Source organism: Antarcticirhabdus aurantiaca (assembly GCF_009765365.1).
Taxonomy (GTDB): Bacteria; Pseudomonadota; Alphaproteobacteria; order Rhizobiales; family Rhizobiaceae; genus Antarcticirhabdus; species Antarcticirhabdus aurantiaca.
This window is the reverse complement of record NZ_VTOM01000020.1, coordinates 56,583-109,649: the sequence shown is the minus strand read 5'-3', so window position 1 is coordinate 109,649 and position 53,067 is coordinate 56,583. Positions and strand designations below refer to the sequence as shown.

Sequence of the window (53,067 nt, the reverse complement as noted above, 5' to 3'; positions counted from 1 at the left end):
CGCTACGCCCACCTCATGCACGAGTTCGCCATCAACCTGACCGAGGAGCAGATGAAGGCCGTCAGCGCCTGGTACGCGAGCCGCCCGCTGGGGGAGTAGGGACGGACGTTCCGAGAGCGGCGTCGACGATGCCGACGAGGCGCGCTTGGAGCGTCTCTGTCGAGTCGAGGTCGGACTGGATGACGGTGCCGCGCTCGATGGAGAGCAGGAGGCGCGGCGAGGTCTCGCTGTTGTCGAAGAAGAGGCAGTTATCGGCGAGTGGAATGGCTTCGGCAAGCCGCCGCAACGAGGCGTCGTAGCGTCGGCGGATGACGGGTTCGGGAATGTCGTGGCCGCCGCGCCTGACCCGCTCGGCTACGCGGCGGATATTCAGGTCGGCGTCGAGAAGGATCACGAAAACAAGGTCGACCTCGTAGCCATCGCGGCGGCACGCTTCCATAAGGGCGATCGATTGACGGCTGCTCAAGGTTGTCTCGTAGACGAAGCTCGATCCGTCGCGTCGCAATGCTTCGAGCTTGCGAAGAACTTCGCGACCAGCTTCGAGCGAAGCACTCGAAGGATCGTCCGGCCGCAGGCGGCGGGCCACCACATCGGCGTTCACGAAAACGCCGTTCGGCTTCAGCGTCTCGAAGATAGAGGACTTCCCCGAACCATTCGGTCCAGCAAGCAGCGTGCAGGACTTGCGGGACGGCAAGTTCAACGGTTCGGCTTGTCAGTCACCGAAGAGATCGAGGCTTCAGGCAATTCGATGATCTCGCGCGTTCCATCCGGATGATGCGCGATAATCGCGTTGCGGATCGACCTGTCCATGTAATACGCGGTCACCCCGGCTTCCTTGGCGCGGGCGAGCGCGATCTCGCCCGTTTTCGCGACGTCCTCGCGCCGCCTGTTCCACAGCTCCATCAGCATCGGGGACCTCGATCGGCTGCGCGCCTGCTCGATGCCGAGGCGCTCCGTCGCCCGAAGATAGCGATGCTGTCGCCCGACGTGAAGCCGCTGAACGTCCATGAGCCCTGCTCATCGCCCGATTGCGCCTTTCAATTTCCCGCGCACGGGGTCGCGGCCCTATCGCTGAGCCCTTGGGGCAGGCGAGCGGGGCTGGCGATGACGGTGCGGTTTCAGGGGCAGGGCGCGGCGAACGAGCTGGCGCGGGTGCAGGACATGCGCTTCGGGGAAAAGGCTGAGCGCGGCTTCTCCGATGCAGAGATGAAGGGGCGCCAGGATCGGCTGCGCGCGCTTTTGGCGCAGAAGGCGATCGATGCGGCGGTTCTCACCTCCTATCACAACATCTGCTACTTCTCCGGCTTCCTCTACTGCCGCTTCGGGCGGCGCTACGCCTTCCTGCTGACCGAGAACGACGCCGCCACGGTGACCGCGGGGATCGACGCCGGCCAGCCCTGGCGCCGGTCCTTCGGCGACAATCTCACCTATACCGACTGGCGGCGGGACAATTTCGGCCACGCCCTGCAGACCCGGCTCGGGCACCCGCGGCGCGTCGGCGTCGAGATGGACGAGCTGAGCCTGCAAGGGCTCGACGTGCTGCGGGACGCCTTTCCGGACGCGGAGTTCGTCGACATTTCCGCCGACACGATGTGGATGCGCACGATCAAGAGCGCGGAGGAGATCGCGCTGATCCGGGAGGGCGCGCGAATCGCCGATCTCGGCGGCGAGGCCTGCCGCGCGGCGGTCGCGGTCGGTGTGGGCGAGCACGAGGTGGCGCTCGCCTCGACGGGCGCGATGGTGCGCGAGATCGCGAAGAGCTTCCCCCATGCCGAGCTGATGGATACCTGGACCTGGTTCCAGTCGGGCATCAACACGGACGGGGCGCACAATCCGGTGACGTCGCGCCGGCTGGAGGTCGGCGACATCCTCAGCCTCAACTGCTTCCCGATGATCTTCGGCTACTACACGGCGCTGGAGCGGACGCTGTTCCTCGGCGAGCCGAGCGCCGCCCATCTGAAGGTCTGGCAGCTGAACGTCGCCGTGCATCGGCGCGGGCTGGAGCTGATCCGGCCGGGCGCGCGCTGCCGCGACATCGCGGCGGAGCTCAACGAGATCTATGCGGAAGCCGGGATGCTCGGTTACCGGTCCTTCGGCTACGGCCACTCCTTCGGTGTTCTGTCGCACTACTACGGGCGCGAGGCGGGCGTGGAACTGCGCGAGGACGTCGACACGGTGCTCAAGCCCGGCATGGCGGTCTCGATGGAGCCGATGCTGAGCATCCCCGACGGCATGCCGGGGGCGGGCGGGTACCGCGAGCACGACATCCTGGTGGTGACCGAGGATCAGGCGGAGAACATCACGCGTTTCCTGTTCGGGCCCGAGCACAACATCCTTCCCGCCTGAGCCTTGCTTTCGCCGCCGGCCGTGCGAGGCTGGCGGCGTATGCGCAACCTTCCGACCGACCTCTTACGCGCGCTCGTCGCGGTGATCGACTGCGGCGGCTTCACCCGCGCGGGTGAGCGGCTCGGGCGCTCGCAATCTGCCGTCAGCCTTCAGATCAAGCGGCTGGAGGAACTGGCGGGCGGCGCGCTGTTCGAGCGCGAGCCGGGCGCCGGCCCGCCGCGCCCGACCGAGGCAGGGCGGGAGACCGCGATCTATGCGCGGCGCATCCTGGCGCTGAACGACGAACTGGTGGAGCGCCTGTCGCGGGAGGCTCGCGCGCCGCGGCTGCGCGTCGGCCTGCCGAACGATTACGCCGACGCGCATCTCGCCGCGCTCGCCGAGGACGCGCGGCAGGCGGGCGAAGGGGAAGGCGTCCGGCTGGAGATCGTCTGCGACCTCAGCGTCAACCTCCTGAAGCGCTTTCGCGACGGCGAGCTCGACCTCGTCGTCGCGCAGACGCCTAGCCCCGCCGAAGCGCCGGCCGGCGAGCCGGTGCGGCGCTGGCGCGATCCGCTGGCCTGGGTGGGCCGGGCGCCGAACGGCACCGAGGAGCCGGTGCGCCTCCTCGCCTATCCCGAGGGATGCAACTATCGCCGCGAGATGCTGGCCGCATTGACGCGGGCGGGTCTGGCGCACGAGATCGTCTGCGTCACCCCCAGCCTGTCGAGCCTGGAGGCCATGCTGCGGGCCGGCTTCGGCGTCACGGCCCTGTCGGTACGGGCGATTCCTGCCGGGCTCGGGCGGCTCGCAGCCGCCGACGGACTGCCGGCTTTGGCTCCGCTGGAGGTCGGCATCCACGCGCGCGCGGAGCTCGGACGCGGGCCCGAGGCGCGGCTGGCCGCGCGCTTCGCCGAGGCCTTCGCCGAACGCTTCGACAGGATGTGAGAGTGGCCGAAGAGGATAGGGCTGGAGCCTTGCCGAAAGCTTAAGGCGGACGACACAAAGCTATGCGCTCGCGACAGGGCTGGATCACGACCGGCACCCTACCTGCTGCAGCGCAGCATCGGTAGAAGACGGCCATCCCGACCGACCGCTTCTTAAGACCGAGATCGCATCCCATGTCCTCCGCCTCGACCGCTTTCGCTTCCGGCCTTTGCGTTTCCGCTCCGGCCCGCACGCGCGGCTCGGCCTGGGCCGGACGCGGCGACATCGTCCGCGCCGCTCGCCGCGGCTCCTCCGAGCTGCGCGGCATCCTGCCGGGCGCCTTCGACCGCGCCCGCTGAGCGCGCCGGTCTCTCAGACCCGCGTCATTCCTTCGAGGCGAGCAGCGCCACGGCCGCGGCCGGCGCGGCTCGCCTGACGGCGTCGCGCAGCTCGTCGCGGCATTCCACGAGGTCGGCGAAGTCGACGATCCCGCGGTCGAGCCGCGAGGCGACGCGCCGCAGAAGCGGCCGGCCCGTCCCCGCCACCACGATCGAGGCGTCCTCGCTGACCTCGGCGCGCGACAGGACGACCAGCGCCGCGTCGTGGACGCGCCGGATCGCGGCTTCCACGAAGGCGCGACCGAGGTCTGCCCAGGCCTCCGGCGATGCCTCGGCGGCGTCGCGGCCGATCATCCGGGCGAGGCGTGCCCGGGAGGCTTCGAGCGTCTTCGCCTTTCCGTCTGCCGCGTCCTGAAGGTCGTCGTCCTCGTCGAGCGCGCCGGCCGCGCGCAGGGCGTCCGCCATGGTGGCGAAGAGCTCGTTCATCACCGGCACCCGCCGCCCGGCGAAGGGCATCTCGGCGCCGAGCGCCATCAGCGCCGTGCGGGTGTAGCCGACATAGACCAGTTCGCCCGCTTCCATCCGCTCGGCGTCGCTGGTGCCCCGGGCAAGAACCGCGCCCTCCGCCACCGGGACGACGTCCGTGGTGGTGGAGCCCATGTCGACGAGGAGCGCCTCGTCCATCGTCGTGGCGATGAAGCGCGCCGTGGCGTGCCAGTTGGCGGAGGCGATGGAGATGGCCGCCTCCGCGGCCTCCACCGGCGGAACGAAGCCTCGCGCGCCCGCGTAGAGGCGCGTTCCGGGACCGAGGCGCTCGGCCATCAGCGCGGCGAGGCTGGCGACGCCCTCGGGGCGGGTGTCGAAGACGTCGGCGAGTTCGCCCGTCATGGTGACGCCGTGATGCTCGGCGCCCGCGACCTGCGGCAGGATCGCGGCCAGCGCCGCTTCCAGCGAGTCGAGGCCGCGCCAGAGCGGCGTCGCTTCCTGGAAGACCTTCAGGACCCGGCCGTTCTCGGCGAGCGCCGCCTTCAGATGCGCGCCGCCGACGTCCCATCCCACCGTTCGAACCATGGTTTCCCGGCCCCGTTCCCTGCTATCCGCAGGGCGTCGTCCGGCGCGCGGAGAAGCCTTCATGCGGATCGTTCCCGTTCTGGATATCAAAAACGGCGTCGTCGTGCGTGGGGTGCGTGGAAACCGCGGCGCCTACCGGCCGATCGAAACGCCGCTCTGCGCCGGCTCCGCGCCCGTCGACGTCATGGCAGGCCTCGACGCGTTGGCGGGCCCGGACGGCTTTCCCGAGGCCTATCTCGCCGACCTCAATGCCATCGAGGGCGGCGCGCCAAACCTCGGCGTCCTGGACGACCTCGCGGCGGCCTTTCCGAAGAAGCGCTTCTGGCTCGACGCCGGCATCCGCAGCGCCGCGGAGGTCGAGCGCTGGGTGGCCCTGGGGGGGATCGTGCCGGTGATCGGCAGCGAAACGCTGCGAAGCGCCGGCGAGATGCGGCGGCTCGCGGGCCGAAACGTCGTCCTTTCGCTCGACTTCTGGGGCGACCAGCCGCTCGGCGACCCCGCGCTGTTCGCCGACCCCGCCCTGTGGCCCGCGCGCGTGATCGTGATGACGCTGGCGCGCGTCGGCTCCGGCGAGGGGCCGGACCTCGATCGGCTGCGCGCCGTCCGGGCGCTGGCGGACGGGCGGTCCGTCTTCGCCGCCGGGGGGCTGCGGAACGCCGGTGATCTCGATGCGCTGGCCCGTGCGGGGGCTGCGGGCATCCTGGTGTCGAGCGCGCTGCACGAGGGACGGATCGCGGCGCAGGCGCTTCGTCACGGGGGGTGATGGCTGAGTATCAGCCGCTTGACCTTTGGACAGCCAAGCTTTCCGCCCGGAACGACCGGATCGGCCGCCCTGTTGCCCTTGCACACCCGGCAACGACGTGACGGAGAGGACGTTCGATGAAGGCACTGGTCTGGAACAAGCCCAAGGACATCCGCTGCGAAGAGGTGCCCGACCCGCAGATCGAGGATCCGCGCGATGCCATCATCAAGGTCTCGTCCTGCGCCATCTGCGGCTCCGACCTCCACCTCTATGACGGTTTCATGCCGGGCATGGAGAAGGGCGACGTCATGGGCCACGAATGCATGGGCGAGGTCGTCGAGGTCGGCAGCGGCGCCAAGCACGCCTTGAAGGTCGGCGATCGCGTCGTGATCCCGTTCACGATCTTCTGCGGCCAGTGCGACCAGTGCCGGCGCGGCAACTTCTCGGTCTGCGAGCGCTCGAACCGCAACAAGGACGTCTCGGCCAAGGTCTTCGGTCACGCGACGGCGGGCCTCTTCGGCTACACGCACCTGACCGGCGGCTATGCCGGCGGCCAGGCGGAGTACATTCGCGTCCCGTTCGCCGACACGACGCACATCAAGGTCCCCAAGGGCACGCTGACCGACGAGCAGCTGCTGTTCCTGTCGGATATCTTCCCGACCGGCTGGCAGGCTGTGGTCCAGTGCGACCCGCAGCCGGACGACACGGTGGCGATCTGGGGCGCGGGGCCGGTCGGCCAGATGGCGATCCGTTCGGCGATCCTTCTCGGCGTCAAGCAGGTCATCTGTATCGACCGCGTGCCCGAGCGGCTCGCCATGGCGGAAGCGGGCGGCGCGATCCCGATCAACTTCGAGACGGAAAGCGTCCTGGAGCGCCTCGGCGACCTCACCGGCGGCAAGGGCCCGGAAAAGTGCATCGACTCCGTCGGCATGGAAGCCCACGCCACGGCGACGCTCGACGCCATGTACGACCGCGCCAAGCAGGCGGTCATGCTGGAAAGCGACCGGCCGCACGTCCTGCGCGAGATGGCCTATGTCTGCCGCCCGGCCGGCACGCTGTCGGTGCCCGGCGTCTATGGCGGGCTGATCGACAAGTTCCCCTTCGGCATGGTGATGAACAAGGGCCTGACGATCCGCACCGGCCAGACCCACGTCAATCGCTGGAGCGACGATCTCCTGCGCCGGATCGAGGAGGGGCAGATCGACCCGTCCTTCGTGATCACGCACACGGCTTCGCTCGCCGAAGGGCCGGAGCTCTACAAGACCTTCCGCGACAAGAAGGACGGCTGCATCAAGGTCGTCCTCAAGCCCTGACGCCAGACACAAGGAGGGTGCCATGACCCATGGCCTCGCACGCACCGGACACGAACTCCCCCCGCATCGCGGACGGCAGCTCGCGCAAGGGCTCGGCTGGTTCTCGATCGGGCTCGGTCTCGCCGAGATCCTCGCGCCGCACGCCCTGACGCGGGCGCTCGGCATGCGCGGCGCCGAGCCGCTGGTCCAGGCCTATGGCGTGCGCGAGATCGTGACCGGCATCGGCATCCTCGGCTCCGACCAGCCGCGGCCCTGGCTGGTCGGCCGGCTGGCGGGCGACGGACTCGACGTCGCGACGCTCGCCACCGCCTATCACGACGACAATCCGCGGCGGGGCTCGGTCGGGCTCGCGCTCGCCATGGTGGCAGGCGTCGCCGTTCTCGACTTCCTCGCCACGGAAGCGCTCGGCCGCGACGAGCGTCGGGGCGCCGCGGCAGTGTCGGACTGGCGTCGGCGCATGCTCGCCGCCTACAGCCGGCGCAGCGGCCTGCCGCGCGGCGTTCAGGCCTCGCGCGGGGCGGCGCGCGATTTCGAGGTCCCGCGCGACTTCCGCGCGCCGGAAGCCATGCGCCCCTGGCGCGACGGCAAGCCGGCCAACGACGCAGTCGCCGCGCCGGGCACGACGGCCACGTCGAAACCGTCGGCCGTGGCGGCCGGAGCAGCCTGAGCATGGCGCCGCCGCCGGGCGAACGGGTCTATGCGCGACAGGAGCCGTGGCGCGTCGGCATCCGGGGCCGCTGCCCGCGCTGCGGCAAGGGACACCTCTTCGCGGGGTTCCTGACCCTTCGCCGGAGCTGCGAGGTCTGCGGCCTCGACTACTCCTTCGCCGACCCGGCGGACGGGCCGGCCTTCTTCGTCCTGTGCTTCGCCTGCATTCCGGCGATGATCCTGGCGGTGTGGCTGGAGGTCGCCTTCGAGCCGCCCTTCTGGGTGCATCTGATCGTCTCCCTGCCGGTGCTGCTCGCGAGCTGCATCCTGCCGCTCAGGCCGTTGAAGGGCTGGCTCGTCGCCAGTCAGTTCTACCACAAGGCCCAGGAAGGCCGGCTGGTGCGGGTGGGGGACGAGGCAAATCCGGGCTCCGAGCACCGCCGGGACGCCTGAGCCGGCCTTGCCTCTCCCGATCGGCGGGCGGTCGGGCTCAGCTCGCGCCGAGCGCGCGACCCTCGATCGTTCCCGGCCGGTCGCCCAGAACGTAGGGCGCGAGGTGGCCGGCGACGTAGGCGTAGCCTTCGGCCGAAGCGTGGAAGCCGTCGCGGGAGAAGCCGGCCGGCTCGACGCGGGGCAGCATGGTGGAGGGCACGGCTCCGCGCTCGTGGCAGAGGCGGTTGCCGATCCGCCGGATGACGCCGGCGCGCAGCTCGAGCACGCGGGCGAGGCCCCGGGGGAGCGCCGGCACGCGCATGAAGTCGACCGGCGGCGACCAGACGATGCGGGCTTCCGGCCACTTGGCCTTCAGGGCGTAGAGGAGCGTGCCGAAGCTCTTCTTGAAGCGGCGGCCGCCATGGAAGTTCTTGGCGTCGTTCGTGCCGATGGACAGGACGATGTGCGTGAAGGCCTCGCGGGTGAGGTTCGGAACGACGTGGTCGCGCACGTCGGCGCAGACCGCCGAGTTGGAGCCGGCGGCGCGCCAGAAGACGGGCAGGCCGGTGAGCGCGTAGATGCGCTCGGCGAGGCGCGGCGCGAGGCTGTCCTCGATCTGCTCGACGCCGACCCCGGCCGCGGACGAATCGCCGATGACGAGAAGGCGGATCGCCACGTCCTTGTCGTCGCTCGTGCCCATCAGGCCGGAGCGCGGACCGAGGGGCGGCAGCATGCGCTCGATCTTGCGGCGGATGGCGACGCCCTGCCAGACGTAGACGGGCGACATCGCCCATGACATCAGCCAGTCCGTCGCCATTCGCCCCTCGCGCATCCGCGTCTTTTCGGTGCTTCGCACCCGCGTGGAAGATATGATGCGGCGCACGCGCGTGCCAGAAGCCTCAGCGTGCGCCGTGATCACGCTTAGCGGATGATCAGGCTTTCAGCACCTCGACGCCCGGAAGCGGCTTGCCCTCCATCCATTCGAGGAAGGCGCCCCCCGCCGTCGAGACGTAGGTGAACTCGTCGGCGACGCCGGCATGGTTGAGGGCGGCCACCGTGTCGCCGCCGCCGGCGACGGAGACGAGGTGGCCGGCGGTCGTGCGCTCGGCGGCGAAGCGGGCGGCGACGACCGTCGCGGCGTCGAAGGGGGTGATCTCGAAGGCGCCGAGCGGGCCGTTCCAGACCAGCGTCTCGGCCTTTCCGATCCACTCCTTCACCGCCTCGATGCTGGCCGGGCCGACATCGAGGATCATGGCGTCGGACGGAACGTTCTCGACCGCCACGGTCTCGTTCTCGGCGTTCGCCTTGAACTCGCGGGCGACGACGCCGTCGAGCGGCAGGACGATGGCGCAGTTCGCGGCCTCGGCCGCCTTCAGGATGGCGCGGGCCGTGTCGGCGAGGTCGTGCTCGCAGAGCGACTTGCCGACGTCGATGCCTTGGGCGGCGAGGAAGGTGTTGGCCATGCCGCCGCCGATCACCAGGGCGTCGACTTTGGAGACGAGGTTCTGGAGAAGGTCGATCTTGGTGGAGACCTTCGCGCCGCCGACGATGGCGACCACGGGGCGCTTCGGGTTGCCGAGGCCGGCTTCCAGGGCTTCCAGCTCGGCCTGCATGGTGCGGCCGGCATAGGAGGGCAGGTGGTGCGCGAGGCCTTCCGTCGAGGCGTGGGCGCGGTGGGCGGCGGAGAAGGCGTCGTTGACGAAGATGTCGCCGAGGGAGGCGAGCTTGGACACGAAGTCCTCCTCGTTCTTCTCCTCACCGGCGTGGAAGCGGGTGTTCTCAAGGAGCACGACGTCGCCATCCTGAAGGGCCGAGACGACGCCGTCGGCGACCGGTCCGACGCAGTCGGCGGCAAAGCCCACGGGCTTGCCGAGCTTCTCCGAAAGGGCCGCCGCGATCGGCTCCAGCGACTGGGCGGGATCGGGCTTGCCCTTGGGGCGGCCGAAATGGGCGAGGAGGATGACCTTGGCGCCCTTGTCGGAAAGCTCGCGGATGGTGGGCAGGATGCGTTCGATGCGGGTCGCGTCGGTGACCTTGCCGTCCTTCATGGGCACGTTGAGGTCGACGCGGGTCAGCACGCGCTTGCCCGTCACGTCGGCGTCGTCGAGCGTCTTGAACTGGGTCATGGCTGGTCCTTTCTTCGGGGGCTGCGATGGAAGTGGCGATTCGATCGGGATAGCGGCGGGAAGCGCCGCCCGGCGGCGGGGCAGGAGGCGGCGCAGGCCGGCGCGAAGCGCGGCGCGGCTGAGATGGAAGGGCAGGCGCGGGCGGGTCTCCTCCGGCTCCAGGAGGAGGCCGACGGAGGCGATGGAGCCGTCGAGGTGGGTGTCGCGCACGATCAGCTCGATCGGCGCGAGCGCCACGCGGTCGCCGAACTCCGCGCGCCCGCCGAGCCGCGCGACCATGAGCTCGGCCACGGTCATCTGCCGCTCGTCGTCGGTCAGCGCGCAGCCGTAGGCGTCTTCGAGCAGCTCTGCGGAACGGTTCGGCTCGACCGCGAAGGCGCCGAAGAACTCCTCGTCGTCGGCCGTCACCGGGGCGGGGCTGGCGAAGAGCCGGTCGAGGAGGCGCGGATAGCGCGGCGAGATGAAGAGGTAGACGTAGTCGCCGGCCTGGAGGCGGCCGGCATACTGGTAACGCATCGACTGCCCGTTGCGGATCACCAGCGAGGGGCGGGCCCAGCGCGGCACGCGCTGCCCCTTGGCGACGGGGCTGTTCTCGACGACGCGATAGGACAGGAGCTCGTGGTTGGCCGAGCCCGGCAGCTCCAGCTCGAATTTTTCCAGGGGGCCGATCTGGCGCGGCAGGATCAGGCCGAGCCGGCGCGCCACCCAGCCGAGCGTCCAGCCCTGGAAGAGGAGCGAGGCGAGAACGATGATGAAGGCGGAGTTGAAGAAGACGCCGCCGACCGGCAGACCGCCCAGGACCGGCAGGATGGCGAGAAGAATCGACACCGCGCCGCGCAGGCCGACCCAGGACACGAAGGCCGTTTCGCGCGGGGCGAAGCCGAAGGGCAGGAGGCAGAGCCAGACGGCGAGCGGGCGCGCGACGAGGATCAGGAAGGCCGCCATGGCGAGGGCGGCGAGGAGGATCGTCGGGAACTGCGAGGGGACGGCGAGCAGCCCCAGCACCAGGAACATGATGATCTGGAACAGCCAGGTCACGCCCTCGAGGAATGTCTTGATCGTCGCCGCGCCGCGGATGCGGCTGTTGCCGGCGACGAGGCCCGCGACGTAGACGGCCAGGAACCCGGAGCCGTGGACGACGCCGGTGACGGCGAAGACCAGCATGGCGAGCGCGATCGCCAGGATCGGCACGAGGCCGCGGTCGAGCGACAGGCGGTTCATCACCTGCGCGATCATCCAGCCGCCGGCGAGGCCCGCGGCCACGCCGATCCCCATCTGCTGCACGAAGCCGACGAGGATCCCGAGCCCGATCTCGCCCCAGGACTGGCCCGCGGCGAGGAGCTCGACGAGGGCGATCGTCAGGAAGATCGCCATGGGGTCGTTGGAGCCGGACTCGATCTCCAGCGTCGATCGCACCTTGTCGCGGATGTTGATGCCGCCGATGCGCAGGAGAAAGAACACCGCCGCCGCGTCCGTCGAGCCGACGATGGCGCCCAGAAGCGAGCCTTCCAGCCAGGTGATGTCGAGGAGCCAGGCGGCGAAGGCGCCGAACACGCCGGCGGTCACGAGAACGCCGACGGTCGCGAGCGTGACCGCGGGCGCCGCGGCTTGGCGGAAGGAATGGAGCGGCGTGACGAAGCCGGAATCGAACAGGATGACGGCGAGTGCGATGGAGCCGATGATGTAGGCGAGCGAGCCGTTGTCGAAGCGGATGCCGAGCCCGTCCTCGCCGGCCGCGAGGCCGATGCACAGGAACAGGAGGAGGAGGGGCGCGCCGAAGCGGTAGGCGAGAAGGCTCGAGAAGCCGGCCACGAGGACGAGCACCGTCCCGATCAGCGTGGCGAGGTAGAGCGTCTCGTGCATGGGCTGCGGGTCGGCTCGCGTTCCACGGGAGGGCGCGGCGCTCTCCGGCCGCGATGGGTCTATAGCCGGTCCCGGGGGCGGGGCGAGCGGGAAAATGCGTCGGTTCGTCAGAAAACCCGGCGGAACAAGCCGGGGTAGTCGAGGACAAGGCCGTCCTCGTCGAGCACGAGTTCGGCCGCGAAGCCGTCGTCGGCGGCCTCGTAGCGGTAGCGCCGGCCGTCCTCGAGCGCCGCGTAGCGCTGGCCGTCCGGGAACGGGACGAGCGTGTCCAGGGGGACGTAGACCATGCGCAGCTCGGCGATGCCCATGGCTCGGGTTAGGCCGAGGCGGCGGATCGGCAGGGTGTTGGTGAAGGGCGTCGCCTGGATGTCGACGTCGATGCAGCCGTCGAGCTCGGGTCGGGGCGCGCCGTCGGCGGTTCGCCATAGGCCCGGTTCGGGCGAAACGAGGCCGAGGCTCGGGCCGTCGGTCCGCTCGACCGCGAGATCCCGGACGCGCCAGTCGTCCCCGAGGCGGATGCGGTAGCGCAGGCCGAAGGCGTCGGCACCGGTTCCGCCGATCACGACGGCGCTGGCGAGAAGACCTCCGCCCTGTGCAGGGCGAAGGTCGAGATGCTCCAGCCCTTCACCCTCGGCCGGCCGCCAGCGGGCGGTGCGGGAGGCGAGGGGCCGGAAGAGCGGCACCGTTTCGCGTCAGCCGGCGTTGGCGAGCACGATCGCGGTGTCCGACATGCGGTTCGAGAAGCCCCACTCGTTGTCGTACCAGGACAGGATGCGCACGAAGGTGCCGCCGAGGACCTTGGTCTGGTCCATGGCGAAGACCGACGAATGCGGGTCGTGGTTGAAATCCGACGAAACGTTCGGGGCGAGCGTATAGCCGAGGATGCCCTTCAGCGGGCCGTCGGCGGCGGCGCGGATGGCGTCCTGGATTTCCTGCACCGAGGTTTCGCGCTTGGCGGTGAACTTGAAGTCCACAACCGAGACGTTCGGGGTCGGCACGCGGATCGAGGAGCCGTCGAGCTTGCCCTTGAGCTGCGGCAGGACGAGGCCGATGGCCTTGGCCGCGCCGGTCGAGGTCGGGATCATCGAGAGGGCCGCCGCGCGGGCGCGGTAGAGGTCCTTGTGCAGCGTGTCGAGCGTCGGCTGATCGCCCGTGTAGGAGTGGATCGTCGTCATGAAGCCGGTTTCGATGCCGACCGTCTCGTCCAGCACCTTGGCGACGGGCGCCAGGCAGTTGGTGGTGCAGGACGCGTTGGAGATGATCCGGTCGTTGCCGTTCAGCGTATGGTGGTTCACGCCGTAGACGATGGTCTTCTCGCCCTGCGTCTCATTGGTCAGCGGGCCGGACACGAGGACCTTGCGCGCGCCGGCTTCCAGGTGCGCCGAGGCCTTGGCCGGGTCGGTGAAGATGCCGGTGCATTCGAGCGCGACGTCGACGCCCAGCTCCTTCCAGGGCAGGTTCTTCGGATCGCGCTCGGCGCTGACGCGGATCTTGCCGCGGCCGACGTCGATCGTGTCGCCGTCGACCTTGACCTCGCCGGGGAAGCGGCCGTGGACCGAATCGAAGCGGATGAGGTGGGCGTTGGTCTCGACCGGGCCGAGATCGTTAATGCCGACCACTTCGATGTCGGTGCGTCCCGACTCGACGATGGCGCGCAGGACGTTGCGGCCGATGCGGCCGAAGCCGTTGATGGCGACGCGAACTGTCATCGAAGGATCCTCTTGAAGTTTTGCGCGCCGGCCGGACGCCGTCCCGCGTTCCCGTGAAACTGACGATGCTTGGCGCTTAGCCGGAAAGGGGACGGCGATCAATGCGCCGGCCAAAGCTGATTCTTAGGCGCTGGCGGTGCGATTTCGAGGGGGAGCAACCCGGACAATGGGTTGCACACGAAGCTTCGTGCAGCGCTTTCACCGCGCGGCTTTTCCTTCCGCTCGCGCCGCGTTAAAGGCTGGTTGACGTTCCGTGCGGCTCACGGCCTGCATCGGGGCGACAAGCCCGCGATGCGTGCGGCGGCGCGGGGCGAGGGTTCGATGCGGGGGCGCGAAGCATGTCCGAGGACGATCCTTTCGAGGCGGCGCGACGCCGCCTGTCCGATGCGCTGTCGCGCCTGACCGCGGTCGTGGAGATCCAGACCGGGCCGGAAGGGCGCCTGCGCGGCGGCGAGGAGGAGATGCAGCGCATGTCCGCGGACCGCGCGCGGCTGGCCGGCGAACTCGACGCGGCGCTCGCCCGCTGCGAGCGGCTGGAGGGCGCGAACCGGGAGGTTTCGGCCCGGCTCGTCAACGCCATGGAAGCCGTGCGCGGCGTCCTGCAAGGGGCGGGGTGAGACACGTGCCACAGGTCGTCGTCACCATCGATTCCAAGACCTATCGCATGGCCTGCGGCGAGGGCGAGGAGGACCACCTCCTCAACCTCGCGGCCGAGATCGACCGGCGCGTGGGGGAGCTGCGGTCGAGCTTCGGCGAGATCGGCGACCTGCGCCTGACCGTCATGACGGCCATGATGATCGCCGACGAGCTCCAGGAAGCCAACAAGCGCTTGTCCGCGCTCTCTTCCGACGCCCGCTCGGCCGATCAGCGCAAGGCCTCCTTCGACGAGGCGCTGACCCGCGAGCGCGCCGCGATGGCGGTGGAGCTCACCCGCGTCGCCGAGGCCGTCGAGGAGATGGAGCGGCGCCTTCGCCCGCGCGGCAACGCGTCCGCCAGCGCCCAGCCCGGCGGCGAGCCGGCCGGCTGAGCCGCCGTCGATCCGAAGCCCTGCCCTCCCTCGAAAGGTGCCGTCCGCCGTGGTCCGCCGCCGCTTCCTGTCGCTTCTCGGCGCCCTGTCCGGCGCCGCCCTCCTGGCGGGCTGCGCCGCCGACGCGCTGAACGCCGTCACCAGCGGCCGCGGCTTCCGGCGCCTCAAGGGCCTGCGCTACGCGCCGGGCGCGCGCGGCACCTTTGACCTCTACGTGCCCGACGGCTTGAGCGCGGACGCGCCGCTCGTCGTCTTCGTCTATGGCGGAAGCTGGGATTCGGGCTCCAAGGACATCTACTATTTCGTCGGTCAGTCGCTCGCGAGCGCCGGCTTCCTCGTCGCCATTCCCGACTACCGGGTTTATCCCGAAACCGTGTTTCCCGGCTTCGTCGAGGACGCGGCCGCGGCGACCGCGGCGGTCGTCCGCTTGTCGCGGAGCGGTGGGGAGGGCGTATCCGCGGGACGGCGGCCGCTGATTCTCGTCGGCCACTCGGCCGGCGCCGAGATCGCCGCGCTGCTGGCCCTCGACGATCGCTATCTCGCCCGCGCCGGGCTCGGGGCGCGCGACGTCGCCGGCTTCGTCGGTCTCGCGGGACCCTACGATTTCCTGCCGCTGAAGGAGGAGCGCTACAAGCGGATCTTCCCGGAAAGCGTCCGGGCCGACAGCCAGCCGATCAACTTCGCCGGCGGGCGCATGCCGCCGATGCTTCTCGTCCACGGTCTCGCCGACACGACGGTGGACCCGCAGAACACCCGCTCGCTGGCCGCCAAGGTGCGCAGCGCCGGCGGCAGCGCCGAGGTGCTGCTGGTCCCCGGCCTCGACCATGTCGGCGCGGTGTCCTCGCTCGCTACCGCCCTGCGGCTCGGCGACGGGCGTGTGCGCGAGAGCGTGGTCCGATTCGTGAGAGCGCGCGCGTGACCGGCCGACGCTTGAGCGACTGGACGCCGCGTCCCGGCCCCGGCCGGCAGATCCTCCACGGCCGCACGGTGCGGCTCGTGCCGATCGAGGACGAGGCGCCGCTCGGCGCGCTCTGGCAAGCCTTCTCGGCCGATCCCGAGGGCGCGATCTGGCGCTACCTGCCCTACGGCCCGTTTCCCGACGAGGCGGCGTTCCGGCAGGCGGCGGCGCGGCTCCATGCAACCGACGGGCTGTTCTTCCACGCCTTCGTGCCGGAGCGCTCGTCGCGCGCGGAAGGCGTCGCCGCGCTGATGCGGATCGACGAGGCGAACGGCGTCGGTGAAATCGGCCACGTCTGCTTCTCGCCGCGCCTCCAGGGCACGGTCGAGGCGACGGAGGGGCTGTTCCTGCTGATGGACCGGCTGCTCGGCCAGCTCGGCTATCGGCGCCTGGAATGGAAGTGCAACGCCGCCAACGCCGCCTCGCGCCGGGCCGCCGAGCGGCTCGGCTTCACCTTCGAGGGCATCTTCCGCCAGCACCTCGTCGTGAAGGGCGAGAACCGCGACACGGCCTGGTTCTCGGTGATCGATGGCGAGTGGCCGGCGCTGCGCGCCCGCTTCGAGCGCTGGCTCGACCCGTCGAATTTCGACGGCGAGGGGCGGCAGATCAAGGCGTTGCGCGCGATCTGAGGGATAGCGAAGCGGCGTCGCCGTGCCGTCCGCCGGCTGATCTCCCCCGCGAGGGGAGACCAGATCTTGCGCGATCGGTCTTAAGCTTCAGCCCTTCACCGGAACGATCGTGACGAGGGCGTTCTCGGGATAAACGCTCTCGTAGAGGACGCCGTCCCCCGGAGCGAAGCGGTAGACGGTGGCGCCGTCGGCGTCGGCCATCTCCAGGGTGCCGTCGCCGCTGGCGCGCCACTGCGAGACGCGGTTCAGCGCGGGATCGTCGGCGCAGGCGGCACCGACGGTGGTGGGCTCGAAGTGCTCACCGGCGTCGAGATTCGGCAGGCGGCATGTCGAGCCGGTCTGCAGGTCGATCAGGCGCGCCGCCTGAAGCGACGGGTCGAGGCGCGGCTTGATGCTGCCGGTGGTGGTCTCATCGAGGATCAGGGTGGCGGCGAGACCCTCGCCGGGCACGATGGTCGCGCCCTGGAGGTTCGAGACGACGAGGGTTCCGACCAGGCCGGCACACAGGACGATGGTAGCGAACTTCATGCTCGGCTCCAGGCTGTAGCAGGGCTCGAAACCGGGACCGGCTTCCTCGCGCCTGAACGGGGGAGGTCTGCCGACCCGGGCGTTATCCCTTCCTGGATATGAACGAAAGATTGCCTAAAGCTTAACGCAAAGGCAGCAGGTTGATCACGGACGCTTGACGAGTCCGGCCTTCTGCGCCTCCGGCACCGGCGTCGCCAGCGTTTCGCCGGCGAACCAGCGACGCAGATTTTCGATGACGAGGCTACCCATCTGGGCGCGCGTGTGCCGCGAGGCGGAGGCCACGTGCGGCAGGAGAACGGCGTTGTCGAGGGCGATGAGATCCTCGCGCACGCGCGGCTCGTCGGCGAAGACGTCGAGGCCGGCGGCCTTGATCGTGCCGTCCTGAAGGGCGGCCACGAGAGCGTCCTCGTCGACGATCGAGCCGCGGCCGATGTTGATGAAGATGCCGTCGGAGCCGAGGCGCTTCAGAACGTCGGCGTTCACGGCCTTTTCCGTGCCCGCGCCGCCGGGCGCGGCGATGATGAGGGTGTCCACGGCGTCGGCGAGTTCGCCCAGCGTCGCGAAGTAGGGATAGGACACGTCGCTGCGTTCGCTGCGGTTGAAGTAGGCGATCGACACGCCGAACGGCTCGAGCCGGGCGGCGATGGCGAGGCCGATCCGCCCGAGACCCATGATGCCGACGCTGCGTCCGCGCAGCGTCGTCTCGGTCAGGGGAAAGTGCCCGTCCTTGGCCCAGCGGCCGGCCCGAAGATAGCGCTCGGCGGCCGACAGGCGCCGCGCCGTCATCAGAAGGAGCCCGAGCGTCGTGTCGGCCACCTCGTCGGTGAGGACGTCCGGCGTGTTGGTCACCGGGATGCCGCGCGACACGGCGTGCTTCACGTCGACGCCGTCGTAGCCGACGCCGAAATGCGCGACGACCTCGAGGTTCGGCAGCGCGTCCATCAGCGCCGCCGACACGACGCCCATGACGGCGGCGCCGCGCACGGACGCGCGCTCCGCCTCCGACAGGTCGGAAATGTCGCCGTTCGGCCGCTCGACGACGCGCGCCAGGGTCTTCAGCTCGGCCAGGGTGTCGGGGTTGAGCCGGCCGGGGACGAGGATTGTGACGTCGGACAGGGCGGTCATGGGGAAGGCCTTCCTCCGGCGGCGGATGCGGCGCCGGTACTGGATGATCGGATCTTCAGTTCGGGGCGAATGAGCACCACCCGCCCGTCGGACGGTTGCCCGGCGAGGCGCGCCAGCAGCGCGTCCGCGGCGCGCCGGCCGACCTCGCTCTGCCCGTTGGCGACGGTGGTGAGCGGCGGCATGGCGATGGCCGCCTCGTCGATGTCGTCGTAGCCCGATACGGCGACATCCGCGCCCGGCCGGATGCCGGAGCGGGCGAGGCCGTACATGACGCCGAGCGCCACGAGGTCGGAGAAGCAGGCGATCGCGGTCGGCCGCTCGGGAATGGCGAGGAAGCGCCGCACGGCGTCGAAGCCGGAATGCCGGTCGCGCGGGCCCTCGATACGCCATTCGGGCCGCGGCCGGATGCCGACGCGGGCCAGGGCCTCCACCCAGCCCGCCTCCCGGTCCCGGCCCGTCGAGGTCGCGTCGGTGCCGCCGATATAGGCGATCGAGCGATGGCCGAGCGAGGCGAGGTGGTCGACGACGAGACCCATGCCGTAGCGGTCGTCGCCGCGAAAGGCGGACACGCCCGAGCCTTCGAGGCTGCGCGCGATCAGCGTCACCGGCAGCCCGTTCTCCTCCGCCATGGACAGCTCGTCGACGGACGTTCCGAGCGCCGGCGACAGGATCAGCCCGTCGGCCCCGAGCTGCAGCAGCGTGTCGACGAAGGAGCGCTGCTTGGCGAGGTCGTCGTAGTGGTTGCAGAGCAGGAAGGTCTGGCGGCGGCGGTCGAGCTCGTCCTCGATCGCCTTCAGGATCTCGCCGTAGAAGGGGTTCATCACGTCGTGGACGCAGACGCCGACGATGCCGGAGCGTGAGGTGCGAAGGGAGGCTGCGCGGCGATTGTAGATGTAGCCGAGCGCGCGGGCCTTCTCCTTGATCGCCTCGCGCGTGACGTCGGCCACGAGCGGGCTGTCGCGCAGCGCGAGCGAAACGGTCGCCGTGGACAGGCCGAGCGCATCAGCGATGGTCGACAGTTTGACCTTTTGCGCCACCTTGCGTGTCTTGACCCCGTCCGCTTCGTGCCTCTCCGCCTTCTAGGACGAAATCGCGCCGAGCCGCAATCTCCGCCGCGGCTCAGCTCTCGATCTCGGCCAGAGCGGGGGCGGGCTCCGCCGCCTCGTCCGGTTCCGGCTCGGCTTCGCCGAGATTGACCTGGACGCGGACGAGCAAGCGACGCAGCGCCTTGCGCTCCTTGGGGGTGAACCCGGCGAGCGCCAGCCGTTCCACGCTCTTCTGGGCTTCGCGCACGGCGTCCACCGCGCTGCGGCCCCGCTCGGTGAGAAAGGCGTGGCTCTGACGGGCGTCGCTGGCGGAGGGGCGCTTCTCCAGGTGTCCCTGGGCGGTGAGCCGGGCGATCGTCTTGGTGATCGTGGGTGGGCGCACGGCGAGGCGGTCGGCCAGCTCGCGCAATGTCATGCCGTCCGATTCGGCCAGGACCTGCAGAACCGCGTCCTGGCCGGGATAAAGGTCCAGTACGGCGAGCTTCTCCGACAGGGTCGTCCGGCTCGCCCGCGCCGCCAAGCCAAGCTCGGTGAGCGCGGACCTCTTCTTTTTCCCGCGCGCCATGGCCGTTCCATCTCCGCCTTCTGGTTGCGAGCATGGACAAGCCGTCCTTCGCTGTCTACCCGAAAGAATTCCCAATCTGTGCCTCCGGGCGGCCGGTGGGACGAGTCGGGAGAAGGATCGCGATGAACCGACGCTTCGAGGAGGTGACGAGCGCCGAGGTGAGCCGTCTGGCCGCCGGCGGCGACGGGCTGGCGATCCTTCCGATCGCGGCGATCGAGCAGCACGGCGCCCACCTGCCGCTCGGCACCGACGCGATCATCGCCGACGGCATGGTGGATACGCTCTTGCCGCTTCTGCCGGAGAACTGGCCGGTGACGGTGCTTCCCGTGCTGCGGCTCGGGCGCTCGATCGAGCATTCCGATTGCGACGGCACGCTCGACCTCGGCTGGGAAACGATGACCCGCATGCTGATCGAGACCGGCGAGGGGCTGGCGCGCGCCGGCTTCCGGCGGCTGGCGATCCTCAGCGCCCACGGCGGCAACACGCCGGCGATGGAAACGGCGGCTCTGGAGCTGCGGCGGCATCTTTCGATGCTCGTCGGCACCGCCTCGTGGCAACGCTTCGGCGTCCCGGAGGGGCTCCTTCCTCCCGCCGAAGTTGCGTCGGGCATCCATGGCGGGGCGGTGGAAACGGCGCTCATGCTGCATTTTCGCCCGGACCTCGTGCGCCTCGACGCGGCCGCGCACTGCGAATCGCTGCACGACGAACTTGCGCGCTCGGCGCGCCGCCTGACGGCGCACGGACGGCTGGGCTTCGCCTGGATGGCGCGCGACCTCAACCCGGTCGGAACTGTCGGCGACGCGCGGCTGGCGACGGCGCAGATCGGCGCGGCGATCGCCCGGCATCAGGCAGAGGGCGCGCGCGACTACTGCCGCGACCTTCTCGACTTCGACCTCGCCCGCCTCGCTTGAGCGTTCAGCCCCGGCGAAGCACTGTCGCCGGACCCGTCCCGTGCATTCCGCGCGCGGCCCGCTTATATCGGCCCCATCCGAGCCAAGGAGACACCCCGCGATGTCCGACACAGCACAGGCCGGCGCCCCAGCCGCCGATGCCATCCCCGTCACCGTCCTCACCGGCTATCTCGGGGCCGGCAAGACGACGCTCCTCAACCGCATCCTGTCGGGCGACCACGGCAAGCGCTACGCCGTGATCGTCAACGAGTTCGGCGAGATCGGCATCGACAACGATCTCATCGTCGAGTCCGACGAAGAAATCTACGAGATGAACAACGGCTGCGTCTGCTGCACCGTGCGCGGCGACCTCGTGCGCGTCGTGGAAGGGCTGACGCGCCGCAAGGGCCGCTTCGACGCGATCATCGTCGAGACCACCGGCCTCGCCGACCCCGTGCCGGTGGCGCAGACCTTCTTCATGGACGAGGACGTGCGCGCCAAGACCCGGCTCGACGCGGTCGTCGCCCTCGTCGACGCCAAGCACCTGCCGCAGCGCCTGAAGGACTCCAAGGAGGCCGAGGACCAGATCGCCTTCGCCGACGTCGTCCTCGTCAACAAGACCGACCTCGTGACGGCCGAGGAACTCGCCCGCGTCGAGGCGACGGTGCGCGCGATCAACCCGCACGCCGTGATCCACCGCACCTCCCGCGCCGCCATCGATCTCGACCGCGTGCTCGACCGCGGCGCCTTCGACCTGAAGCGCGTCCTCGAGAGCGACCCGGACTTCATCGCCGAGGCCGAACACGCCCACGACGACCATGTCTGCGGGCCGGACTGCGACCACGACCATCACGACCACCACCATCATGGCCACGATCATCATGCCCACGGGCATGACCATCACGACCACGGCCACGATCATCATCATGACCATGGTCACGCCGCGATGGCGCCGATCCACGACGTGACGGTGACCTCGGTGTCGCTTCGCGGGGACGAGCTGGACCAGGGCAAGTTCTTTCCCTGGATCCAGGCGCTGACGCAGGAGCAGGGCCCGAACATCCTGCGCCTCAAGGGCATCATCGCTTTCCCGAACGACGACGACCGCTACGTCGTCCAGGGCGTCCACATGATCATCGAGGGCGACCACCAGCGGCCCTGGCGGGCGGACGAGAAGCGCGAGAGCCGCCTCGTCTTCATCGGGCGCGAGCTCGACCGCGAGGCGCTGGAAGCGGGCTTCGCCGCCTGCGCCGCCCGGCCGCGGGCCGACGCCTGATGCCGACGATCGCCCCTTACGCGTTCGACGAGTTCGCGATGGCCGCCGGCTTCATCAAGGACCAGCCGGCCTTCGCGATCGCGGACGGGACGATCCGCCTGCCAACAACAGTGGGCGACAAGGCGGTGGAGGCGCATTCGGGCGGCCTCCTCGCCGCCGTGTTCGACGAGGCGAACGGGCGGCTGATCACCGGGGGCGAGGACGGGCGCGTCTGCGCGACAGGCGCGGACGGGGAGGCGAGGGAGCTCGCCTCGATCGGGCGCAAATGGGTCACGGCGGTCGCCGCCGGGCCGAAGGACGCGGTCGCCTTCGCCTCGGGCCGCTCGGCCTACGTGCTGAGCGGCGGCACGGTGAAGGAGCTGACGCACAGCCGCACCGTCGAGGGCGTCGCCCTCGCGCCGAAGGGGCTGCGCCTCGCCATCGCGCGCTACGACGGCGCCTCGCTGTTCTTCCCCGCGACCGACTCGCCGCCGACCGGGCTCGAATGGAAGGGCGCGCATATCGGCGTCGCCTTCTCGCCGGACGGGCGCTTCCTCGTCACCGCCATGCAGGAGAACGCCCTGCACGGCTGGCGACTGGAGGACGGCAAGCACATGCGCATGACCGGCTATCCCGCCAAGGTGAAGAGCTGGTCCTGGGCGGCGAAGGGCAAGTTCCTGGCGACCTCGGGCGCGCCGGCCGCGATCCTCTGGCCCTTCTCGGGCAAGGACGGGCCGATGAACAAGGCGCCGCTGGAGCTCGGCACGCGCGGCGACACGATGGTCACGAGCGTCGCCTGTCATCCGGCCGAGGACATGCTGGCGATCGGCTATGCCGACGGCATGATCCTCGCAGCCCGCTTCGCCGACGGCCGCGAGGCTGTGATGCGCGGCGGCGGCGACGGTGCCGTCACGACCATGGGCTGGGACAAGGCGGGCGCGCGCCTCGCCTTCGGGGCGGAAACCGGCGAGGCAGGCGTCATCGACCTCGCCGGCTGAGCCGCGTCGTCAGGGTCGTCAGACCGTTTCGCCCCGCTCCTCTGCGCGCGCTTCCTCGCGCTCGGCGATCTCGCGCACCGTCGCCTCGTGGCCGATGATCAGCGGGCGACGCCATTCGCCGGGGTCGCGCGCGGCGCCGGGGCCCGACATGAAGCCCTCGAAGAGCCGGAAGCGGCCCTCGCCGTCGCCGACGAGCACGGTGCCGCCGGCGGCGAGGACGAGGGCGATGCCGCCCGCCACGTCCCAGACGTTCGGCCGCTCGAAGCGCGCGGCGCTCATCAGGCCCGCGGCGACGAAGGCGCACTCGATGGCCGAGGAGCCGGTCTGGCGCGTGTCGAAGACGCCGCCATGGGCGTGGCCGCCCTTCGGCACGCCGACGAGGCGGTTGCGCACGGCGGGATTCGGCGCGGAATCGAGATCGGTCCCGTCGAAGGAGACCGGCCGGCCAAGCCTCGTGTGATAGGTGCCCGAGCGCAGGGCGTGGCTCGTCGAGCACCAGAGCGCGCCGGCGACGGGCCGACCCTTGTCCAGGATGCCGATCGAGCAGGAGAACAGCGGGAAGCCGCTGATGAAGTTGGTGGTGCCGTCGACGGGGTCGATCGACCAGATCACGTCGCCGTTCAGGACCGGCCGCTCCGCGATCTCCTCGCCGAGGATGTCGTGGGAGGGAAAGCGGTCGGCGAGGCGGGCGCGGATCATCACCTCGACGGCGCCGTCGACCTCGGAGACCGGGTCGCGCCAGGGTCGGTCGGTGTCGTCGCTCGCCTTGTACTTCACCGCGAGGGTCCGCGAGAGCGAGGCGGTGATCGTCGCGCCTGCGGCGGCGGCGAGTTCCACCGCCAGGCTCTCGACGTCGGCGAGATCATCCTTCGACAGGCTCATGGGGTCTCCAGCTCTTCGATCCGCACGGCGGCGGCCAGTTCCTTGATGTCGCACAGCTTGCCCGTGCCGCGCCCGTGCCGGGTGACGTTCATGGCGCCGGCCGCCGCTGCCAGGCGCAGGGCCTCGGCGCCGGTGATGCCGGCCGCGCGGGTCGCGGCGAGCGCCGCGGTCATGGAGTCCCCCGCGCCGGTGTGATCGAGCGCTTCGAGCTTGGGCATGGTGGCGAAATAGAGCTTCCCGTCGAGGCGGGCGAGGACCCCCTTGTCGGCGAGCGAGACGACGATGTCCTTCGTCTTGGCCTTGAGCTTTTCCATGCCGGCGAGGAGCGACTCGCGCTCGTCGTTCTCCGCGTATCCCGCCTCGATCAGCTCCTCGTGGCTGACCTTGAGTATGGCGAGGCCGCCCTCCACCGCTTCCAGCAGGGAGCCCGAGATGTCGGCGACCACGGACACGCCGTTGTTGGCGAGGTCGAGCGCGAGGCGGCGGAAGACGTCGACCGGCATGACCTCGCCTTCCGGAATGCCGGTCATCACCAGCGTCCCGCAGCGCATGCCCTCGGCCAGCGCTGCGTTGTAGAGGTCGTCGATCTCGTGGCGGTCGAGGCGCGGGGCGGCCGCGGTGGCGACGCGCTCGCGGTGGCCTCCGCGCCGGTCGTCGATATAGCCGCCATTGGCGCCCGAAACATGGACGGGGCGCAGGTTCAACCCCTCCATGCGCACCAGCGCCTCGATGACGTGGCGGCTTTCCCCGCCGAAGGGGCCGACCAAGGTCACCCGCTGGCCGAAGGAAGCGACCATGCGGGCGACCCAGACGCCTTGGCCGCCGGCATGGAAGTAGACGTGGTCCTGCCCGTCCACCATGCTCTCGATGGTGATCGTGAAGAGCGGCCAGGGGGCGAAGACCGCGACCTCTCCCGCCGTCTGTGTCAGGATGTCGGCGGCTTCGCTGATGGTTCGTCGCGTGTCGGACATGGGCTCCTCGCATGATGCAAGGACGCAACGCCGCGCGCCCGCGCAGGTTTCAGGCGACCGGCGCCGGCTCCTCCAAGGCCGGCAGGGCGTCGTCGATCTGGTGGTCGAGCGCGCCCTCGATCAAGCAGACGAGGCCGGTCGCCTCGAAGCGCATGTCGACGGTTCCGCGGAACTCCGAGGCGAGCGACTGCTGGATGAGGCGCGAGCCGAAGCCGCGCGCGGCCGGCGGGGTCACGGGCGGTCCGCCGGCCTCGCGCCATTCGAGCACGAGATGGACGGCGCCGTCGCCCGAGCCCACGAGGCGCCAGACGATGCGGACGCTCCCCGTCTCGTTGGAGAAGGCGCCGTACTTCGCGGCGTTGGTCGCGAGTTCGTGAAGGGCGAGCGAGAGCGCGAGCGCCTGCCGGGCGTTCAGTCGGACGTTCGGGCCCGCCCAGGACAGGCGCGCGCCGTCGGACGGGCGGTGGGTCGCGAGGCTGCGCTCGACGATCGCGGCGATCGGCGCGCTGGTCCAGCTCGTCTGGGTCAGGATGTCGTGGGCGTGGCCGAGGGCGACGAGGCGGGCCGAGAAGGCGGCGAGGCCGTCCTGGACGTTGGCGGCGCGGCGCAGGGTCTGGTTCGCCAGGGCGTTGACCATGGCGAGCGTGTTCTTGACGCGGTGCTGGAGCTCGCGCGTCAGGAGGTTCTGGCGCTCCTCGGCCTCCTTCTCCTCGGTCACGTCGCGCACCGCGCCGACGAAGCGCACGGAGCGGCCGTTCTCGACGAGCGTCTGGCCGCTGGCGTGGACCCAGCGCACCACGCCGTCCTCGATGCCGATCGTGCGGTAGACGACGTCGAAGAGCTTGGGGTCCACCGGGTCGACCGCCGCCTCGACGGCGGCCTGGGTGTGCGCGCGGTCGTCGGGGTGGAGCGCCGGCAGAAAGGTCCCCTCGTAGGTGACCGGCTCCTTGCCGTATAGGCCGAACGCGGCGCGGCAGCGCGCGTCCCAGATCAGCGTGCCGGAAACGAGGTCGAAGTCGAAGCTGCCGATCTCCGCCGCCTCGTGGGCGAGGCGCAGGCGCGTTTCCGCGTCCGCCAGCGCCTGTTCGGCGCGCCGGCGCTGCGTCACCGTCCAGGTGCGCTCCAGGACCTCGCGCACGAAGCCGATGTCCTCGGCCTCCCAGCTCCGCGGGCGGTCGTCGTTGAGGTAGAGGACGACGCGAACGCGCCCGCCCTCGACCACGGCCATGTTGACCACGGAACGCACGCCGATGGCGCGCCAGGCGGCAGCGCCCGCGGCCGTGCGCTCGTCGGTCTCGATATCCGCGACGGTGAGGACGCCGGCCCGCAGGGACGCGACGAAATCCGTGCCGAAGGCCGCGAGATCGAAGCTGCCGCTGAGGGCCGACACGCCCTCGCGGGTCCACTCCGCGACCACGCTCGCCGTGCGCTCGTCCTCGCCGACGATGGCGTAGCCCGCACGCCGGGTGTCGAGCGCCTCGCAGAGGATCTGAAGCGCGGTGATGGAGTGGCCGTCCGCGAGGCCTTGCTCCTGCAGCTCGTCGCCGAGGCGCAGAAGGGCCGCCTGACGCGCTTCGCGGGCGCGCTCCAGCGTCAGGTCGACGACCGCGCCGGGAAAGCGCAAAGGGCGCCCCTGGCTGTCGTGGTAGCAGCGCCCGCGGGCGTGGACCCAGCGGGTGCGGCCGTCGAGGTCGATCGTGCGGTACTGCTCGTCGAAGATCGCGCCGCTGCCGACCGCCTCGCTGATGCGTGCCCCCACGCGCTCGGCGTCGTCCGGATGGATGCCGCCGACATAGGCCGACAAGGGCGCGCCGGCTTCGGCCCGGGCGGGCTCGACGCCGAACAGGTAAGCGAAGCGCTCGTCGGAATAGAGCGTGTCCGCCGTGATGTCCCAGTCCCAGGTGCCGACGAGCGAAGAGGCCTCGAGTGCGAGGCGCAGGCGTTCGCGGCTCGTTTCCAGCTCCTGCTGCTCGCGCCGCTCGCGCGTGCGGTCGCGCAGGATCTTGAGAAAGCCGGTCTGGCCGCCCTCCGGGTCCTGGAGCGGCATCATTTCGCCGCTGGCGAAGAAGCGCGAGCCGTCCGCCTTCAGGTGCCAGCGCTCGTCGCGGGCGCGGCCGCGCTCGGTGGCGAGGCGCAGCTCCTCGTCGTAGGCGCCGGCGGCGATGTCCTCGGGCGTGAAGATGGTCGAGAGCGGCCGGCCGATCATTGCGTCGGCGCTCCACCCCAGAATGGTGGCGGCGGCCTCGTTCCAGGTGGTGACGGTGCCGTCCAGGTCGGCGGCAATGATGGCGTAGTCGGCGGCGCTCTCGACGATCAGGCGGAAGCGCGCTTCGCTGGAATGAAGCGAGGCGCGCAAGGCGGCGTTCTGTGCACGCAGCTGCTCGTTCTCCGCCAGCACAGAGCCCAGCCGATCCTCGTCCGAGAACGCCATGTCACGTCAATCCGCCGCGCGAGACCCCCGAGGCGCGCTCGCCCCCGCCCGAACGGATGCCGCACGGTCCCCTCCGCCCGCCGACCCATCACGCCCGATTAAGGGACGCCTAGCATGGGGCGGCGGGAGCGTCCATCAAAGAAGGTCGTTACGACGCAAGCATTTACGGGCGAACGTTCGCTGGACGTTCTTGTCAGGCGGCCAGGCCCTCGGCCGGCGCTTCGCGGCCCGTCGGCGCGATCATGCCTTCCGCGCCGGACAAGCTTCCGGGCACGAGTTCGAGGCCCTGGAGGCGGTGGCGCTCGAAGGGGCCCGGCATGAAGAGATCGGCCGACAGCGCGGAGGAGAAGCCGAAGCGCTCGTAATAGGCGGGATCGCCCACGAGAAGCACGGCGCCGTGGCCGAGGCGCGCGGCCTCGGCGAGCGCGTGGCGCATCAGCGCCGAGCCGATGCCGACGCCCTCGTAGGCGGACGACACGGCGAGCGGACCGAGAAGGAGTGCCGCTCGGCCGTCGCCGGCGCAAACGTCCCAGAGGCGCACCGTGCCCACGACCTCGCCGGCGAGGCCGCGCGCGACGAAGGCGAGGCCCCGTGCGGGCAGGCGTCCGCGCCGGATCGCCTCGGACGATTTGCGGGTGCGGCCCAGGCCCATGGCGGCGTCGAGGAGGGCCTCGCGCGCGGCGACGTCCGCGACCGACTCGGCCTCGATGGCGAAGAGCGGGCGCGCGTCGGCGAGGGCGGCGGCGGAAAGATGGGCGAAGGCGGTCATGGCCGAAGACTCCTCAAGCACAAGGAGGTCTGGAAACGGCCGGCTGGCAGGGGGAATCTGCGGCGCGCGGCGGCGGGCAAGAACTGCCCGGCGCCGCCGAACGGCGCCGGATCAGAGAAGGGGCGTCACGCCCCCTCGTCGTTCTCGTCGGAGGCTGGGATGCGAAGCCAAGCCGGACCTCAGATCACGTAGGACCGCAGCGGCTCGAAGCCGTTGAAGGCGACGGCCGAGTAGGTCGTGGTGTAGGCGCCCGTGCCCTCGATGAGCACCTCGTCGCCGACCGTCAGCGAGATCGGCAGCGGGTAGGGCTTCTTCTCGTAGAGGACGTCGGCCGAGTCGCAGGTGGGGCCCGCGAGCACGCAGGGCTCCATCCGGTCGCCGTCGCGCTTGGTCACGATCGGGTAGCGGATGGCCTCGTCCATCGTCTCGGCGAGGCCGCCGAACTTGCCGATGTCGAGGAAGACCCAGCGCTTGTCGTCCTCGGCCGACTTCTTCGACACGAGCACGACCTCCGCCTTGATGACGCCGGCGTCGCCCACCATGCCGCGGCCCGGCTCGATGATCGTCTCCGGGATGCGGTTGCCGAAGTGGCGCTTCAGCGCGGCGAAGATCGAGCGGCCGTAGGCCTCGGCCGAGGGCACGTCCTTGAGGTAGCGGGTCGGGAAGCCGCCGCCCATGTTGACGAGGGTCAGGACGATGCCGCGCTCGGCCAGCGTGTTGAACACGAAGGCGGCGTCCGACAGCGCCGAGTCCCAGGCCTCGGTGTTGATCTGCTGCGAGCCGACGTGGAAGGACACGCCGGTCGCCGTCAGGCCGAGATCGTGGGCGTGGGCAAGCACGTCGATCGCCATCGCCGGCACGCAGCCGAACTTGCGTGACAGCGGCCACTCGGCGCCCTCGCCGTCGGTGAGGACGCGGCAGAACACGCGGGCGCCGGGCGCCGCGCGGGCAACCTTCTCGACCTCTTCCTCGCAGTCCACCGCGAAGAGCGACACGCCGAGCGCGTGGGCGCGGGCGACGTCGCGCTCCTTCTTGATGGTGTTGCCGAAGGAGATGCGGGCGGGCGTCGCGCCGGCGTCGAGCGCCATCTCGATCTCGGCGACCGAGGCGCAGTCGAAGTTCGAGCCCATGGTGGCCAGGAGCCGCAGGATCTCCGGCGCCGGGTTCGCCTTCACCGCGTAGAAGATGGCGGAGTCGGGCAGAGCGCGGCGGAAGGCGCGGAAGTTGTCGGCCACGATGTCGAGGTCGAGCACGAGGCAGGGGCCCTCGGGACGTCGGGTGGCGAGGAAGTCGATGATACGCTGCGTGGCGGCCATGAGTGGCTCTCCCGGATCCGGCGGATAAACAGGAGCGAACGCGCGCGACGTCGGACAGCCGGTGGAGACACCGTCCGAAACGTTGTTGCGCGTAAACGCGTCGAGGACCGATGCCGAACAAGCGGACGCGGATGGCCGCGCCGACATTCGGAGTCAGTCTGCCGTGGATTGGAGGGCTTGAACCCGCCGCACTTCAGGCAAGGATGGTGTGCCTCTGCAGTATTCCCGGCTATGGAGACCAGGAGAGACCAGAAAGGCCCGGACCGTCGTTGCTTCAAGGCGTCCTCGATTCCGCCAGCAGCGGAAACGACTGGATGTGTTAAGTCCAGGTACCGTCCCGGTTATCCTCGCATTCGAGGACCGGGGGACGCCCACAGGCACGTGCGACTTGGGGCAGGGGCGGATGTAAGGGAGTCGCTTGTCACACGCAAGTCCCTTCGCGGCAAAGCTTGATTTTTTCGCAAGCTCCCGTGAGACAAGGTCTGCCGCCGATCCGTCGGACCGAACGGCAAGGAAAGGGAGACGCCTGCGACATGGACACGCTGACCCGCATGCGGGCCTTCATCGCGGTGATCGAGAACGAGGGCTTCTCTGCGGCCGCGCGCAAGACCGGCCGCTCCAAGGCGCTGCTTTCCAAGTACGTGCGCGAGCTGGAAGACGAGCTCGGGGTCCTCCTGATCAACCGCACGACCCGGCAGGTCGCGCTGACCGCGGCAGGGGAGGTCTACCTGCCGCGCGCCGCGGCCATCCTCGCCGATCTCGAAAGCCTCAACGAGGAGGCGCGCGAGGCGACGGGCGAGACCAAGGGCACCATCCGCGTCTCGGCCGCGCGCACCTTCGGCGACGCCGAGCTCGGGCTAAGCCTCGTCGACTTCGCCAAGCAGCACCCGGACATCTCGCTCGACGTCCATCTCGACGACAACTTCGTCAACCTCGTCGAGGAGGGGTTCGACGTCGCGATCCGCATGACGCGCCTCGCCGATTCGGCGATGATCGCGCGGCGCCTGACCGCGCTCGATTTCGTCATCGTCGCGAGCCCCGACTTCATCGAGCGTCACGGCCGGCCGACGCATCCAACCCAGCTCGCCAAGTTCCCGGCGGTGATCGACTCCAACGCGCGCATGTTCTCCAACTGGCTGTTTCGCGACCCCAAGACGAGCGAGACGATCACGGTGGCCGTGTCAGGCCAGTTCACCGCCAACAGTCCGGTGACGGTCAGGGCGGCGGCGCTGGCCGGCCTCGGCCTGGCGCTGTCGCCGAGCTTCGTCGTGCGCAACGAGATCGCCCGCGGAGAGCTCGTGACCGTTCTCGACGAGTTCATGCCGGGGGAGGCGGGGATCTACGCCGTCTTCCCGCATCGCCGCCACCTGCCGACGCGCGTGCGCCTCTTCGTGGACTTCCTGGCGACGTGGTTCCGCAAATGCGAGGCCTACCGGGAGATCCCCCGCCCGGCCGAGACGACGGCCGCCTGAGATCGCGGCGCGGCTGGTCGTCCCGCCCGTTCTCCCGCCGCCCCATCTCGGCTATCCTTAGAACGTGTAGCAGAACATCCGGGCAGGGAGCTGGCGAGGTTCTGTTAGACGCTCTTAACCACCCGCCTTCACTCATCCTTAGCCGCGTTGCGGATAGGTTCGGGCCCATGCGCAAACTTCGCTTGTCCATCCTCGCGGCGCTTCTCGGCGCCAGCCTCGCCCATGCGCCGGCGGCCCTGGCCGCCGGGCAACCGAGCTCGATGGAGCCGGACCGCTCGGCCGTCCTGTTCGTCGGCGACTACGCACCGGGCACGATCGTGGTCTATACCGGCGCGCGCCGGCTCTACCTCGTGACGGGCCAGGACGAGGCGATCGAGTACGAGATCGCCGTCGGCAAGCCGAGCGAGCAGTGGTTCGGCGAGAGCTGGGTGTCGAAGAAGCGGCGCAACCCGACCTGGACGCCGACGCCCTCCATGCGCGCCGAGAACCCGAAGCTGCCCCAGTCCATGGGACCGGGGCCGAAGAACCCGCTCGGCGAGCGGGCGATCAATCTCGGCTGGGGCACCTACCGCATCCACGGGACCAACAAGCCGAACTCCATCGGCTCGGCCGCCTCGGCGGGCTGCTTCCGCATGCGCAACGCCGACGTGAAGGACCTCTTCGAGCGCGTCCACGTCGGCGCGCAGGTCGTGGTCCTGCGCTGAGGCGTCGAGCGTCCCGCAAGCTTCATCCAAACTTCCGCCGTTCTTCTCCTGTCTTCGATCGGATCCGAATCGTGGGCAGGGGACAAGGCCTTGATCAGACCTCGCGCGACCGCCTTCGCGGCCTTCGCCGGCGCCATGCTCGTCTGCGGCGCGGCGAGTGCCCACCCGCACGTCTTCGCCGAATCGCACATGGAGATCGTCGGCAATGCCGACGGCACGCTGAAGGCGGTGCGCAACGTGTGGCGCATGGACGAGCTGTTCTCGTCCTCCGTCGTCTTCGACTTCGACAAGAACGCCAACGGCCAGCTCGACGAGGACGAGCTCGCCGAGGTCGGAAAGGTCGTGAAGGAGTCCATCGCGGAGTGGGACTTCTACACCTTCGTGAAGGTCGGAACGCGCGACGTGACCATGGCGCCGCCCGACGAGATCCGCATGAACGTCGACAACGGCCAGCTGATCATGTTCTTCGAGATGGCGGCGGGCGAGCCCGTCGACCTCAAGAAGGACGCGCTGACCGTCTTCAACTGGGACGAGACCTTCTACGTCGCCTTCGACTATCCCGACGACACGGCCTTCCAGCTCGTCGACCTGCCGGCCAATTGCGGCAAGAAGCTCGTGGTGCCGGACGAGGACGAGGCCGCCTCGGCCTGGATGGACTCGATCGCCGCGCTCGGCCCCGACGAGGACGTGCCCACCGACGGCGTCGACTATTCGCTGCTGCTCGCCACGCGCACGGAGGTGTCATGCGCCGCGGCCAGCTGACGCTTCTCTTTGCCGGCGGGATCATTCTCGCGGCAGCCTCGGCGCATGCGCAGTCCTCGCTCGGCATCGGCTCGGCGGAGGTGACGGCCCAGCCGGGAAGCGGGCTTCTCGGCGACCTGTTCCGCGCCATCAACAGCTATCAGCGGGCCTTCTTCGTCGACCTGCGCCAGGCGCTGATCGGGCTGCGCCAAGGCGGACAGGCGCTGCCGCTCCTCGTTGGCCTGTCCTTCGCCTACGGCGTCTTTCACGCCGCCGGCCCGGGGCACGGCAAGGCGGTGATCTCGTCCTACGTTCTCGCCGACGCCGTCGAGCTGCGGCGCGGCATCGCCGTGTCCTTCGCCTCGAGCCTCGTCCAGGCGCTCTCGGCCCTGCTCCTGGTGGGGGCGGCCTACCTCTTCCTGCGCGGCACCGCGATCACGCTGACGGGCGCCACCACCGCGTTGGAGATCGGCTCCTACGCGCTCGTCGCGGGCTTCGGCGCCTGGCTGCTGGCGCGCAAGCTCGCCCGCGCCTGGCGCGAGCGGGAACCGTCGCCCGTCGCAGGCCTCGCCTTCGCCGCGCCCGGCCGTGCGGTCTCCAGCCTCGACTTCGGAGCGCCGGCGGCCCGTCCCGTCGCGAGTCTGATGCGGCCGGCGAGCGGCGGCTTCTCCGCCGATGTCTGCGCAGCGGAGGATCCCGACGACTGCGACTGCGGCAAGTCGCACATGCCCTCGCGCGCGCTCGTTTCCTCGGCCAAGCGCTTCACGCCGGGCGCGGCGCTTTCGGCGGTGCTCGCCGTCGGCCTGCGACCCTGTTCGGGCGCGATCGTGGTCCTGACCTTCGCGCTGGTGAACGGGCTCTGGCTCGGCGGGCTCCTGTCGGTGCTCGCCATGGCGATTGGCACCGCGATGACCGTCTCGATCATCGCCGCGGTCGCGGTCTGGGCGAAGGGGTTCGCCTTGAAGGCGGGCTCGGGCACGCGCTCGCGGCGCGTGCTCTCCGCGATCGAGATCCTCGGCGCCGCGCTCGTGCTGCTGCTCGGCCTCGCGCTGCTCGGCGGCGCGCTGCAGGGCGGCTTCTCGGTCTAGGCGCGGCCCTTCGAGGCGGCGAAGGCGCGGCAGGCCGCGGCGAAGGCCTGGAAGATCTTGCGCGACGGCTCGTCCGTCGACGCCCAGAACTCCGGATGCCATTGGACGCCGACGGCGAAGTTCGCCGCATCCTTCACCCGCACCGCCTCCACCGTGCCGTCCGGGGCCCGCGCCTCGACGGCGAGGCCGTCCGCGAGGCGGTCGATCGCCTGACGGTGGAGCGAGTTCACGCGAATCTCGGCTTCGCCCACGATGTCCCGGAGAGAACCGCCCGGCTCCAGCGCGATCTCGTGGCGGATCGCGAAGCGCTCGCGCTGGTCGTGGCTGGGCAGGTGGCGATGGTCCATCCGGCCCTCGATCTCCTGGATCTCGGTGGCGAGCGACCCGCCCAGCGCGACGTTCAGCTCCTGGTGGCCGCGGCAGATGCACAGGAGCGGCAGCGAGCGCTCCAGCGCGCCCTTGATCAGCGCCTCGGTCAGCCGGTCGCGCTCGGGATCGAAGGGCTCGTGCGCCCGCGAGGCCGGCACGGCGTACCGTTCGGGATGGACGTTGGAGGCGGCACCCGTGAGGAGCACTCCGTCGACGCGGTCGAGGAGGGGGGCGATCGTCATCCGCGGCAGGAGGGCCGGCACGATCACCGGAACCGCGCCCGCGACCTCCACCAGCGCGTCGAGATAGGTCGAGGGCGTGGCGTGCCAGCGGTAGTTGCCGTGGTCGAAGGTGTCGGCGGGAACGGCGACGAGGATCGGCTGGTCGGCCATGGGGCGGGTCCGCTGCGATTGGTCTGGCCAAGCGGCTTAGACCGGCCGTTCGGGCTTGTCACGCGGCCGCGCGGGGACGGCCTCTCGGTCCCGTTTCGTTCCGGGGGGCTTCCAGCCCCGCACCACCTCGTCCCTGCTAAGTGGCCGAGCCGGCACGATGCGGATCGCACGCCCGGCGCCGGCCCGGCGAGACGCGCCGCCGGCCGACGAAGACGGATACGGCCGGCCACCCCACCGGCGCCGAGCGGCGCCCCATCCGGCCCTGACGAGGACATGCGGCATGACTGCGGTGATCTCCATCGGCTCCCTGAAATCCTCGGGCTCCACGACCCTGGTGCTGACGCTTGCCGGCGTCGCGGCGGCGGCCGAGATTCCCGTGCTGCTCGTGGACGCCTCTCGCGACAAGGACATCCTGACGTGGCGGGCGCGCACCGAGGGGCTCGCCTCGGTCGCCGTCGAGGCCGCGACCGACGCCGCCTCGCTGGAGCAGGTGGTCCGCGCCGCCCGCCGCCGCGGCCAGATCGCGCTGGTCGACGCCGGCAGCGATCCGGAGACGATCCGCATGGGCGCCCGCCTGTCGGACCGCGCCCTGATCCCCGTCCGCTTCTCGCCGCTCTCGGCCTACGCCGCGGTCGCCACCGAGCGGCTTCTCCAGCTGGACGCCGGCCAGGGCCGTCCCGACCGCGACTGGGCGCTCGTCGCCTCGGCCGTGTCGACCACCATTCCGAGCCGCATCGCCCGCACCGTCGAGGCGATCGTCGCCGCCTGCCCGGCGCCGCGGCTGGAAATCGGCCTCGTCCTGCGCGCCGCCTACGAGGCGCCGTTCCTCCTCGGCGGCACGATCTTCACGCTCCGCGACGCCGAGGCGCCGGGCCTCGACCGCGCCCGCGCGGAAGCCGCGACCCTCGCCTACGAAGCGGGCATCCTCGGCCCCATGGTGTCCATGAACAGCCAGCGCGGCGAGCCGGATCTCGAGCTCGTCGCCGAGGCCGAGGCGGCGCTCGCCGCCGCGGCCTGAGGGCAGGGCAGGGTACGCGCCGCCGCTCGGATCAGGGCTGCGGCGCGGCCACGGGCACGAGGATCAGGACCGCGAGGTCGCTCTTCGGCGTGAAGTTCTCGTGCCGCACCTCGAAGCGGGTCGGCGAGACCTTCGTCACGCCGTCGGCGCAGAAGGAGACGAGGTTCTCCGGCGCGCCCTTGTCCACCGTCAGCTTGAAGTCGCCGATCGGCTCGGACCAGTTCGCGCCGGTCGTCAGCACGTATTCGAAGTTCTGCTCGGAAAAGGCGTAGCCGTAGTCCGGGTCGGCCTTGCGCGCCTCCGCGCTGCGCTTGTCCAGAGCGCTCATGAAGGCGTCGTCGATGCAGTATGTCGCGCGCATCGCCTTCACCTCGTCCGGATAGTCCGCGGCCATCTCCAGGAGCGTCGCGACGCTGCCGCCGACGGACGGCGCGTAGCTGTGCTCGACGCGGAGATCCCGCCCCGGCTCGAAGGTCTGTTCCCAGTGATAGGTGCCGCTCCAGGTCCAGAGCGGCACGATGTGGCGCTCCCAGCCCCCGCCCGCGTCGAACTCGTCAACGGCCGCGATCTCGGCCGCGACGAGCTCGTCCTGCTTGTTTTTCGGCAGGGCGTCGAGCGCTTCGCCCGCCTTCGGGTCCTGCGGCGCGAGCGGCACGCCGAGACCGGTCAGGAGAGCGGTCACGTCCCGCCCGTTCAGCGTCGCCTTCTGGTCGAGCTTCATCGCGACGGACTTTCCGTCGACGCGCGTTTCGAAGCCGAGCGGGTTCTCCGGATCGTCGGACGGAATGGCGATGTCGCCGAAGGGCGAAGCGGGAATCGCCGGCACGGGGAAGGCGACGGTGGTGGTCACCGGCTTGTCGCTCGTGTTTTGGAAGACGTAGGCGACGCGGATCGCCTCCGTCGAGACCGACAGGTCTTCCGAGCGCATGGCGATGTCGGCGGTCTTGGTCAGAACCAGGCCGCCCGTCGCGAAGGACGCGGTGGAGTCGTTGGCGAGCGCGCTGCCGGCCGAGGCGAGCATGAGAAGCGTGGTCGCGAATATCGGCGACGAGCGCATGAGAGGTCCTTCGGAACGATCGATCGAGCCGCGCCCGAACCGGGCGACGGGGAGGCGACGGCCTCCCGCAGCGGGCGCGGCCAGCCTATATGGATCGTTCAACCCGGGCGAGCGAAATGGAGGAGCGGTGAGGCGAAACGACGGGCGCGAGTCGGACAAGGCGCCGCCGAAGCCCCGGCCGATCACGGCCGACTGGCTGTTCCGGGCGGGGGCCTACTACCTCGAGCGCTATGCCAGCTCGACCGAGAACCTGCGCCGCGTGCTGGAGCGCAAGGTCGTCAAGCGCGCCCGCGCCCTGGAAGCCGACCCCGGCGATTTCCGCCCGATGATCGACGACGCCGTCGCGAAGCTGGCCGAGCTGAAGCTCGTCGACGATCAAGCCTTCGCGGCAGGACGCTTCGCCAGCCTTCGCCGCCGCGGCGCCTCGACGCGCATGGCCGGCATGAAGCTGGCGGCCAAGGGCGTTCCGCGCGAGCTGGTCGAGGAAGTGATCGAGGGCGATACGACCAGCGAGGCGCAGGCGGCCGAGGCCCTCGCGCGTCGCCGTCGCATCGGCGTTTATCGAAGCGGCGGAGAGGCCGAGCGGGCGGAGAAGCGCGAGCGCGACATCGCCGTTCTCGTGCGCGCGGGCTTCTCCTTCTCCGTGGCCCGCGACGCGGTGGACGGCCGCGCCCCCGAGGAATGACGGAACTCTCTGCGGAAAGAAGTCGTTAGCCACCCGAACACCGGATGCGCCAGACGGATCGAGGGCCCGAACAGGGCCCGTGCCCGCGCGTCCGGAGCCAACGGAAGGGAAGACGTCAGATGCCGACTATCAAGAACGCCAAGATCGCCATTCTCGCCACCGACGGGTTCGAGCAGTCCGAGCTGATGCAGCCGCTTGAGAAGCTGCGCGCGGCCGGCGCCGAGGTCCACGTCCTGTCGCTGAAGGCCGGCGAGATCAAGGGCTGGGACGAGACCGACTGGGGCCAGTCGGTCAAGGTCGACCGCCTCGTTTCCGAGGCGAGCGTCAACGACTACGACGCCCTCGTCCTGCCGGGCGGCCAGATCAACCCGGACAAGCTACGCACCGACGCGGTGGCCGTGAAATTCGTCCACGACTTCTACAACACGAAGAAGACGCTGGCTGCGATCTGCCACGCGCCCTGGCTGCTCATCGAGGCGGGCGTCATCAAGGACCGCGACGTGACGAGCTTCAACTCGATCAAGACGGACGTGGTGAACGCGGGCGGCCGCTGGCACGACCAGGAAGTCGTGACCGACCAGGCGCTGATCACCTCGCGCAACCCGAACGACCTGCCGGCCTTCATCGCCAAGATCATCGAGGAGGTCGAGGAAGGTCGCCACGAGGACCGCAGGGCCGCCTGAAACAGGCTCGAACCACCGCGAAAAAACCAGGCCGGCGCGTCCATCGCGCCGGCTCTTTTCTATGCGCGAACGGGTGGCGCGCGTGCCATTGCCAGAGCGCGGCGGAGTCGTGTAAGGCCGGCTGAGGCTTGAGATTTCCAGCGGAGGACCGGCGTGGCCGAACTGCCCAACTACGACACCGTTGCGCCCGCCGAGATGGACTATCCGGAGCACGAGCGGACCTACGACCTGTTCCTGGCCGCGACCAAGTGGGGAACGATCGGCGTCATCGCCATCCTCGTGGGCATGCTGGTCGGGCTGATCGCCGGTGGCGGCTTCATCGGAGGCATAGGCACCTTCCTCCTCGTCCTCGTCGTCGCCTGGTTCGTGGCGCGCTGAGCGTCGATCGAGAGGCGCTTCGGCGCCTCTTTTCATATCCGCCGTCGGTTTCGGTGTGCCGGGAGAGGCGCGCATGAAGGTGTTCATCCCGCGGAAGGTCGCGGGCGCCGAGGCGCGCATCGCTGCCTCGCCCGACACGGTGAAGAAGCTCATCGGCGCGGGCGCCGAGGTGCTGGTCGAGAGCGGACCGCGCCTTGGCTCGCGCGCCACCGACAAGGCCTCCGCCGGCGACACCGTCGAGGTCTGCCCGGCGCGCACTATTGGGCACCTCAACGTGCCCGGCCGCATCGCGGCATCGGCCTCGCTCCTCCACGCCAAGGACCTCCTCGCCTTCCTCGAAACGCCGATCGACAAGGACGCGACGAGCCCCAAGGTCGATTTCGAGGATCCGCGGCTCAAGGTGATGCGGCTGACGCGAAACGGCTCGATCGCCCATCCGAGCTTCGCGCCCGCGCCCACCCGTGCTGAGGGAGTCGCCTGATGGAGAGCGAACCTCTCGCCGACGCCGTCGACAAGCTGAACGCGGCCGGCACCGCCGTGCGCGACGCGCGGCTCAGCGTCGAGCAGCTCGCGGGCTCGGGGATCGGCGAGGCGGTCCACGCCGCAACCGGCATCGACCCCTTCGTCTTCCATCTCGCGATCTTCGTTCTCGCGATCTTCGTCGGCTACTCCATCGTTTGGTCGGTGACGCCGGCGCTGCACACGCCGCTGATGTCGCTGACCAACGCCATCGCCTCGGTGATCGTCGTCGGCGCTCTGCTCGCGGTCGGCATCTCGGCCACGGGGCTTTCCACCACCTTCGGCTTCGTCGCCCTGGTGCTGGCGGCCGTCAACCTCGTCGGCGGCTTCCTCGTCACCCAGCGCATGCTCGCCATGTACAAGACGAAAGACCGGTGACGGGGCCATGGCCGAGACCTTCGCCGCCGTCCTCTACCTCGTCTCCGGCGTTCTGTTCATCCTGGCGCTCCGCGGCCTGTCGCACCCGACGACCGCGCGCCGGGGCAACCTCTGCGGCATGGTCGGCATGGGGCTCGCGGTCGCGACGACCCTGCTCCTCGCCCGCCCGTCCTTCGGGGCGCTGCTGATCATCATCCTCGCCTTCGCCATCGGCGGGGGCGCGGGCACGGTGATCGCCAAGCGGATCTCGATGACGGCGATGCCTCAACTCGTCGCCGCCTTCCACTCGCTGGTCGGCCCGGCGGCGGTGATGGTGGCGGCCGCCGTGCTCGACGCGCCGGACGCCGTCGGCATCGGGAGGGTGGGCGCGATCCACGTCCGGGCGCTGGTCGAGATGTCGATCGGCGCCGGCTTCGGCGCGCTGACCTTCACCGGCTCGGTGGTCGCCTTCCTGAAGCTCGACGGGCGCATGAGCGGCAAGCCGATCAGGCTGCCCCAGCGCCACCTCATCAACGTCGCACTGGGCACGGCGCTGGTCCTGTGCGTCGTCGGCTTCGCGGCGACGGAAAGCCACGCGCTGTTCTGGTTGGTGGTGCTCCTCGCGCTTGTTCTCGGCGCTCTCCTGATCGTGCCGATCGGCGGGGTGGACCTGCCGGCGGTCGTGTCGATGCTGAACAGCTGTTCCGGCTGGGCAGTGGCGGGCATCGGTTTCATGCTCCAGAACCTCGCCCTGATCATCACCGGCGCGCTGGTCGGATCGTCCGGCGCGATCCTCTCCTACATCATGTGCAAGGGCATGAACCGGAGCTTCGCCTCGGTAATGCTGGGCGGCTTCGGCGGCGAGACGGACGGAGTAGGGGGCGCGGGCGATCGCGCGGTCAAGCAGGGCTCGGGCGACGATGCGGCCTGACTGACGTGACCTTCATGATCGGCGGCAACAACGTGCCCATCCCCGCGGCGCGAGACGATCCCGCCTTGCCAATCGTCGCCATGCCGATCCTCGACGTCGACCAGGCTCAGACCTGCCTCGTCGTGAAGCACTGGATGGGCCCGGGCTATGCGGGCATCGACACACGCTGTTCTACGAGCCCAAACCCTGATGCTCTTCGCCGACGCCGAGACGACGGTCGAGGAGATCAACGAGGCCATGGCGCGCCAGCTCCGCCGGGTCCCTCCGGATGCACGAAAGGCCGGCACGGGGCGCACCCGTGCCGGCCTTTCGCGTCTAACGACCCTGCCGCGTCGGCGAGGCCTCAGTTCATCTGCAGTGTCAGGCGGTTGATGCCGGCGGTGGCGTTGAGGCCGTACTGCGCCTGCACGCTGATCGGCTGCAGGGCGATGGACGAACCGAAGCCGCCGACCAGGACCTTGGCGCCGCCGCCGATGCCGAGCGCCGCGTCGGCACCCGCGCCGACATAGGTGCCGGCGAGCACTTCCGGGCGCACGGGCACGCCGGAGGCGGCGAACACGGCCCAGGTCAGGGTGGTGCGCTGGGTGATGCCGAGGTCGAGGCCGAGCGTGTCGATCTGTCCGGCGTAGGGGATGCCGGAGGTGCGGCCGGCGGGCACGTAGGAGCAGGCCAAGGCCCGGCTTGAGGCGACGATGTAGTTCGTCGAGCCTTCGCTCGTGCCCGAGCAGGTGAGGGTGCCGATCTCGATCGCGACGGTGGAGTGGGCCGGGACGCTGGCGACGGTGGCGGCACCGAGGGCGGCGAGTGCGAGAGCGATTTTCTTCATGGGGTCTGCCTCCGAGATTGCACTGCGGAAACAGACAGGGGCCGGCCGGGTTCCCCCGCGCCGGCCCCTCGCCGAACAATCTACTTTCGTAGCGTATCGTCCTCGTCGGCTCGCGCCTCAGTTGAGACGGCGGCGGACTTCCTCGATCGACCGGTCGATCGTCGACGCGTCGCCCGCCTGGCCGCGCTCGGCCAGGATGCGGGCTGCCGCGGCGACGGCGATGTCGACGGCCGAGGCCCGCACCTCGGCGATCGCGTCGGCCTCGGCCTGGGCGATCTTCTGCTCGGCCATGGCCGTGCGCCGGGTCACGTATTCCTCGTTCTTCTGGCGGGCCTCGGCGACCAGCGCCTCGGCCTCGCGCTTGGCGGCCTCGACGATGTCCTTGGCCTCCTGCTCGGCCTCGCGGCGGCGGCGCTGATACTCGGCGAGCTGCTGCTTGGCTTCTTCCTTGAGGGCGCGGGCCTCGTCGATCTCGTTGCGGATGCGGGTGGCACGCGCGTCGAGCGTCTTGGCGAGGGTGGCGGGGACCTTGAAGTAGGCCACCACGCCGAAGAAGAGGATGAGGGCGACGAGCGCCCAGAATGTCGCGTCGAAGGCCATGGTCGTGTCTCTCCTTCAGCCGGTCAGGCGCGCACGGCCTGAACGGCGCGCGACACCTCGTCCTGGTTCGCCTGGATGCCGGCGACCTGGGACAGGACGGCCTGCGTCACGTCCTCGGCGATCTGGCCGACGTCGGCGAGCGTGCGGGTCTTGATCTCGCCGATGCGCGCCTGGGCCGTTTCGAGGCGAGCGTCGAGGTCGCCCTCGATGCGGGCGCGCTCCGCTTCCGCGTCGGCACGTGCCGAATCACGGGCGTCGCCAGCGATCTTCTGCGAGCGGGCGCGGGCTTCGGCGAGCTCCTGGCTGTAGGCGGCCTGAGCCTCGTCGGCATCCGTCTTCATCCGCTCCGCGGCCTCGAGGTCGAGGGCGATCCGGTCGCGGCGGTTCTCGATGATGCCGCCGATCCGCGGCAGGATCACGCGCTTCAGGACAAGATAGAAGATGCCGAAGGTGATCGCCAGCCAGAGGATCTGGGAGGCGAAGAATTCCGGATTCATCGGCGGGAAGGGGCCTTCCGTGCCGTGATCCTGGGTGGGGACGACCGTTCCCTCGACGCTCGGCTGGCCGTGGTCGCTGGGCAGGGCCTCCTCGGTGGCGGGGTGCTCTTCCTGAGCCATCGCCGGCGTGACGAACATCGTGCTCCTCGTCCGTTTCCTTGCGCATCCGGCCGCCCCGCAGTTTCGCGGGGGCGGCCGGACCGACGATCCAAGTTGTCAGATCGGGTCGGCGATCAGCCGACGAAGAGCAGCAGCAGCGCGATGAGCAGCGAGAAGATGCCCAGCGCTTCCGTGACGGCGAAGCCGAAGATCAGGCGGCCGAACTGGCCGTCGGCAGCCGACGGGTTGCGCAGCGCGCCCGCGAGATACTGGGCGAACATGTTGCCGAGGCCGAGGGCGGTTCCGGCCATGCCGAAGCAGGCGAGACCGGCACCGATGTAGCGAGCAGCTTCCGCGTCCATGGGATTCTCCTTGGGTTGGATCGTACGGAGGGAGGTTTTCCCGAACGCGGACGCGGCCGGGAAAGGCGGCGACGTCGCGTCAGTGGTGCGTGTGCACCGCGTCGTTGAGGTACATGCAGGTCAGGATCGCGAAGACGTAGGCCTGCAGGAACGCGACGAGGAATTCGAGGGCGGTGAGCGCCACGGTCATGATCAGCGGCAGGATGGCGCCGCCGATGCCAAGCGCGCCGAGGGTGCCGAGTGACACCACGAAGCCGGCGAAGACCTTCAGCGTGATGTGGCCCGCCAGCATGTTGGCGAAGAGACGCACGGAGAGCGAGACAGGCCGCGACAGGAACGAGATGAGCTCGATTACGACGACGAAGGGCAGGATGACGCCCGGCACGCCCGAGGGCACGAAGACGCGGAACCAGCCGAGGCCGTTCTTGTAGATGCCGTAGCCCACCACCGTGCCGATCACGAGCATGGCGAGGGCGAAGGTGACGATGATGTGGCTCGTCACCGTGAAGAAGTAGGGGAACATGCCGAGCAGGTTCGCCACGAGCACGAACATGAACAGCGAGAAGACGAGCGGGAAGAACCGCATGCCGGCGCTGCCGGTCGAATCTCGCAGCATGTTGGCGATGAACTCGTAGGAGAGTTCCGACACCGACTGCATGCGGCTGGGCACCAGGCCGCGGCCGCGCGTCGTATAGTAAAGAAACGCCGAAGCGACGGCGACGGTCGCCACCATGAACAGCGAAGAATTGGTGAAGGAGAAGTCGACGCCGCCAATATCGATGGGCACGAGCCGAGCGATCTGGAATTGATGAATCGGATCGTTCGCCAAGCGTCGTCCCCGTCTTGCAGCTGAATACGGCCGTTTCTCGAAAGCCGGCCTGCCCATAGCGTCCCTTGGCGCGGTCCGCAACCCTCGAAAGGTGCTCGAAGCGGCGTTAGGAACAGGCGCTAGCCGTCGGCGGGCGTCGGGCCCGAGGGCGGCGGTCCCTTGCCGACCGCGCGCAGCACGTTCAGCACGCCCGCGGCGAAGCCGAACAACAGGAAGATGATCAGTCCGAAGGGCGCGGTGCCGAGCCCGAGGTCGATGAGATAGCCGATTCCCGCCCCCACCAGCACGCCGGCGACGAACTCGCTGGCGATCTTGAGGCCCTGCGCCATTCCGGCCGCGCCCGTGCGGTTCGGCTGCCGGTCCTCGATTGGCATCGCGGCGCGCTGGGCGGCGAGCCGCTCCTCGAAGGCGCGACGGCGGGCCTGAAGCGCGGCATCGTCGATTCGCGGCCCCTCGTCGTTGTCGTCGCGCGGGTCGCTCATCAGGCTTGGCCTCGCAGCCGCGCGAGACCATCCGTCGCGGGCTTGTACTTCGGATCGATCTGGGCGGCGCGCGAGAAGGAGCGGACCGCGCGGTCGCGCTGGCCCTGGCGCTCGTAGACCAGCGCCTGGTTCGCCCAGAACTCGGCCCGGCGGTCGTCCAGCTTGAGGGCTGCGTTGAAGTCGGCCAGCGCGTTCTCCTCGTCGCCGAGCGCGAGATAGGACACGCCGCGGCCGGAATAGGGCTCGGGGGCGGAGGCCTCGAGCGAGATCGCGGTCGAGAAATCCTCGATCGCCTGACGGTGCTGGCCGTCGATCTGGTAGAGGAGGCCGCGATTGTGGAAGGCGCGCGGATCGGTGGTCTTCAGATCGATGGCGCGCTGGAAGTCGCGCAGCGCGTCGGCGTTCTGGTTCGCCAGCCGGTACACGTTGCCCCGCCCGACATATGCGGCGGCGTAGTTCGGGTCGATCTGGATCGCCGCCGAATAGTCCTCCACCGCCTTCAGCGGCTGGCCGATCTGGCGCTGGACGAGGGCACGGTTGGCATAGGCCTGCGGAAAGTTCGGGTTGATCTGGATGGCGCGGTCGAAGTCGGCCAGCGCCGCCTGATAGTTGCCGGCCCGCCCGTAGGCCGTGCCGCGCACGTTGTAGCCTTCGGCATCGTTGGGAGCGGCGTCGATGGCGGCGGTGAGCGAAGCGATGTTCTGCTCGGAGCCCTGGTTCTGGTCGAGGCGGATCGCCTCGACGGACGGAGTGCCGGCCGTGGTGCAGGCGCTCAGGGCCAGGGCAAGTCCCGCCCATGCCGCCGCGCGGATGCCGCGCCCTCTCCGCTTCTCCACCCGAGCTTCTGTCTGCCAGGACGTCATGACGCCGCTTCCGCTCCCCACGCTTGTCGTCGCCCCGCCGCGGCCTGTCTCCGCACGAAGCGCTCTTCCGGCGGCGCGCTCAGTCGGGCGGACCGGGCACGCGAAAGCAGTCCGGGCGGCGGATGTCGATCCGCCGCCCGGACTGCGATGCGATGTCGTTCAAATAATGACGACGGAAACTCGTCTCAGCGGCTGGCCGTGGCCGCGGCGGTGCGGCCGCCGGCCACCAAGCCCTCGCGCTGGGCGCGCTTGCGGGCGAGCTTGCGGGCGCGGCGGACGGCCTCGGCCTTCTCGCGGGCGCGCTTCTCCGAGGGCTTCTCGTAGAAGTTCCGCATCTTCATCTCGCGGAAGATACCCTCGCGCTGCATCTTCTTCTTGAGCGCGCGGAGGGCCTGATCAACGTTGTTGTCGCGGACGAGTACCTGCACTAAGCAAATCCGTTCTGGGTTGGGTGCCGAATGATGTCAGAGGGGTCATCGCGGAAGCACGCAACCCCTCGCGGGAGCCCGAGTTCCCGCAAGTGGCGGCGTCGATAGCAGATACCAGAGGCGATGTCGAGATGCGTCGTCCGCGCGAGATCCGGCGGGCCTGACCCGGTCGCGCCTCGCGCTCGCTCGAAACGGGAAGGGGAACTACCGGAAGGGGAGCGAAAAAAACGGGCGAGGCGGGCCGAAATCGCACGTCGGCCATATGGACCCGCTCCGTGGCGGGAATAGTTACAGCGCATGTTCAATAGTCGCGACACGAAATCGAGAGGTCGCGACGGTCCTTGTTACAGGAGTTGCGTATGGTCGAAACGGTTCGCGAGCGCGCGGCCTACTACGGTGCGGCCGGTCCGGTCCGCCGGGTTTCCTGGGGGGCCATCATCGCGGGCGCCCTGCTCGCCCTGACGATCCAGTTCATGCTGGGCCTGCTCGGGCTCGGCATCGGCCTGTCGACGATCGATCCGGCTCAGGCCAACGAGACGCCGAGCGCCAACGCGCTGCTCACGACGAGCGGCCTTTGGACCATCGCGATCGTGCTCATCGGCCTCTTCATCGGCGCCTTCGCCGCCGGCCGCCTCGCCGGCAGCGCGAGCAAGACGGACGGCGCCCTCCACGGCATCGTGACGTGGGCCACCTCGACGCTCCTCATCGTCTACATCCTGTCGAGCGGCGCTTCGGCGGTCGTGGGCGGCGCCTTCGGCGCGATCGGCTCCTCGATCCAGGGCATCAGCCAGGCCGCGGGATCGGTTATCCCGACCTCGACCGACCAGCTGCCGCCGGGCCTCCAGCAGCAGGCCGAGCAGCTCTTCCGCCAGGGCCAGCAGCAGGCCCAGCAGGCCGCGGGCGAGGTGCAGGGCGAGGCGCAGCAGGCCGCCCAGACCGCGCAGGCCGCGACGGGTGAGCAGGACCTCTCGGACGCCATCCCCGAGGTGCTCGCCGGCCTCCAGGCCGACGCCACGCCCGAGCAGCGCCAGGCGGCGGTGCAGGTCATCGCCCAGACGGCCAACATCCCGCAGCCGGAAGCCGAGCAGCGCCTCGCCGAGTTCCAGCAGCGCTACGACCAGGCCGTCGCCGACCTGCGTCAGGCGGCCGACCGGGCGGCGAGCGCCCTGTCGACCGGTGCCTTCGGCGCCTTCGTCGCGCTGCTTCTCGGCCTGATCGTCGGCGCGATCGGCGGCGTCATCGGCCGGCCGAAGACGGTGCCGGTCGCGACCGCCCGCGCGACGGTCTGACGCTCCTCCAGCGGGCGACGAACGCCCGTCGCTGATCGATCAAGGAAGGGGTCCCGCCGCGCATCGTCGCGGCGGGGCCCTGCGTCATCAGGCGTCGTATTTCGAGCACAGTTCTCGGCGCAACAGGGTAGGACATTGAGGCGGCGTCGGATGTCGAGCATCCACGCCTGCATCCCGTATCGATCCCAACCCCGAGGACCGCCAGCTTATGCGTCGATTTTCCGCATTCGCGATCGCCCGCGAAGCCTTCCGAGGCTATTCCGGCTGGGGCGAGCAGTGGGCCTCGCCCGAGCCGAAGAGCTACTACGACGTCGTGATCGTCGGTGCCGGCGGCCACGGGCTGGCGACCGCCTACTACCTCGCCAAGGAGCACGGGATCACCAACGTCGCGGTGATCGAGAAGGGCTGGCTCGGCGGCGGCAACACCGGCCGCAACACGACGATCATCCGCTCCAACTACCTCTACGACGAATCCGCGGGTCTTTACGATCACGCCGTGAAGCTGTGGGAGGGCCTGTCCCAGGACCTCAACTACAACGTCATGTACTCGCCGCGCGGCGTCCTGATGATCCAGCACAACGTCCACGACGTGCAGGTCTCCAAGCGCCACATCCACTCGAACCGCCTCAACGGCGTCGACAACGAGTGGCTGACGCCGGAGGAGTGCAAGAGCTACTGCCCGCCGCTGAACATCTCCAAGGACGCGCGCTTCCCCGTGGTCGGCGGCGCGCTGCAGCGCCGCGGCGGCACGGCGCGCCACGACGCGGTCGCCTGGGGCTATGCCCGCGCGGCGTCGGCGCGCGGCGTCCACATCCTCCAGAACACCACCGTCACCGGCATCCGCCGCGGGGCGGACGGCGCCATCCGCGGCGTCGAGACGAGCCGCGGCTTCGTCGGCGCGGGCAAGGTCGGCGTGGTCGCCGCCGGCAACACTTCGGTCGTCATGGAGATGGCGGGCGTTCGCATGCCGCTGGAAAGCTTTCCGCTGCAGGCGCTGGTTTCGGAGCCGGTCAAGCCGTGCTTTCCCTGCGTCGTCATGTCGAACACGGTCCACGCCTACATCTCGCAGTCCGACAAGGGCGAGCTCGTCATCGGCGCGGGAACGGACCAGTATCCGTCCTATTCGCAGACCGGCAGCCTCCACATCCTGAACCACACGCTCGACGCCATCTGCGAGATGTTCCCGATGTTCCGGCGCATGCGGATGCTGCGCTCCTGGGGCGGCATCGTGGACGTGACGCCCGACCGCTCGCCGATCCTGTCGAAGACGCCGGTCGCCGGGCTCTACGTCAACTGCGGCTGGGGCACGGGCGGCTTCAAGGCGACGCCGGGCTCGGGGCACGTCTTCGCCCACACCATCGCCCGGGACGAGCCGCACCGGCTCAACGCCGCCTTCACGCTCGACCGCTTCCGCTCCGGCCGCTTCATCGACGAAGCGGCGGCGGCTGCGGTGGCACATTAACCAATTCATCCGCGACGCGAGATCTTCGCCCGATGCTGTTGATCCACTGCCCTTATTGCGAGGAAGCGCGGCCGGAACTGGAGTTCCGCCACGCCGGCGAGGCGCACGTCTCCCGACCCGCCGCGACCGAGACGCTCGACGACGAGGCGGTCGCCGAGAGCCTCTACATCCGCACCAACAATCGCGGCCTCGTCCTGGAGCGCTGGCGCCACATCCACGGCTGCGGGCGCTTCTTCAACGCCGCGCGCCATTCCGTGACCGACAAGTTCTACGCCTTCTACAAGGCGGGCGAGGCTGCCCCCGAGATCGACGAGACGGCCGACTGGTCGCCGGCGCTCTTCGGCGCGGGCGCCAATCCAGGCGTCGCGCCGAAGCTCGGCGCGACCGGAGCGCCGGACGGGCCGGCCGCGGGCGAGGGGGAGAGCGCACGATGAAGACGCACCGCATCGCCTCGCGCGGGCGCCTTGGCGAGCGCCGCATCCGCTTCACCTTCGACAACAACCCCTATGAGGGGTTGGAGGGCGACACGCTCGCCTCGGCGCTCCTCGCCAACGGCATCCATCTCACCGGTCGCTCCTTCAAGTACCATCGGCCGCGCGGAATCCTCGGCGCGGGCTCCGAGGAGCCGAGCGCGCTCGTCGAAGTGCGGCGCGACGCGGCGCGGCGCCAGCCCAACATCCGCGCGACCCAGCAGCCGCTCTATCAGGGGCTCGAGGCCGTCAGCCAGAACCGCTGGCCGACGCTCGACTTCGACGTCGGCGCGGTGAACTCGCTGTTCGGGCGCTTCCTGACGGCCGGCTTCTACTACAAGACCTTCATGTGGCCGAAGAGCTTCTGGGCCAGGGTCTACGAGCCGAACATCCGCGCCGCGGCGGGCCTGGGAAGTGCGCCGGAGGAGGCCGACCCCGACATCTACGCCAACCGCTTCCTGCACTGCGACGTGCTCGTCGTCGGCGGTGGGCCGGCGGGCCTCACGGCGGCGCTCGCGGCCGCGGAGAACGGCGACGAGGTCGTCATCTGCGACGAGAACGAGCGCTTCGGCGGCTGGCTGCGGGTCGAGAGCGACACGGCGCTGGTCGACGGCAAGCCCGGCATGCGCTGGGTGGACGCGACGGTGGCGCGGCTGGTTTCCATGCCCAACGTGCGCCTGCTGCCGCGGACCCAGGCCTTCGGCTACTACGCGCAGAACATGGTGGCGCTCGGCGAGAAGCTGACCGAGCACGAGGCGACGCCCGCCGCCGACGCTCCGCGCGAGCGTCAATGGCAGGTGCGCGCGGAGAAGGTGGTGCTTGCCTGCGGCGCCATCGAGCGACCGCTCGTCTTCCCCGACAACGACCGGCCGGGCGTCATGCTGGCGAGCGCCGGCCGGCAATACCTCAACGAGTACGGCGTCGCGGTCGGACGGCGCGTCTGCGTCTTCACCGCGCACGACGCGGCCTATTTCGCCGCCCTCGACCTCAAGGCCGCGGGCGTCGACGTGCCGGCCATCATCGACCTTCGCGAGGAGCCGGAAACGGCGCCGATCCGCGAGGCCCGGGCGGCCGGCATCGAGGTGCTGACGGGCTACGGCGTCAAGGCGGTGCGGGGGGGCAAGCGCGTGCGCGGCATCGTCCTCGAAGAGCTGCGCACCGGCGGCGACAATCGCGGCATCGAGTGCGACGCGCTGCTGATGTCCGGCGGCTTCACGCCCTCCGTCCATCTGTTCTCGCAGTCGCGCGGCGGCCTGACCTTCGTTGAAGGCCTCCAATCCTTCGTGCCGGGCAAGCCGGCGCAGAACTGCGTCCCGGTGGGCGCGGGCAACGGCACCTTCGACCTCGCCGCAGCCTTTGCCGAGGCTCAGGCGGCCGTCGGTGGCAAGGGGGCCATGCCGACCGTCGCGGGCCTCGCGCCGCATGGTGGCGGCGTTGCGGGCGCGACGCCGGCGGTGAAGCGGCCGGGCGCGGGCAAGGCCTTCGTGGACTGGCAGAACGACGTCACCGCCAAGGACATCGGCCTCGCGGTGGCCGAAGGCTTCCGCTCGGTGGAGCACATCAAGCGCTTCACCACCAACGGCATGGCGACCGACCAGGGCAAGACCTCCAACATCAACGGCCTCGGCATCGCCGCCGAGAAGCTCGGCCGCTCCATGCCCGAGGTCGGGCTGACCACCTTCCGCGCGCCTTTCACGCCGATCACCTTCGGCACGATCGCCGGCCGCGCCAAGGGCGCGCTCTTCGACCCCGTGCGCCGCACGCCGATCCACGACAGCGCCGCGGCAGAAGGCGCGGTGTTCGAGGATGTCGGCCAGTGGAAGCGCGCCTGGTACTTTCCGAAGAACGAATCGATGGACGAGGCGGTCGTCCGCGAATGCCGCACGGTCCGCGAGGCCGGCGGCCTCTTCGACGCCTCGACGCTCGGCAAGATCGAGGTGACGGGCCGAGACGCCGCGAAGTTCCTCGACCTGATCTACGCGACGCCGCTCTCCAACCTCGCGGTCGGGCGCTGCCGATACGTGATCCTGCTCTCGGAACCCGGCTTCGTCATCGACGACGGCATCGCGGCGCGGATCGACGAGAACCGCTGGCACGTGACCACCACGACCGGCGGGGCGCCGCGCGTCCTCAACATGATGGAGGACTACCGCCAGACCGAGTTCCCCGAGCTCGACGTCTGGCTGACCTCGATCACCGAGGAGTGGGGCACGATCGCCGTGCAGGGGCCGAAGGCGCGCGAGCTCGTCGCCCCCTTCGTGGAGGGGCTCGACATCTCGGCCGCCGCCATGCCGCACATGTCGGTCGGCATGGCCACCGTCATGGGCCTGCCCTGCCGCTTCTTCCGCGTGTCCTTCACCGGCGAGACCGGCTTCGAGCTGAACCTGCCGGCGGACGGCGTGCGCGCCGTCTGGGACAGGCTCCGCGAGGCCGCCCGGCCGCTCGGGCTCGTGCCCTACGGCACCGAGACCATGCACGTCCTTCGCGCCGAGAAGGGCTACATCATCATCGGCCAGGAGACCGACGGCACGATGACCGCCGACGATGCGGGCCTCGGCTGGGCCGTGTCGAAGAAGAAGGCGGACTTCGTGGGCAAGCGCGGCATGACGCGCCCCGACCTTCTCGCGCCGAACCGCAAGCAGCTCGTCGGCCTCAGGACGGTCAACCCGCTGACCGTCCTGGAAGAGGGCGCGCAGATCGTCGCCGACCCGAACGAGCCGGTGCCGATGACCATGATCGGCCACGTCACCTCGTCCTACCGCTCGGCCGCACTCGGGCGCTCCTTCGCGCTGGCGGTGGTCCGCAACGGTCGCGCCCGGATGGGCGAGCGGCTGTTCGTGCCAATGCCGGACGGGCCGATCGAGGTGGAAGTGGTGAACCCCGTGTTCTTCGATCCCGAGGGAGAGCGTCTCCATGGCTGATTCCGCTAGTCTCCGCCGCGTCTCGCCCCTCGACGGCCGCTACGCCAGCGGCGCGGGCGTGATCATCGCGCCGCTTCCGAAGCGCCGCCGCTTCTCGCTGCGGGCGCGCGAGAACGACGCGACAAACCTCTCCGACGTGCTCGGCTTCGCGCTGCCGCGCCGCCCGAAGACGAGCGCCGAAAGCGGGACCGCCGCCGCGCTCTGGCTCGGGCCGGACGAGTGGCTGGTCTTTGCCGAGGGCGACGTCGCCGACCGGCTGGCGGGCCTGAGCGGGCCGGCCTTCGCCACCGAGATCACCCATCGCAACGTCGCGATCCGCCTGGAAGGGCCGGCTGCGGAAGCCGTGCTGGGCGAAGGCTGTCCGCAGGACCTGCGCTTGTCGCGCTTTCCCGTCGGGGCCTGCTCGCGCACCGTCTTCGGCAAGGTCGAGGTGGTGATCTGGCGGCGCTCCGAGACCGTCTTCGAGGTCGAGGTCTGGCGCTCCTTCTCGGACTATCTCTGGACCTATCTCGCCGAGGCCGCTCGCGCGCCGGCGCTCTGAACCGCTCATCCGCGTCGTCTTCGAGCCCTGCCGTTCGGAAAGGAGCGGCAGGGCTCTTGCTATTCGTCGGCGTATGCGAATACTTTGCGATATAAAGTTGTTTGAGGTGCAGTATGGGCGAGTACGAGAAGGCTCTGGCCGACATCGATCTCATCCGCAGCCGGATGGCCGCGAGCACGACCTTCCGCGGCTTCGGTCCGGCGGCCCTCGCCGCGACGGGCGGCATCGCCCTGATCGTGGCAGGCGTGCAGACGGCGATGCTGGCGGAGCCGATGCGGGAGCCGGGCCTGTTCTTCGCCGGCTGGATCGTCGCCGCCGTCATCGCGGTACTCCTCATCGGAGCCGAGGTGATCGTGCGGGCGCGCCGGCATCACGGCGGGCTCGCCGACGCGATGATCCACAACGCGATCGGGCAGTTCCTGCCGGCCGGTGCGGCGGGCTTGGCGCTCGCGGCGATCCTCGGTCGCTTCGCGCCGGACGCCGTCTGGGCGCTGCCGGGCCTCTGGCAGATCCTCGTCAGCCTCGGCCTCTTCGCCGCCGCGCCTTCCCTGCCGCGCGGGAGCCTCCTTGCCGCCGGCTGGTACTTCCTGGCGGGCTGCGCCGTTCTGATGCTCGCGGCGCAGGGGCCGACGCTCTCGCCCTGGATGATGGGCCTGCCCTTCGCCGTCGGGCAGATGATCCTCGCCGCCGTCGTGTTCCGCGGACCGGGAGACGCGCATGTCGGCTGATCCCGCGCCCTTCGCCTATGACGGGCTCGACCGCACCATCCACGAGAAGGCGCGGCTGGGCATCATGACCTCGCTCGTCGGCCACGCCAAAGGGCTGGCGTTCGGCGACCTCAAACGCCTCTGCGGCCTCACCGACGGCAACCTGTCGCGCCACCTCCAGGTGCTGGAGGAGGCGGGGCTCGTCGCCATCGACAAGGGCTACGAGGGCAAGCGCCCGCTGACGACCTGCCGCATCACCCCGGCCGGGCGCCAGCGCTTCCTCGACTACCTCGCGGTTCTCGAGCGCGTCGTGCGCGACGCCGGAGAGGCCGCCGACGCAAGCGAGGCGATCCCGATCCGCATCGCCTGACGACGACCCGCCGCCGGTCTGCCGCAAGGCAGCATCGGCGGCGCGACTACCTGCCAACACCCATCCGAAACCCACCAACGGTTCGCGGAAGCGGACCGGCGCGCCATCATGACCGGAGACTTTGCAATGCAAAGCACAATGCTGAACAAAATCCACCTCGGCATCATCATGGACGGCAACGGCCGCTGGGCCGAGCGATGCGGCCTGTCGCGCAGCCGCGGCCACGAGGCGGGCGTCCGGGCGATCCGGCCGATCGTCGAGGCGGCGATTCGCGGCGGCGTCGGCACGCTGACGCTCTACGCCTTTTCCAGCGACAACTGGCGCCGCCCCGCCGCCGAGGTCGCGGTGCTCATGGGACTGCTGCGCGGCTATCTCGCCCAGGAAATCGGCGCCTTCCGCGAGGCCGGCGTACGGCTGTCGCTGGTCGGCCGCCGTGACCGCCTGCCGGCCGGGCTCGTCCGCCGGATCGCCGCGGCGGAAGCCGCGACGGCGGAGGGCAGGGCGCTGCACCTGCGCATCGCCTTCGACTATTCCGCTTGCGAGGCGATCCTCGCCGCGGCCCGGCTCGCCGACGCCTCGACGGACCGCGACGCCTTCTCCCGCCTCGTCGCCGGGGACGAGGCGCCGGACCTCGACCTCCTCCTGCGAACGGGCGGCGAGAAGCGGCTCAGCGACTTCCTTCTCTGGGAGAGCGCCTATGCCGAGCTGATCTTCACCGACCGGCTCTGGCCGGACTTCGGCGCGGGCGACCTCGCTGCTGCGCTGGACGAGTTCCAGGGGCGGAGCCGCCGATTCGGCGGTCTGCCGCCCGCGGCTGAAGCGGCTTGAAGGGAGCGGTCCGATGCGCATCCTTCTCGTCAACGTGCCCCATCCCGCGATCGGCAGCCGCATCCCGGACGATCACCTGCCGCCGCTCGGCCTCCTCTCGATCGGAGGACCGCTGATCGACGATGGCCACGTCGTGCGCCTCCTCGACGCCGAGTTCGGGCCGATGCCGATCCGCGATCTCGTCGCGGCGGTCGTGGCTTGGGAGCCGGATGCCGTGC

General features: G+C 70.1%; 60 protein-coding genes and 2 pseudogenes (2 of these 62 running past the window's edge). 35 read left to right on the top strand and 27 right to left on the bottom strand.

All coding sequences use genetic code 11. From position 1 onward, the window contains the following. Positions 1–99 carry the end of a c-type cytochrome gene (locus FZN60_RS21465; protein WP_158875556.1) on the top strand. It extends 1,191 nt beyond the left edge of the window, so only the last 99 of its 1,290 coding nucleotides appear in the window; its start codon lies beyond the left edge, outside the window; it ends in the stop codon at positions 97–99. Here FZN60_RS21465 and FZN60_RS21460 read toward each other — a convergent pair. Both FZN60_RS21460 and FZN60_RS21455 read right to left on the bottom strand, forming a co-directional pair. Continuing rightward, on the bottom strand, positions 62–694 hold the full coding sequence (locus FZN60_RS21460; RefSeq protein WP_158875555.1) for an ATPase: 633 nt from the start codon (positions 692–694) through the stop codon (positions 62–64). The two genes, FZN60_RS21465 and FZN60_RS21460, sit on opposite strands and share 38 nt — an antisense overlap. A gap of 2 nt (positions 695–696) precedes the next feature. Next, positions 697–1,008: a hypothetical protein gene (locus tag FZN60_RS21455; protein ID WP_158875554.1), complete on the bottom strand. Its 312-nt coding sequence runs from the start codon at positions 1,006–1,008 to the stop codon at positions 697–699. A 96-nt stretch (positions 1,009–1,104) separates the two neighbouring features. On the opposite strand from FZN60_RS21455, the gene FZN60_RS21450 reads away from it, so the two are divergent. From FZN60_RS21450 to FZN60_RS21440, 3 genes are all read left to right on the top strand, one after another. Further along, on the top strand, positions 1,105–2,346 hold the full coding sequence (locus tag FZN60_RS21450) for an aminopeptidase P family protein (RefSeq protein WP_369413063.1): 1,242 nt from the start codon (positions 1,105–1,107) through the stop codon (positions 2,344–2,346). A 39-nt stretch (positions 2,347–2,385) separates the two neighbouring features. Next, positions 2,386–3,270 carry a LysR family transcriptional regulator gene (locus tag FZN60_RS21445; protein ID WP_158875553.1) on the top strand — a complete coding sequence of 295 codons (885 nt, stop codon included), beginning with the start codon at positions 2,386–2,388 and terminating at the stop codon, positions 3,268–3,270. Positions 3,271–3,443: 173 nt separating this feature from the next. Beyond that, complete coding sequence (locus FZN60_RS21440) at positions 3,444–3,608, top strand: hypothetical protein (RefSeq protein WP_158875552.1); 165 nt, start codon at positions 3,444–3,446, stop codon at positions 3,606–3,608. Between the two features lie 24 nt (positions 3,609–3,632). Here the strand turns inward: FZN60_RS21440 and FZN60_RS21435 are convergent, their stop codons facing one another. Then, positions 3,633–4,658 carry a hydantoinase/oxoprolinase family protein gene (locus FZN60_RS21435; protein WP_199266618.1) on the bottom strand — a complete coding sequence of 342 codons (1,026 nt, stop codon included), beginning with the start codon at positions 4,656–4,658 and terminating at the stop codon, positions 3,633–3,635. A gap of 61 nt (positions 4,659–4,719) precedes the next feature. Here FZN60_RS21435 and FZN60_RS21430 point away from each other — a divergent pair, with 61 nt between their 5' ends. The 4 genes from FZN60_RS21430 (at position 4,720) to FZN60_RS21415 (ending at position 7,814) form a co-directional block, all read left to right on the top strand. Then, on the top strand, positions 4,720–5,421 hold the full coding sequence (locus tag FZN60_RS21430) for a HisA/HisF-related TIM barrel protein (protein WP_158875550.1): 702 nt from the start codon (positions 4,720–4,722) through the stop codon (positions 5,419–5,421). Positions 5,422–5,537: 116 nt separating this feature from the next. Continuing rightward, positions 5,538–6,713 (top strand): zinc-dependent alcohol dehydrogenase, encoded by a 1,176-nt coding sequence (locus tag FZN60_RS21425; protein ID WP_158875549.1) that lies wholly within the window; start codon positions 5,538–5,540, stop codon positions 6,711–6,713. Positions 6,714–6,735: 22 nt separating this feature from the next. Continuing rightward, positions 6,736–7,380 carry a cyclase dehydrase gene (locus FZN60_RS21420; protein ID WP_199266617.1) on the top strand — a complete coding sequence of 215 codons (645 nt, stop codon included), beginning with the start codon at positions 6,736–6,738 and terminating at the stop codon, positions 7,378–7,380. A gap of 2 nt (positions 7,381–7,382) precedes the next feature. Continuing rightward, positions 7,383–7,814 (top strand): DUF983 domain-containing protein, encoded by a 432-nt coding sequence (locus FZN60_RS21415; protein WP_158875548.1) that lies wholly within the window; start codon positions 7,383–7,385, stop codon positions 7,812–7,814. Between the two features lie 37 nt (positions 7,815–7,851). Here the strand turns inward: FZN60_RS21415 and FZN60_RS21410 are convergent, their stop codons facing one another. The 5 genes and pseudogenes from FZN60_RS21410 to gap all read right to left on the bottom strand — a co-directional run bounded on the left by FZN60_RS21410 (position 7,852) and on the right by gap (position 13,491). Then, positions 7,852–8,610: an SGNH/GDSL hydrolase family protein gene (locus FZN60_RS21410; protein WP_158875547.1), complete on the bottom strand. Its 759-nt coding sequence runs from the start codon at positions 8,608–8,610 to the stop codon at positions 7,852–7,854. Between the two features lie 115 nt (positions 8,611–8,725). Continuing rightward, positions 8,726–9,919 (bottom strand): phosphoglycerate kinase, encoded by a 1,194-nt coding sequence (locus FZN60_RS21405; protein WP_158875576.1) that lies wholly within the window; start codon positions 9,917–9,919, stop codon positions 8,726–8,728. 66 nt (positions 9,920–9,985) lie between these two features. Continuing rightward, positions 9,986–11,782, bottom strand: a pseudogene (locus tag FZN60_RS21400) (potassium/proton antiporter); the annotation flags it as partial. A 107-nt stretch (positions 11,783–11,889) separates the two neighbouring features. Then, on the bottom strand, positions 11,890–12,465 hold the full coding sequence (locus FZN60_RS21395) for a putative glycolipid-binding domain-containing protein (RefSeq protein WP_158875546.1): 576 nt from the start codon (positions 12,463–12,465) through the stop codon (positions 11,890–11,892). 9 nt (positions 12,466–12,474) lie between these two features. Beyond that, a complete protein-coding gene (gap, locus tag FZN60_RS21390; protein WP_158875545.1) occupies positions 12,475–13,491 on the bottom strand; it encodes a type I glyceraldehyde-3-phosphate dehydrogenase in 1,017 nt (338 codons plus the stop codon). Positions 13,492–13,829: 338 nt separating this feature from the next. On the opposite strand from gap, the gene FZN60_RS21385 reads away from it, so the two are divergent. From FZN60_RS21385 to FZN60_RS21370, 4 genes are read left to right on the top strand one after another with little or no spacing between them, the layout of a single operon-like run. Next, positions 13,830–14,108 (top strand): DUF4164 domain-containing protein, encoded by a 279-nt coding sequence (locus FZN60_RS21385; RefSeq protein ID WP_158875544.1) that lies wholly within the window; start codon positions 13,830–13,832, stop codon positions 14,106–14,108. Next, a complete protein-coding gene (locus FZN60_RS21380) occupies positions 14,105–14,518 on the top strand; it encodes a cell division protein ZapA (RefSeq protein WP_246727043.1) in 414 nt (137 codons plus the stop codon). The genes FZN60_RS21385 and FZN60_RS21380 overlap by 4 nt, the downstream gene beginning before the upstream one ends. A 49-nt stretch (positions 14,519–14,567) precedes the next feature. Beyond that, positions 14,568–15,437: an alpha/beta hydrolase gene (locus tag FZN60_RS21375; protein ID WP_199266616.1), complete on the top strand. Its 870-nt coding sequence runs from the start codon at positions 14,568–14,570 to the stop codon at positions 15,435–15,437. Then, entirely contained in the window at positions 15,434–16,105 is a 672-nt protein-coding gene (locus tag FZN60_RS21370; protein WP_158875543.1) for a GNAT family N-acetyltransferase, read from the top strand. Before FZN60_RS21375 ends, FZN60_RS21370 begins: the two co-directional genes overlap by 4 nt. An 87-nt stretch (positions 16,106–16,192) precedes the next feature. Here FZN60_RS21370 and FZN60_RS21365 read toward each other — a convergent pair whose 3' ends face one another. The 4 genes from FZN60_RS21365 to FZN60_RS21350 all read right to left on the bottom strand — a co-directional run bounded on the left by FZN60_RS21365 (position 16,193) and on the right by FZN60_RS21350 (position 19,369). Further along, positions 16,193–16,633 (bottom strand): hypothetical protein, encoded by a 441-nt coding sequence (locus tag FZN60_RS21365; protein WP_158875542.1) that lies wholly within the window; start codon positions 16,631–16,633, stop codon positions 16,193–16,195. A gap of 144 nt (positions 16,634–16,777) precedes the next feature. Continuing rightward, positions 16,778–17,758 carry a 2-hydroxyacid dehydrogenase gene (locus FZN60_RS21360; protein ID WP_158875541.1) on the bottom strand — a complete coding sequence of 327 codons (981 nt, stop codon included), beginning with the start codon at positions 17,756–17,758 and terminating at the stop codon, positions 16,778–16,780. Then, positions 17,755–18,795 (bottom strand): LacI family DNA-binding transcriptional regulator, encoded by a 1,041-nt coding sequence (locus tag FZN60_RS21355; protein ID WP_158875540.1) that lies wholly within the window; start codon positions 18,793–18,795, stop codon positions 17,755–17,757. Before FZN60_RS21355 ends, FZN60_RS21360 begins: the two co-directional genes overlap by 4 nt. An 82-nt stretch (positions 18,796–18,877) precedes the next feature. Beyond that, a complete protein-coding gene (locus FZN60_RS21350) occupies positions 18,878–19,369 on the bottom strand; it encodes a MarR family winged helix-turn-helix transcriptional regulator (protein WP_158875539.1) in 492 nt (163 codons plus the stop codon). A gap of 122 nt (positions 19,370–19,491) precedes the next feature. On the opposite strand from FZN60_RS21350, the gene FZN60_RS21345 reads away from it, so the two are divergent. The 3 genes from FZN60_RS21345 (at position 19,492) to FZN60_RS21335 (ending at position 22,512) form a co-directional block, all read left to right on the top strand. Then, positions 19,492–20,280, top strand: a complete 789-nt coding sequence (locus FZN60_RS21345) for a creatininase family protein (protein WP_158875538.1) — start codon at positions 19,492–19,494, stop codon at positions 20,278–20,280. A 100-nt stretch (positions 20,281–20,380) separates the two neighbouring features. Next, positions 20,381–21,535: a CobW family GTP-binding protein gene (locus tag FZN60_RS21340; RefSeq protein ID WP_158875537.1), complete on the top strand. Its 1,155-nt coding sequence runs from the start codon at positions 20,381–20,383 to the stop codon at positions 21,533–21,535. Next, positions 21,535–22,512, top strand: a complete 978-nt coding sequence (locus tag FZN60_RS21335) for a WD40 repeat domain-containing protein (protein ID WP_158875536.1) — start codon at positions 21,535–21,537, stop codon at positions 22,510–22,512. Before FZN60_RS21340 ends, FZN60_RS21335 begins: the two co-directional genes overlap by 1 nt. Before the next feature lie 18 nt (positions 22,513–22,530). Here FZN60_RS21335 and FZN60_RS21330 read toward each other — a convergent pair whose 3' ends face one another. From FZN60_RS21330 to odc2, 5 genes are all read right to left on the bottom strand, one after another. Continuing rightward, positions 22,531–23,394 (bottom strand): inositol monophosphatase family protein, encoded by an 864-nt coding sequence (locus FZN60_RS21330; RefSeq protein ID WP_158875535.1) that lies wholly within the window; start codon positions 23,392–23,394, stop codon positions 22,531–22,533. Continuing rightward, positions 23,391–24,365 (bottom strand): PfkB family carbohydrate kinase, encoded by a 975-nt coding sequence (locus tag FZN60_RS21325; protein WP_158875534.1) that lies wholly within the window; start codon positions 24,363–24,365, stop codon positions 23,391–23,393. The genes FZN60_RS21330 and FZN60_RS21325 overlap by 4 nt, the downstream gene beginning before the upstream one ends. 49 nt (positions 24,366–24,414) lie before the next feature. Further along, a complete protein-coding gene (locus tag FZN60_RS21320) occupies positions 24,415–26,796 on the bottom strand; it encodes a PAS domain-containing sensor histidine kinase (RefSeq protein ID WP_158875533.1) in 2,382 nt (793 codons plus the stop codon). A gap of 193 nt (positions 26,797–26,989) precedes the next feature. Then, positions 26,990–27,565 carry a GNAT family N-acetyltransferase gene (locus tag FZN60_RS21315; protein WP_158875532.1) on the bottom strand — a complete coding sequence of 192 codons (576 nt, stop codon included), beginning with the start codon at positions 27,563–27,565 and terminating at the stop codon, positions 26,990–26,992. Positions 27,566–27,744: 179 nt separating this feature from the next. Further along, positions 27,745–28,881: an ornithine/lysine decarboxylase gene (gene odc2 / locus FZN60_RS21310; protein WP_158875531.1), complete on the bottom strand. Its 1,137-nt coding sequence runs from the start codon at positions 28,879–28,881 to the stop codon at positions 27,745–27,747. A 533-nt stretch (positions 28,882–29,414) separates the two neighbouring features. On the opposite strand from odc2, the gene FZN60_RS21305 reads away from it, so the two are divergent. From FZN60_RS21305 to FZN60_RS21290, 4 genes are all read left to right on the top strand, one after another. Then, entirely contained in the window at positions 29,415–30,353 is a 939-nt protein-coding gene (locus FZN60_RS21305) for a LysR family transcriptional regulator (protein WP_158875530.1), read from the top strand. Between the two features lie 167 nt (positions 30,354–30,520). Then, positions 30,521–31,057, top strand: coding sequence for a L,D-transpeptidase (locus FZN60_RS21300; RefSeq protein ID WP_158875529.1), 537 nt, complete (start codon positions 30,521–30,523; stop codon positions 31,055–31,057). Between the two features lie 90 nt (positions 31,058–31,147). Next, entirely contained in the window at positions 31,148–31,819 is a 672-nt protein-coding gene (locus tag FZN60_RS21295) for a DUF1007 family protein (protein ID WP_246727041.1), read from the top strand. Further along, positions 31,801–32,886, top strand: coding sequence for a nickel/cobalt transporter (locus tag FZN60_RS21290; protein WP_158875528.1), 1,086 nt, complete (start codon positions 31,801–31,803; stop codon positions 32,884–32,886). The genes FZN60_RS21295 and FZN60_RS21290 overlap by 19 nt, the downstream gene beginning before the upstream one ends. On the opposite strand, the gene FZN60_RS21285 is transcribed toward FZN60_RS21290, so the two are convergent. Beyond that, on the bottom strand, positions 32,883–33,647 hold the full coding sequence (locus FZN60_RS21285) for a gamma-glutamyl-gamma-aminobutyrate hydrolase family protein (protein ID WP_158875527.1): 765 nt from the start codon (positions 33,645–33,647) through the stop codon (positions 32,883–32,885). The two genes, FZN60_RS21290 and FZN60_RS21285, sit on opposite strands and share 4 nt — an antisense overlap. 280 nt (positions 33,648–33,927) lie before the next feature. On the opposite strand from FZN60_RS21285, the gene FZN60_RS21280 reads away from it, so the two are divergent. Next, positions 33,928–34,665: a P-loop NTPase family protein gene (locus FZN60_RS21280; RefSeq protein WP_199266615.1), complete on the top strand. Its 738-nt coding sequence runs from the start codon at positions 33,928–33,930 to the stop codon at positions 34,663–34,665. A 31-nt stretch (positions 34,666–34,696) separates the two neighbouring features. On the opposite strand, the gene FZN60_RS21275 is transcribed toward FZN60_RS21280, so the two are convergent. Then, positions 34,697–35,722, bottom strand: coding sequence for a DUF4424 domain-containing protein (locus FZN60_RS21275; protein ID WP_158875526.1), 1,026 nt, complete (start codon positions 35,720–35,722; stop codon positions 34,697–34,699). 127 nt (positions 35,723–35,849) lie between these two features. Here FZN60_RS21275 and FZN60_RS21270 point away from each other — a divergent pair, with 127 nt between their 5' ends. The 6 genes and pseudogenes from FZN60_RS21270 (at position 35,850) to FZN60_RS21245 (ending at position 39,647) form a co-directional block, all read left to right on the top strand. Next, positions 35,850–36,407: a regulatory protein RecX gene (locus FZN60_RS21270; RefSeq protein WP_246727040.1), complete on the top strand. Its 558-nt coding sequence runs from the start codon at positions 35,850–35,852 to the stop codon at positions 36,405–36,407. 119 nt (positions 36,408–36,526) lie between these two features. Next, positions 36,527–37,090 (top strand): type 1 glutamine amidotransferase domain-containing protein, encoded by a 564-nt coding sequence (locus FZN60_RS21265; RefSeq protein ID WP_158875524.1) that lies wholly within the window; start codon positions 36,527–36,529, stop codon positions 37,088–37,090. 153 nt (positions 37,091–37,243) lie between these two features. After that, positions 37,244–37,468: an aa3-type cytochrome c oxidase subunit IV gene (locus FZN60_RS21260; protein WP_246727039.1), complete on the top strand. Its 225-nt coding sequence runs from the start codon at positions 37,244–37,246 to the stop codon at positions 37,466–37,468. A 73-nt stretch (positions 37,469–37,541) separates the two neighbouring features. Then, complete coding sequence (locus FZN60_RS21255) at positions 37,542–37,949, top strand: hypothetical protein (protein ID WP_158875523.1); 408 nt, start codon at positions 37,542–37,544, stop codon at positions 37,947–37,949. Further along, entirely contained in the window at positions 37,949–38,365 is a 417-nt protein-coding gene (locus FZN60_RS21250; RefSeq protein WP_158875522.1) for an NAD(P) transhydrogenase subunit alpha part 2, read from the top strand. The genes FZN60_RS21255 and FZN60_RS21250 overlap by 1 nt, the downstream gene beginning before the upstream one ends. A 7-nt stretch (positions 38,366–38,372) precedes the next feature. Next, positions 38,373–39,647 (top strand): annotated as a pseudogene (locus FZN60_RS21245) (NAD(P)(+) transhydrogenase (Re/Si-specific) subunit beta). On the opposite strand, the gene FZN60_RS21240 reads toward FZN60_RS21245, so the two are convergent. The 8 genes from FZN60_RS21240 to rpsU all read right to left on the bottom strand — a co-directional run bounded on the left by FZN60_RS21240 (position 39,619) and on the right by rpsU (position 44,261). Beyond that, entirely contained in the window at positions 39,619–40,101 is a 483-nt protein-coding gene (locus tag FZN60_RS21240) for a DUF992 domain-containing protein (protein ID WP_158875521.1), read from the bottom strand. The pseudogene FZN60_RS21245 and the gene FZN60_RS21240 sit on opposite strands and share 29 nt — an antisense overlap. A 117-nt stretch (positions 40,102–40,218) precedes the next feature. Next, the gene (locus FZN60_RS21235; RefSeq protein WP_158875520.1) at positions 40,219–40,701 is read right to left on the bottom strand and encodes a F0F1 ATP synthase subunit B; all 483 of its coding nucleotides are present in this window, start codon (positions 40,699–40,701) and stop codon (positions 40,219–40,221) included. A gap of 23 nt (positions 40,702–40,724) precedes the next feature. Next, positions 40,725–41,336 carry a F0F1 ATP synthase subunit B gene (locus FZN60_RS21230; protein ID WP_158875519.1) on the bottom strand — a complete coding sequence of 204 codons (612 nt, stop codon included), beginning with the start codon at positions 41,334–41,336 and terminating at the stop codon, positions 40,725–40,727. A gap of 95 nt (positions 41,337–41,431) precedes the next feature. Beyond that, positions 41,432–41,659 carry a F0F1 ATP synthase subunit C gene (locus FZN60_RS21225; RefSeq protein ID WP_158875518.1) on the bottom strand — a complete coding sequence of 76 codons (228 nt, stop codon included), beginning with the start codon at positions 41,657–41,659 and terminating at the stop codon, positions 41,432–41,434. Between the two features lie 79 nt (positions 41,660–41,738). After that, complete coding sequence (locus FZN60_RS21220; RefSeq protein ID WP_158875517.1) at positions 41,739–42,488, bottom strand: F0F1 ATP synthase subunit A; 750 nt, start codon at positions 42,486–42,488, stop codon at positions 41,739–41,741. A 119-nt stretch (positions 42,489–42,607) separates the two neighbouring features. Beyond that, positions 42,608–42,970, bottom strand: coding sequence for an AtpZ/AtpI family protein (locus FZN60_RS21215; protein WP_158875516.1), 363 nt, complete (start codon positions 42,968–42,970; stop codon positions 42,608–42,610). Then, positions 42,970–43,833: a tetratricopeptide repeat protein gene (locus FZN60_RS21210; RefSeq protein WP_158875515.1), complete on the bottom strand. Its 864-nt coding sequence runs from the start codon at positions 43,831–43,833 to the stop codon at positions 42,970–42,972. The genes FZN60_RS21215 and FZN60_RS21210 overlap by 1 nt, the downstream gene beginning before the upstream one ends. Before the next feature lie 185 nt (positions 43,834–44,018). Then, on the bottom strand, positions 44,019–44,261 hold the full coding sequence (gene rpsU, locus FZN60_RS21205; RefSeq protein ID WP_158875514.1) for a 30S ribosomal protein S21: 243 nt from the start codon (positions 44,259–44,261) through the stop codon (positions 44,019–44,021). A gap of 359 nt (positions 44,262–44,620) precedes the next feature. Between rpsU and FZN60_RS21200 the strand changes: the two genes are divergently transcribed. The 9 genes from FZN60_RS21200 to bchE all read left to right on the top strand — a co-directional run. Beyond that, positions 44,621–45,550, top strand: a complete 930-nt coding sequence (locus tag FZN60_RS21200; protein WP_158875513.1) for a hypothetical protein — start codon at positions 44,621–44,623, stop codon at positions 45,548–45,550. Between the two features lie 208 nt (positions 45,551–45,758). Beyond that, positions 45,759–47,012, top strand: coding sequence for a sarcosine oxidase subunit beta family protein (locus tag FZN60_RS21195; protein WP_158875512.1), 1,254 nt, complete (start codon positions 45,759–45,761; stop codon positions 47,010–47,012). 32 nt (positions 47,013–47,044) lie between these two features. Beyond that, positions 47,045–47,446: a sarcosine oxidase subunit delta gene (locus tag FZN60_RS21190; protein ID WP_158875511.1), complete on the top strand. Its 402-nt coding sequence runs from the start codon at positions 47,045–47,047 to the stop codon at positions 47,444–47,446. Beyond that, positions 47,443–50,403, top strand: a complete 2,961-nt coding sequence (locus FZN60_RS21185; protein WP_158875510.1) for a sarcosine oxidase subunit alpha family protein — start codon at positions 47,443–47,445, stop codon at positions 50,401–50,403. Before FZN60_RS21190 ends, FZN60_RS21185 begins: the two co-directional genes overlap by 4 nt. Next, entirely contained in the window at positions 50,396–50,944 is a 549-nt protein-coding gene (locus FZN60_RS21180) for a sarcosine oxidase subunit gamma (RefSeq protein ID WP_158875509.1), read from the top strand. Before FZN60_RS21185 ends, FZN60_RS21180 begins: the two co-directional genes overlap by 8 nt. A 113-nt stretch (positions 50,945–51,057) precedes the next feature. Next, positions 51,058–51,672 (top strand): hypothetical protein, encoded by a 615-nt coding sequence (locus FZN60_RS21175; RefSeq protein ID WP_158875508.1) that lies wholly within the window; start codon positions 51,058–51,060, stop codon positions 51,670–51,672. Next, on the top strand, positions 51,662–52,021 hold the full coding sequence (locus FZN60_RS21170) for a winged helix-turn-helix domain-containing protein (protein WP_158875507.1): 360 nt from the start codon (positions 51,662–51,664) through the stop codon (positions 52,019–52,021). Before FZN60_RS21175 ends, FZN60_RS21170 begins: the two co-directional genes overlap by 11 nt. A gap of 126 nt (positions 52,022–52,147) precedes the next feature. Continuing rightward, positions 52,148–52,849: a di-trans,poly-cis-decaprenylcistransferase gene (locus FZN60_RS21165; RefSeq protein WP_158875506.1), complete on the top strand. Its 702-nt coding sequence runs from the start codon at positions 52,148–52,150 to the stop codon at positions 52,847–52,849. A 13-nt stretch (positions 52,850–52,862) separates the two neighbouring features. Beyond that, positions 52,863–53,067, top strand: the 5' portion of a protein-coding gene (bchE, locus tag FZN60_RS21160) for a magnesium-protoporphyrin IX monomethyl ester anaerobic oxidative cyclase (protein WP_158875505.1). The gene runs 1,343 nt beyond the window's last position; 205 of the gene's 1,548 nt are visible here — the first part of the coding sequence; it begins with the start codon at positions 52,863–52,865; its stop codon lies beyond the right edge, outside the window.

What these genes read in the sequence shown, in the direction of transcription:
- FZN60_RS21455 (WP_158875554.1), bottom strand. Translation starts at nt 1,008, where the DNA reads ATGGACGTTCAGCGGCTTCACGTCGGGCGACAGCATCGCTATCTTCGG.
- FZN60_RS21450 (WP_369413063.1), top strand. Translation starts at nt 1,105, where the DNA reads ATGACGGTGCGGTTTCAGGGGCAGGGCGCGGCGAACGAGCTGGCGCGG.
- FZN60_RS21445 (WP_158875553.1), top strand. Translation starts at nt 2,386, where the DNA reads ATGCGCAACCTTCCGACCGACCTCTTACGCGCGCTCGTCGCGGTGATC.
- FZN60_RS21440 (WP_158875552.1), top strand. Translation starts at nt 3,444, where the DNA reads ATGTCCTCCGCCTCGACCGCTTTCGCTTCCGGCCTTTGCGTTTCCGCT.
- FZN60_RS21435 (WP_199266618.1), bottom strand. Translation starts at nt 4,658, where the DNA reads ATGGTTCGAACGGTGGGATGGGACGTCGGCGGCGCGCATCTGAAGGCG.
- FZN60_RS21430 (WP_158875550.1), top strand. Translation starts at nt 4,720, where the DNA reads ATGCGGATCGTTCCCGTTCTGGATATCAAAAACGGCGTCGTCGTGCGT.
- FZN60_RS21425 (WP_158875549.1), top strand. Translation starts at nt 5,538, where the DNA reads ATGAAGGCACTGGTCTGGAACAAGCCCAAGGACATCCGCTGCGAAGAG.
- FZN60_RS21420 (WP_199266617.1), top strand. Translation starts at nt 6,736, where the DNA reads ATGACCCATGGCCTCGCACGCACCGGACACGAACTCCCCCCGCATCGC.
- FZN60_RS21415 (WP_158875548.1), top strand. Translation starts at nt 7,383, where the DNA reads ATGGCGCCGCCGCCGGGCGAACGGGTCTATGCGCGACAGGAGCCGTGG.
- FZN60_RS21410 (WP_158875547.1), bottom strand. Translation starts at nt 8,610, where the DNA reads ATGGCGACGGACTGGCTGATGTCATGGGCGATGTCGCCCGTCTACGTC.
- FZN60_RS21405 (WP_158875576.1), bottom strand. Translation starts at nt 9,919, where the DNA reads ATGACCCAGTTCAAGACGCTCGACGACGCCGACGTGACGGGCAAGCGC.
- gap (WP_158875545.1), bottom strand. Translation starts at nt 13,491, where the DNA reads ATGACAGTTCGCGTCGCCATCAACGGCTTCGGCCGCATCGGCCGCAAC.
- FZN60_RS21385 (WP_158875544.1), top strand. Translation starts at nt 13,830, where the DNA reads ATGTCCGAGGACGATCCTTTCGAGGCGGCGCGACGCCGCCTGTCCGAT.
- FZN60_RS21365 (WP_158875542.1), bottom strand. Translation starts at nt 16,633, where the DNA reads ATGAAGTTCGCTACCATCGTCCTGTGTGCCGGCCTGGTCGGAACCCTC.
- FZN60_RS21360 (WP_158875541.1), bottom strand. Translation starts at nt 17,758, where the DNA reads ATGACCGCCCTGTCCGACGTCACAATCCTCGTCCCCGGCCGGCTCAAC.
- FZN60_RS21350 (WP_158875539.1), bottom strand. Translation starts at nt 19,369, where the DNA reads ATGGCGCGCGGGAAAAAGAAGAGGTCCGCGCTCACCGAGCTTGGCTTG.
- FZN60_RS21345 (WP_158875538.1), top strand. Translation starts at nt 19,492, where the DNA reads ATGAACCGACGCTTCGAGGAGGTGACGAGCGCCGAGGTGAGCCGTCTG.
- FZN60_RS21340 (WP_158875537.1), top strand. Translation starts at nt 20,381, where the DNA reads ATGTCCGACACAGCACAGGCCGGCGCCCCAGCCGCCGATGCCATCCCC.
- FZN60_RS21335 (WP_158875536.1), top strand. Translation starts at nt 21,535, where the DNA reads ATGCCGACGATCGCCCCTTACGCGTTCGACGAGTTCGCGATGGCCGCC.
- FZN60_RS21330 (WP_158875535.1), bottom strand. Translation starts at nt 23,394, where the DNA reads ATGAGCCTGTCGAAGGATGATCTCGCCGACGTCGAGAGCCTGGCGGTG.
- FZN60_RS21325 (WP_158875534.1), bottom strand. Translation starts at nt 24,365, where the DNA reads ATGTCCGACACGCGACGAACCATCAGCGAAGCCGCCGACATCCTGACA.
- FZN60_RS21320 (WP_158875533.1), bottom strand. Translation starts at nt 26,796, where the DNA reads ATGGCGTTCTCGGACGAGGATCGGCTGGGCTCTGTGCTGGCGGAGAAC.
- FZN60_RS21315 (WP_158875532.1), bottom strand. Translation starts at nt 27,565, where the DNA reads ATGACCGCCTTCGCCCATCTTTCCGCCGCCGCCCTCGCCGACGCGCGC.
- odc2 (WP_158875531.1), bottom strand. Translation starts at nt 28,881, where the DNA reads ATGGCCGCCACGCAGCGTATCATCGACTTCCTCGCCACCCGACGTCCC.
- FZN60_RS21305 (WP_158875530.1), top strand. Translation starts at nt 29,415, where the DNA reads ATGGACACGCTGACCCGCATGCGGGCCTTCATCGCGGTGATCGAGAAC.
- FZN60_RS21300 (WP_158875529.1), top strand. Translation starts at nt 30,521, where the DNA reads ATGCGCAAACTTCGCTTGTCCATCCTCGCGGCGCTTCTCGGCGCCAGC.
- FZN60_RS21290 (WP_158875528.1), top strand. Translation starts at nt 31,801, where the DNA reads ATGCGCCGCGGCCAGCTGACGCTTCTCTTTGCCGGCGGGATCATTCTC.
- FZN60_RS21285 (WP_158875527.1), bottom strand. Translation starts at nt 33,647, where the DNA reads ATGGCCGACCAGCCGATCCTCGTCGCCGTTCCCGCCGACACCTTCGAC.
- FZN60_RS21280 (WP_199266615.1), top strand. Translation starts at nt 33,928, where the DNA reads ATGACTGCGGTGATCTCCATCGGCTCCCTGAAATCCTCGGGCTCCACG.
- FZN60_RS21275 (WP_158875526.1), bottom strand. Translation starts at nt 35,722, where the DNA reads ATGCGCTCGTCGCCGATATTCGCGACCACGCTTCTCATGCTCGCCTCG.
- FZN60_RS21265 (WP_158875524.1), top strand. Translation starts at nt 36,527, where the DNA reads ATGCCGACTATCAAGAACGCCAAGATCGCCATTCTCGCCACCGACGGG.
- FZN60_RS21255 (WP_158875523.1), top strand. Translation starts at nt 37,542, where the DNA reads ATGAAGGTGTTCATCCCGCGGAAGGTCGCGGGCGCCGAGGCGCGCATC.
- FZN60_RS21250 (WP_158875522.1), top strand. Translation starts at nt 37,949, where the DNA reads ATGGAGAGCGAACCTCTCGCCGACGCCGTCGACAAGCTGAACGCGGCC.
- FZN60_RS21240 (WP_158875521.1), bottom strand. Translation starts at nt 40,101, where the DNA reads ATGAAGAAAATCGCTCTCGCACTCGCCGCCCTCGGTGCCGCCACCGTC.
- FZN60_RS21235 (WP_158875520.1), bottom strand. Translation starts at nt 40,701, where the DNA reads ATGGCCTTCGACGCGACATTCTGGGCGCTCGTCGCCCTCATCCTCTTC.
- FZN60_RS21230 (WP_158875519.1), bottom strand. Translation starts at nt 41,336, where the DNA reads ATGTTCGTCACGCCGGCGATGGCTCAGGAAGAGCACCCCGCCACCGAG.
- FZN60_RS21225 (WP_158875518.1), bottom strand. Translation starts at nt 41,659, where the DNA reads ATGGACGCGGAAGCTGCTCGCTACATCGGTGCCGGTCTCGCCTGCTTC.
- FZN60_RS21215 (WP_158875516.1), bottom strand. Translation starts at nt 42,970, where the DNA reads ATGAGCGACCCGCGCGACGACAACGACGAGGGGCCGCGAATCGACGAT.
- FZN60_RS21210 (WP_158875515.1), bottom strand. Translation starts at nt 43,833, where the DNA reads ATGACGTCCTGGCAGACAGAAGCTCGGGTGGAGAAGCGGAGAGGGCGC.
- FZN60_RS21200 (WP_158875513.1), top strand. Translation starts at nt 44,621, where the DNA reads ATGGTCGAAACGGTTCGCGAGCGCGCGGCCTACTACGGTGCGGCCGGT.
- FZN60_RS21195 (WP_158875512.1), top strand. Translation starts at nt 45,759, where the DNA reads ATGCGTCGATTTTCCGCATTCGCGATCGCCCGCGAAGCCTTCCGAGGC.
- FZN60_RS21190 (WP_158875511.1), top strand. Translation starts at nt 47,045, where the DNA reads ATGCTGTTGATCCACTGCCCTTATTGCGAGGAAGCGCGGCCGGAACTG.
- FZN60_RS21185 (WP_158875510.1), top strand. Translation starts at nt 47,443, where the DNA reads ATGAAGACGCACCGCATCGCCTCGCGCGGGCGCCTTGGCGAGCGCCGC.
- FZN60_RS21180 (WP_158875509.1), top strand. Translation starts at nt 50,396, where the DNA reads ATGGCTGATTCCGCTAGTCTCCGCCGCGTCTCGCCCCTCGACGGCCGC.
- FZN60_RS21175 (WP_158875508.1), top strand. Translation starts at nt 51,058, where the DNA reads ATGGGCGAGTACGAGAAGGCTCTGGCCGACATCGATCTCATCCGCAGC.
- FZN60_RS21170 (WP_158875507.1), top strand. Translation starts at nt 51,662, where the DNA reads ATGTCGGCTGATCCCGCGCCCTTCGCCTATGACGGGCTCGACCGCACC.
- FZN60_RS21165 (WP_158875506.1), top strand. Translation starts at nt 52,148, where the DNA reads ATGCAAAGCACAATGCTGAACAAAATCCACCTCGGCATCATCATGGAC.